Raw genomic sequence first — 57,671 nt, forward strand, 5'->3', positions numbered from 1 at the left:
TGTAATGAATGACATCACTGCCCTCAAAGCCAAAGACATTATCACCAACTATATTCAAAAAGGACTACCGGTCATTTTGAATCAGGCGCTACTGAAACAGCCGACTACGAGCAGTAATGCCCATCTGCTCTATAATTACTTCTCGCCTTATCAGAGTGCTTCTGCACGACCGGCTAACGTGTTCTTTATTACCGATGAGCAATTGGCGCCGCTGGTTCTGCGGATGACCGATACCAATGACCGTATGTACCGAATGATGACCCAGCGCCCACAGCTCAATATCAGTAACAAGCCTGCAGATTACGAGACACCTGCCGGACAGTCGGTTGTTTACAGACAGGGTAATGAACTTCGCTTTGACTTTAATGTGGATAATGTATCGGGGTTAAATGATGGCAATGTAGAAGCTAATCTATATCTCGGAATCGACAAGGTACTCAAAATGGGAAGCGATCAGCTGGTCGCTACCGAGAAGCTGGACAGCACACACGGAACTCTGAGCTACAAGCTGCCCAAGGCATATTCGGGCTTGCTGTACTGGAAACTGGAAATTGTAAACCTCCAGGCTGGTACAACTCTCACCAATTACACTACCGGCGTAATTCGGTATCAGGATGAGAAAACTGTCGTTCGTGTACTGCAGGTGCTGCCTTCCGATGGAAATTCCAGTACCAACAGCAGCTTGCTAAACAGCGTCAATATGAAGCCTGAATATCTTACGGGAACTGATTACCGACTGGATATTACAGTCAAGACCTTTGAAGAGTTTAACTCTACTGCTTCCCAGAACCTGAATGGAACCTACGACATGATCGTGCTCGGTTTTCGGGATCAATATAATCAGTTTGCTCCTTTGACCGATAACTCGGCTGCTGCGATTCGCAAATTTATCGCTTCCGGCCAAGGTGTCATGTTTACCCATGATACGGTATTTGACAAAAATGCCGCTTCACAAATCTGGCTGAAGTATTTCCAGAGTGACTCTGGCCAGATCGCGCCGAAAACCAATATTGGACTCAATGCCGTGAATAAATCCACTTCAACCGCTGTAGTGAACACCGGTTTGTTGACAGAATATCCATTTGATCTTAGCCAGTCCCCTTCCAATGCCAAAGGCTATGTGGGACAGATCAACCGGACGCATGACCAGTATTTCACCTTGAATCTGGAAGATCCCGAAGTGGTCTCCTGGTACAATATCACCGGCAGCAGCAGGGATATTCAGGATAGCTGGAATCATTACTATACGTATTCCAAAGGCAATGTCACCTATTCCGGTACCGGTCACACAAATACCGGTTTTCCCGAGTGGGAACAAAAGCTGTTCGTGAATACAATGTATCGCGCGTTTATCGGATCCAATCACGCACCGGAGATTTCGATATCTGCACCGGCAGAAGGCAGTACCAAACCATCCTATCTGAAGAACTTTGCACTCAGTTATACCGCCAATGACTGGGATCTCAAAGACCGTAATCTGACCGCAAGCGTCAAATTCAAGCAGGGCGGCAAAGTCCTGACCAATCTGACGATTCCCGAAAAAACCGTATTGTCCGGTCAGGCGATCAATGAGACATTCGAGAATCCACTTCCGGAAGGCGGTACGCTGCAGATCGAGATTACGGTCAAGGACAAACAGGGCGCCATGGCAACCAAAACGGTTAATTTCACTATCGAAAAAGCCGAAGCCAACCTAATGACCAATCGACAGGTTATTTCCGGCGTGACCAATGGAGAAATTGAGCTGAATCATCCGCTGACGCTCGAATATTCGATTACACCGAAGCCGGTCAGCTACAAGTCGGCTAACCCGGATGAACAGCCATCCAGTAAGATGGTCATTTCCAATATTCAATACAGGGAACAGCTGCCTCCCCAGCTGCAGATTACAGATCCTTTGCCGGAAGGTATGAGCCGGGAAGGAACAGCTGCAGATGGCTATGTGCTGACCATGCCTATCCCTGATATTCAATACAAACTCACTACCCAAAATGGCACACAGTCTTATGTTCCCGTCATGCCGGCAGACAAAACCGCAGTGACATTCCATCTGACGGTGACGCCACTTGCCAAAGGCGCCTACAATCTGGTAGATGCAAAACTGAACTATGCAGATATTCGTAATGCTACACGCAATATTGCAGCACTCGGCAATCTAAAAGATTACAGCGTCATGATCCTGGGCGATATTACGATGGACAGTTCAGGATTCTCCACAGCCGGCCGGTTAGCCGGAGCAGGCAATGTGAATCTGCCGGGCGGATTCAGTATCGGTACGGAACTTGGAGACAACGCCAAAGGTACACCTGTACTGATCGCCGGCCAAAATCTGACGGTGACAGGCGGTTCCGTTTATAAAGGCAAAGCAGTCTATGGTGATATACTCAGCAAGCCGGAGAATACGAATTATACCGCTGTTCAGGGAATACCGATCGACTTTATTGCCATGGGTACACGTCTGCGCAGCATGTCCAGTGATCTGGCCGCCCTGCAATCCAATGGCACAGTGTCCAAATCCTATTCTACGCTGACGCTTACCGGTCAGAACCCGGATCTGAATATATTCCAGGTAGCTGATTCCCAGCTCGGGGATAGCACCAACTCGATTGTAATCAATGCTCCAGCCAGCTCCCATGTGTTAGTCAACGTTAGCGGCTCGCAGGTTAAGATAAGTGGCGGTCTAACGGTCAATGGCCCTGCCGCACAGCATATCCTGTATAACTTCAATCAGGCTTCCAGCCTGAAACTCAGCAATATCGGAGTGATTGGTTCGGTGCTCGCACCTAATGCAGCGCTGAACTTTGGCGGAAGTATCAAAGGCTCTCTGGTCGGTGCCTCCATGACCGGCAGCGGATACGGTTCCTCTTCTATCCCATTTTACGATGTAGATGTAGAAGCTCCTGCTCCTGCACCAACCAAAGAAGAAATGGTAACCATTGTCTTCCCGGATATCATTTTCAATTCGGTAGTGAAAGTAAGAACACTGGCTCTGGAAGATATCTCGATGCTTGTAGGCGATCAAAAAGCAGTGATTCCAAAAGTATCTCCTGCAGATGCCAACAATAAAGTACTCAGCTGGACTTCTGGTGATCCGCGTATCGTCACAGCGGAAGCCAGTGGTGAAAATGGAGTTGTCAAAGCCCTTGCTCCCGGCAAGACGTTTATCGAAATACGCTCTACAGACGGCAGCAATATTTCGTATAGAGCTAAAGTAACCGTCATCCAGCCAGGACTCACGATAAAAGGGCCTACAGTTGTCAGTATTGAACAACCAGCGGTTCTCAAAGCTGTACTCGATCCATCGGATGATAGAGCTACTATCCAATGGTCCTACAAAAACAGCAATGGTAATGCAACGCCCGCCAATGCTCTGACGTTTAGCCGGAGAGATTCATGGGAGACCTCTATCACCAGCAAGCAGCCCGGCAAATATACAGTAATCGCCACAGTCACCACGGGCAATGGACGTATCTATACGGCAGAGCAGACTCTATGGATTTTTAATATTCGTATCGATGGACCGACAGAGCTGGATATCGGCGAACAAATCAATCTGACCGCTATCACCGACCCAGCTGATGTTACACCGGCTCCAACATTTACCTGGTCTCTCGGTAAAGCAGATCCAGGAAGTGTAGCGAATCCGGGAAATACCGATACTTCAGATCATATAACTGGTACAGACGTTCCGAAGAATTATGCCGATCTGAGTTCCAATACCGGTTCGAGAGTTACGCTGACCGGTAAGGAAGCAGGTACAGTCAAGGTTATCGTATCCAGCGGAGATACGCAGGCCACCATGGATGTCACCATCCATCCTGTATTGCGTAAACTTATACTGGCAGGTCCTGTTCGAATGAACATTAATGAAAAAGTCGATCTGTTGCTTCGTGACATCTCAGGCTTTGATTACAGCCCACGTAATATAGATACACTTACACTGCTGAATCATCTTGTCTGGAGCATGCCTGCTGATCATGACAGCATTCAATTTGAAAGTGAGAGTTCACTCGATCCAACGAAAAAAATCCAGACGACAAGCGGCAGTATAATTAAGGCACTTCGTCCAGGTTATACAACTGTCACGTTATCCTACACAGGCAAACCTGATGTAGCATCGGTCACTATTGGTATTATCGTTCTCGCGGAGTCGACTCCACCTGGCGGCGGTGATACCGATAACAATTCGAATATCAATGGAGACCGGTACTAACCGGCTCCCTTGAGTTCGTAATACGTGTTTCACTGTAAGCTATCGTTCGGATAACGTCACAGCATCCATCAGGCATGCCAACACAAAAAAAAGCAGGAAATCTTAACCGAATTACCGGGTGAGATTTCCTGCTTTTTTATATCCATTGTTTGATTTTCAATGCTTAGCGTCGTCTATACCCGAGTCCAGGCTACAATTAATGATCCGGTTATGGCTGGCTGGCCTTTTCTGCATCAGATGATGAATCTTTTTTGACCAATTCCAGCTTGCCTACTTTGATATCTACCTGTTTCACCCTTGGCAATCCCGAAGGCTGCTGGGCAGTAAAGATTTGATCATTATATTTGACCTGAAAACGGCTGTCATCCAGACTGCTGGATAGATTAAATTGGATTGATGATCCTCCTGCCGAAGCAGTCCCGGCTACGGCATTTACCGTTAGATTGCCTCTGGCAAAAAATCCGCCCTCCAGCGAGAAGATCGAGCCTACTCCATATAACCATGCCGACGATTCGGTATAAAAGAAACCTCTGATCTTTTGCGCAGCGGAGTCGCTCCCGATCGCCTTATTATTAAAGGCATCAAACCGGTTTAGGAGAATGCCTCCCTTTGACATTAGTACCAGTCCATTTTCATTCAGATCACGAATTGTTGCATCCTGCAATATGGTCGTATAGACAGTTGGTGCTGATGACTGACCATCGGTACCAGCCGGGCTGCCCGAAGTCTCTGTAGTAGAAGCAGGACTCATCACATAGATCGTCGCATCCATATCTGCTTTGCCTTTCACTATCATTTTGCCAGTAATAATGATATTGGTTTTGATCTGTACCGGTGTATCTGAAGTGTTATTAATGATAAGATCCCCATGGACGATCAACCACTTCTTAAATTCAGTCTGCGGAATATTCTGTCCAAAGGTATCGGGATTTTTATCCGGGTAATTAATCTGGTTAAACGTTGTTCCATCCAGCTCCAGATCGCCCTCGAACAGCATGGAATCCTGCATGTTTTTGAATGTGCTATCCAGTTCGGCCATCTGCTTACGATACAATTTGCTTCGAGCATCAAAGTCCTGCAGCTCTGCTTCTGTCGCATTACTGGAAGGATTCGCAGGGGGTACCGGTTTGGTAGCCACATGTATGAGTGGCGATTGTCCACTATCATCTGCTACCGCGTCCTTTTTCGCCTGTTCAGCAATCTGTCCAATTAGACTCGACACATTCTTATTCTGTGCTTGATACCATTGCTGCACTTCATCGCGAGATGTATGATTCAGTGCTTCCGTGACTTTATCAATCATGGTCTCTTCCAGATTAATCTGTACGAATTTTTTATTGTTTTTGATTACTACATTCTCCAGTGGAATGCCGAGTGATTCTTCCAGATTATCAGCTGTATTCTTAATATCTGCATTCACCGGTACGCCTTCCTTGGAAATGGAATCCATGGATTGCACATAGGCTTTCCCATCCGATGACAGCGCAGGATACAGGGTCTGCTGCTTGAGGTCGCTACTGCTGTTATAACGGTATTCCGCATTCTGGCTCAGACGCAGTAGCTGTCCGGAATAGATATTGCCGGTAATGGATGATGCTCCGTTAAGCGTCAAATTGTGCTCTGATCCCAGTGCATAATTGAGAAACTCGGGAAATGTATCAACCGTCAATTTCTGCTGCAGTTCACGAGTAACTCCATTCACGGTAGCTTGGGCAGTTAATGTAATATGGTACAGCGTAGGAAGCTCATTTGATCCGCTTAAAGACTTATCCTCATATTGAATATTCGTTAATCTGGCACTTGCAGAGCCTGTCTGATCCAGTTCCGTATAGACTTTATGGTTTTTGTTATTAATCTGCAGCTGCAGTTGATCTCTGATTCCCCTCAGTACATCATTTAGCTGCTTGGGATCAATATCCTGATGACGATCGAGCTCCTGACTGATATAGGCTATACTTTCGTCCAATGCTTTCTGGGCCAGATGCAGACTCTGCACATCGTTCTCACGCAGTTCGGTACGCTGGGCACCGCCGATCGTAGCGCTCAGCACAGCTACTCCCAGCACCGTCAGCAGCAGCACAACAAACATAACCATGACGAGTGCCGATCCCTGCTCCTGCTTCCAGAAGACTGTTTTGCCTGAATCCGGCTTCTGTGGCTTGCGGGACATTCTGTTTCCTTCTTTCTAGAATCCGAATTTGCTTTCCAGCGAGGTCTGTGCAGTCTCTCCACCCATTATGGGATGGGACAGCTTCAGATGGATCTGGATTATACCGCTCTCATAAAAGGCTTGTGCTTCTCTTCCATCTATCTCGATGATCGATCCTGCTTCCAGTACAGACTGTGCTGCGACCAGCTGTGCATCACCCGATCCGGATGTAGTCACGGCAGACTGCGCAGTATTCGTCTGTGCAGCTGTATCCGATGCAGTCGGGAGCCCTGCTGTTGACTCCGCTCCATTAGCTGCTCCACTGCTGGCTGCAGCAGCTGTACAAGAAGGTACTTTGAGCTGAAGCGAACTTCCTTCATGAGTTGCGCCCAGGTAGAGTTTACCTCCGCAGATGTAGACATCCTTGCTTTCCAATTTTTCATCTTCTTTTTCCAGACGGATACCGGCAGGATGACCCTCGGCATCGGTCAGCTGCCGAACACGCTCAGGGGCAAACGTATACAGCTGCGTAATAATCGAGGACATCATAATATCCCCTTCCTCGCGAAGTAGGTTCTCGGTATTGATCTGCTGATAGCTGCCCATGCCAAAGGTAGCGACTGCATATACAGCCGTCATGACCATGGTCAGCAGCAGTAGGGTAGGCAGCATCTCGATCAGGGTGAATCCGCGCTGATCGCGTAGTCGATTAACGAATTTTCTCATCCGTAATATATCCCTCCACTACTGTGTCTTCCTGCCGGCTTTCTATTTCGGGTCCCTGGACCCTGACTTGAACAGGCATCAAATAAACCGATCCTTCCTCCGTCACTCCTTTACCGCCGCTCTGCAGTTGGGATTGAATAGATACTTGATAGGTAATCCCATTGATTACCGGATTTAATATATAGGAGAGCGTACTGGTATCATTGACCAGCAGCGTATAAGCACCGCAGCTATCTGCCGTTTTACATAGCCCGGCTTGTACCGTTTTGTTCTCTTCCAGATACTTTTTCCACTTTTCAAAATCCTGCTTTTCCGCATAGACCAGCGCGCTGCGGGCCAGATTAACCATGACGGTTTTGTTCTCATTACTTTTGGAAAAAGAAAGCGAGTCTCCAAAATAAGCCATGAGTCCAAGCGAAACAATCGCAAGAATCACGAGCGCTGCCATGACTTCAATCAGCGTAAATCCTTGTTCTTCCCGGAAAGCTCTGCGCATAATAGGCTCCTTTGATTCGATCATGAAGATCATAGATGACATAATTGTGCTGTTTGTATATATTGAATGGATCGATTTCACCGTTTTTAAAAGAGACTTAGCTATTTAATTATTCGGCGTTTGTGACCATAATATTTAGGTCTATAGTCGCAAAACTTACAGAATGACGTATATCCATCCTCTGCATGGGATCAATACAGCAAAAAAGCCTGTTCCATAGCGGAACAGGCTTCGAATATTGTAATCAAATAAATATACGGTGGATAGCAGCTGTACATTGCAATTATGCCAGTGTACCGTTCAAGCGGGTCTGACGGGATGCAGCAATAATGCGGCTAACTTCAGTCAGTATGCTATCCATGGAAGATGGATCGTTCACATCATACTCATCAATATTCAGGCGCAGAACCGGACAGGCACTGAATTCTCCGATCCAGGATACATACCGTTCATGCATCTGTTCCCAGTAAGACACATCTGTCTCGATCTCCATCTGGCGTCCGCGCAACTGAATACGATTCAGGATCGACGGCAGGCTGCCTTCCAGATAGACCAGTACATCCGGATGAGGGAAATAGGGAGTCATCACCATTGCCTGGAACAGGCTGGTATATGTCTCGTAATCGGTAGCAGACATGGTTCCTTTATCAGCATGCATTTTGGCGAAAATGCCGGTATCTTCATAGATCGAGCGATCCTGTACATAACCGCCGCCTGCTTCAAAAATATGCTTTTGTTCCTTGAACCGTTCGGCGAGGAAGTAAATCTGCAGATGGAAGCTCCAGCGTTCAAAGTCGTGATAGAACTTCTCCAGATACGGATTATGATCGACTTTTTCGAGGGATGTCTTGAAGTTAAGGCGCTCTGCCAGTTTCGCAGTCAGTGTAGACTTGCCGACCCCTACCGTTCCGGCAATCGTGATCAGCGCATTTTCAGGTATGTTGTATTCGTTCATGTATAAGCTCCTTTAATTGAGAGGCAATCGTATGGAACTGCTCCCGGTTTTCCACAAAATCAACAGCATTGCCATCAATGGTAATAATTCTCGTCTCTGGCTCACGCAGAGCAATCGAAGCCATCGCTTCATCGTAATCAGCCATCAGCTGTTCCAGATATGCTGTATCCATCGCTTCTTCAAAGACCCGTCCACGTTTCTCGATTCGGGCCAGCAGTGTATCCAGGCTCGCGCGGATATAGATGATAATATCCGGCTTGGGCAGATCATCGGTTAGTACATGATAGATCTGACGGTATTTGTCCCGCTTGACCCCTTTGAGCGTACGCTCGGCAAAGATCATATTTTTGTAAATATGGTAGTCCGAGATCACCGGCTGATTTTGGGAAATGTACTGTACGCCGGTATCTTCCAGCTGCTTGTACCGATTACAGAGGAAAAACATTTCCAACTGGAAACTCCATTCATCGATATTGTCATAAAATTTGCCGAGAAAAGGATTCTCTTCGACGATTTCCTTGATAATAGGGAGATTCAGCTCTTCCGCCAGCATGGAAGACAGGGTTGTTTTGCCAGCACCGATTGGACCTTCTACGGCGATAAACGGGGGTTGTGTCATGGGTATGAATGTCCTTCCTGTATTACATGTTCGTTAATAGACTTTATGTATTGTATCACGAAATGAATTGGGGACAATATGAATTTATCCAAAAATAAATACAGGAAGTGTGATATTCGTTCACGCTCCCTGCAAAGCACCTCGATAAATGTCGCAACAAGTAAACTAGGTCAGATATCTGTCTATCTCATTTATTTAAATGTTGCAATTTTTGTCTACAGATGCAGCACTTTCACACAAATTGCAACATTTATAATTCGGCATCCATCACATGTATATTCATCCAGTTGATCAGATTTTTCATATCAATCGGTTTGGTAATATAGCGTTCGAATCCAGCTTCTTTTCCTTTGCGAATATCACTGCTTAGCGCACAGGCAGTAACAGCCCAGATCGGAATCCCGGAGGTGCATTCATGATTTTGAAAATATTGCAGGATCTCGTATCCATTTATATCCGGCAGCAGAATATCCACCATAATCAAAAATGGACGATGCTTGAGTGCCAGCTCAATTCCCTGCTTGGCTGTAGTCGCTTCCAGCAAAGTTAATTCCGGAAACTTTTTTTTGAAAATAAGATGCATCGTTAACGTACTCAGTGGATCATCCTCAATATACAAGATTTCTTTTGAAGCTGAATTCAATTTATTCCCTCCTCTCGGCAAAATAAAAAGACCGAAGAGAAAGAACGAAAGGTTCTTTTTCTCTTCGGCCTATCTCAGCGCATATAATGTCTGAAAGGTATTACCGACGTATTCAGTTCTTAATACTTCATACTCATCGTGCACTCTACCTATTCAAAAATATATACGATAACACTATGATCCTGATCAAAGCTCCAATCGACATACATATCTGCAACGCTTTGTCCCAGCGTATTTTCGAGCTCAACAGCCTGCATGAGCATTCGCTTTTCCAGCCTGCGTTTGGCTGTTTTCAGCAGATTGCCCTGTCCCAGATGAATTAGTTCTTTCTCAATCAGTATGAGTATACCCTGTCGAAAGACGACTAATGTTTTGGGATTGACCCACCACGAGGTAATCATTTCCGGCGCTTTTTGCACATGCCGGGTCACTTCGCTGATCTGGGCATGTATAGCGTCTCTGCCTTCATATTCAAGAGTATCCTTCCAGCCGGCATCCAGCAGACCAACAATAATCCCGGAAGCATTATGCGTTCCCCAATCATAATACATATCGGTAACTTCCGTCTCCAGATGTTCCTGCAAAAAAGCTCTGAGTTCGGGCAGCATGGATTTCATAACCAGCTCTCGTGTATATCGGAATGCCTCTTCCTCTTCCTGACTCAGCAGAAAATTCTCCACCGGACTGATAAATTCGCGCAGATGAAAAATAATGCACTGATCGTTGAGGGCAATGTTTACCGATTGTGGACCTTTACCAAACCGATTACGTAACAGCTTGGTCGTAAAGCTGGTGGCCTGGCTGATAAACTGCCTATACTTCAATACGTACACCCCCATAGGATATAGAAAGGGAAGACTCATGATCCGTCGGGGTTAGATACAGTGCTGCTTAACTTCGGAATCCGAGTAATCAATCTCCAGTATACTCTACCTGATACGAATAAGCGATTTTTTTCACTAAACGCACCCAGAAAGCCTAATGGTCATGAATACATGGGCGAGTCTATCAATTCTCGAACGTATAAATGATCACGCTGTGGTCATGATCGAAGCTCCAGTCCACATACAGATCCGATACCTTTTTATGAAAAATCTGTTCAACCTGTACATATTCCTCCAGCAGCGTTTTCTCCAGCTTGCCTTTGGTCATCCGCAGCCTGTTCTCAAAGCCCAGACCGATAAATTCCTTTTCCAGCAGAATTGTCAGACCTTGGCGAAAAATAAAGAGTGTCCTCGGATTGATCCACCAGGAATCGATCCAGGCTGGAGGCTTTTGCAGTTCGCTGGTCACTCGGATAATCTGCTGATGCAGCTGTTCTTTGCCTTCATAATCCGAAGTTATTTCCCGATCGGTGCGCAGCAGGCCGACCACAACCCCGGAAGCATTGTAGAGTCCCCAGTCATAGTGCATATCCTTGACTTCCAGCTGCAGTTCCTCATGGAGAAAAGTGCGCAGCTCGGGCAGCAGCGACTTCATAATCAGCTCACGGGTATGTCGAAAAGCCTGCTCTTCTTCCTGGCTCAGCAAAAATTTCTCAACCGGACTCAGAAAGTTCTTCAAATGCAGGACGATACACCGGTCGCACAGATAAATAGAGACCGATTCCGGCCCCTTGCCGAATCGGTTCCTTAATAATTTAGTGGTATAACTGGTGGCTTGGGTGATTATATTTTTGTGGTTCAATGCTTATTACACACTCCCAGCTAAATTGGTAGGATACAACCGTTATTCAGTTGGGATATATCTGCATCACTTAGATTGCTATATCCATCCGTATCCGTTGTATGAATTGTTCAAGGTCAATCGGTTTGGTAATATAACGGTTGAATCCAGCCTGTATTCCTTTGGCAATCTCGTCATTAAAAGCACAAGCACTGATTGCCCAGACAGGGATACCGCAGGTATCGGGACAAGATTGCAGAACAGGAAGAATATCATACTGATGTTCTACCGGAAATTCAATATCGATCATAATCAGTACAGGCTTGTGAACGCGAGCCATTTGTATACCACTAGCAGTGTCCTCTACTTCCAGCAGTGTCAAATCAGGCAGCTTTTTTCGGAACAATGATCGCATTAGTGCCAGATTTATACGTTCGCTTCCGATATAGAGGACGTGTATCTTGTCTTGCTCCAATTATAATCATCCTTTCAAAAAAAATAGACCGAAGAAAGGGGTTGTGCATTCCACCCATTCCCCGGCCTAATTTCAGCGCATGCACCATGTCTGAATTATTACCGAACAGCTATTTTTTTTATTTCTTAATCGTTTTATTGTAAATGCATATAAATATATGATAATTAGAGCTCCAGTAGATTCAAGTATCTGACGCCTCCTGTGAAGCGCCTATCCTGATAGTACTGCTTATGCAGAATTTTATTCAGCCTTACGCCTAGGTGAATGTGGCTATTATTCTATCCCGATGCTATGGTTCTTTTTCCAGCAGTACGGTTATACCCTTTCGAAAGATGACCATGGTGACGGTATGGACCCCTGATGAGTCGATAGAAGAAGCGCACTTCTGCATTAACCTTCCCTATTCATAATATAGCTCATTCACGCCAAGATTTAAATGTTACTATAAAAATTATTTGATTCGTAAGGTATGATTTATGAGTTCATTTCTCCTTACGGTTCTGCAAAGAACTGTTATGCATGCTTCCGATACATACATGAATTGACACACTCTATTATAAGAGTAAAACAAATTAGCATATTATTCAATTCGCGTATGATTAAATTCTGCTTCTTCCAGCTATTCCAATTTCCTTTTATTTATGTTACTAATTAGTAGCTTAATTCATTTTATACATAAGGGGATACTTAAGTGAGCTGGTATATTTCTGTTTTAAAAAATTATGTTGGCTTTCGGGGGAGAGCCAGCCGATCTGAATTCTGGATCTTTTGTCTGATCAGTACGATAATTACTATAGCCTTGTTAATTATTGATGCTATTCTGGGAACTGAACGATTTATTGCTTCCCTTTATCATCTGGCTGTAACCTTGCCTACTCTTGCTGTTTTGATCCGCCGACTGCATGATACCGGACGCAGTGCATGGTGGTATCTGCTTGTACTCATTCCTATTGTCGGTATTATTGTACTGCTCATATTTTGCAGCCAGGATGGTCAATATGATGAGAACGTATATGGCACCAATCCCAAATATAGCTAACCATCCAATCCAAAAAGCGGCTTTTTACCATGTTTATTTCATAAAGATAACTACTATCGGGCTCAGCTTTGTACTGTATTCGGTACGCTTGCCAGATATTCTTTGATCTTCCCGACAGCTTCATTTACATTACCGGCCTGAATGATAACACGCTGGGTATCTTTCATTTTGTCCGCGGAATACTGATATTTGGGATCATAATAATATTCCAGCAGTAGAGCAATAGCCTGCTCATACTGATCTCCATGCAGCGCTTCTTCGATCTGCACACCGATCGGCTGATGAATATGCGCCTTGATCCGCTCAAAAGCAGACAGACATTCTTCCTTGTGCTCAGCCGGACGATAATCTTCCATAATATGCCGTACACGTTCAGCCATCGGCAGCTCTACCCACAGATGCACACCCTGTTCTTTTTTATCCAGCAAAAAGGCAGGTACTTCGACCTTGCCGATACGCCGGCTTTCGGCTTCAAACAGAATATACGGAGCCTGACCGATTTCATTCAACCGCTCAATCAGCAGGGAATCAAAAGCTTTCTGGTTATTCACCTGCAGACCGATTCCGCCAAATACAGATCCACGGTGACCAGCCATTCCTTCCAGGTCAATAACCGGATACCCTTCTCGCTGCAGCTTTTCCAGCATCAGTGTCTTGCCGTTACCGGTATGTCCGTTCAATACAAATGCCGGTGTATTCAGCTGCAGCTGACCGAGTTCTTCCACGATCCACTGCCGATAAGCACGTACACCGCCGGCTAACCGATACGTCTGTACACCCATCAAGGACAGTACAGTCGCTGTTGTCTTGCTGCGCATTCCGCCCCGCCAGCAGAAGACCGCCTTTGGTCCTTCAATCTGCTGGAATTTAGCGATAAAATCAGGCAGTTTGGCTGAGGCAATCTCGAGACCGCGCGTTTTGGCCTGTTCGGTACCGACCTGCTTGTAAAGGGTACCGACTTCAGCACGTTCTTCATCGTTGAACAACGGTATATTCATACTGCCGGGAATGGTCGCATTCCGGTATTCCGATGGCGAGCGCACATCAATCGTAGTGATTTCTCCTCTGGCCCGTTTCTTCAGCAGTTCTTCTATGGTGATATCCTGAAACAAAACCATCCGCTCCTTAGTTGTCGAATTACGTGGGGAAAGTCATTTCTTTACTACTTTTATTTTTAATTCCACTTTTACTTTTCAAAGAATAAATTAGATCTGTACCTGAATATGACCAGGGTGCTGGTCGGTCACTTCGCCGATATGCGCCGCTTCTACACCTGCAGCGAGCAGATCGCTCAGTAGCTGGGCAGCATCCTGTTCGGCAACTGCGATCAGCAGACCACCGGATGTAACGGCATCGCACAGAATCCATTGGTCGATCTGATCCATATCTGCCGGGAAAGTCACATCGCCTTCGAGATGGGCATAATTGTTTTTGGTACCGCCCGGTACAAAGCCATTTTCTGCCAGTTCGCGTACACGCGGCAGCACAGGCACCTGACTTTGACGAATCACAATACCGTTGCTGCTACCTTTAGCCATTTCAGAAGCATGACCGAGTAGACCGAATCCGGTCACATCGGTGCAAGCATGCACTTCATACGCATCCATCGTCTCGGCTGCGGTTTTGTTCAGCGTACTCATCACCTGAGTAACGAGGGCAATTTCCTCTTCGCTAAGCTGATCTTTTTTGACGGAAGTTGTCAGGATACCGACGCCAATCGGCTTGGTCAGGATCAGATGATCACCCGGCTTGGCTCCTGCGTTGGTACGAACACGATCCGGATGGACTGTACCGGTCACGGCCAGGCCGAATTTAGGCTCCTTGTCATCGATCGAATGACCGCCAACGAGGGTTACGCCTGCTTCGGCCATCTTGTCCCCGGCACCGCGCAGAATATCGGTCAGGATCTGCTTGTCCAGCGTATGAATCGGAAATGCCACAATATTCAGCGCTGTCAGCGGCTTGCCGCCCATGGCATAAATATCACTAATCGCATTCGCTGCAGCGACCTGTCCAAAGGAATACGGATCATCAACGATCGGGGTGAAAAAGTCCAGTGTCTGCACAATAGCCAGATCATCGGTAAGCCGGTATACCCCTGCATCATCGCTTGTATCCAGGCCTACGAGCAGATTCGGATTGGGGATGGCCTGTGGCAGATTACGCAGTACCTGAGCCAGATCGGCAGGTCCGATTTTGCAGCCGCAACCGCCTTTGGAAGAAAGTGAAGTTAATTTGATTGCATCGGTAGATGACATATATTATCGTTCCTTTCGGGTATAGGGTTTGTACAGTATCTATAGAAGACAGCAGAAGCGTCGGTGATCTCCTGCTGTCCTTGGAATATTGCTTTAGAACAGCACTTTATTAATTATACCACTAGCCCGGCAAATAATTCGATGCAGCTTGCGTTTCGGCTTATATTTTTATGCTATAATTTACACCTGTGATCTGCTTGTGCAGCTCATTTATTGATATTTTAATCAGGAGGAACAATATGCACACAACGGATTCAGGCTTACGCCAGCCGAACAAAAAAGTGATCTGGCTGGTCGTCGGCTTTTTGGTTATTGTCATTGCAGGGCTGATGTATGTGAAATGGTGGCCCTATTACCATAAAGCGTTCAAAGCTGCTGCCGATCATTCTATCGGAGCTTCGATTCTGGGAGACTCTACCGGAGGCGCTCCATCGTGGGAAGCGGCATGGGGATATGCGGTAGTCTATTTCAAAGCCGTCTGGAAAGCCGCGATTCTCGGTATCCTGCTCGGTTCGCTGCTGCAGGTTATGCTGCCGGCTCAATGGCTGCTGCGTGTACTCGGCAAAGCGGACTTTCGCAGTACCGCACTGGCGGGTGTCGCTTCACTGCCAGGTATGATGTGCAGCTGCTGCGCAGCCCCGATTGCTGTCGGCATGCGCAAAAAACAGGCTTCTGTCGGCGCCAGCCTGGCGTTCTGGATCGGTAACCCGACTCTCAATCCGGCGACACTGGTCTTTATGACCTTTGTGTTGTCGTGGAAATTCACGCTGCTGCGTCTCGTGTTTGGACTGATTCTTGTTTTCGGCGTTAGCTATCTGGCAAACCGGTTCGTTCCTGCCGAGAAGCTGCCGGATGAGATGAAGATGGATGATCCCAATGCAGCGCCTCCGGCAGCACCGGAACAACCGCTGATGGTACGCTGGGGCAAGAGTATTCTGAATATGCTGATCAGCATCGTACCTGCTTATATCATATTCGTATTGCTGCTCGGTGCAGCTCGGGTATGGCTCTTCCCTTCAATGGATATCGCTAGCGGCAACAGTCTGCTCGCTATCGCCGGATTCGCACTGGCCGGTATGCTGTTCGTTATTCCGACAGCAGCAGAGATTCCGATTGTGCAATCTTTTATGAGTCTGGGGCTTGGCGCAGGACCAGCTGCAGCACTGATGCTGACCCTGCCAGCCATCAGCCTGCCGTCCATGCTGATGATCGGACGCGCTTTCCCGCTCAAAGTCACGCTGTTCGTCGCGGGTTCCGTCGTTGTACTTGGTATCGTTTGCGGACTGGTCGGTATGTTCGTTTTATAACTCGTTCTATAATTGTATTCCGCTATGCCAACAGCCTGCTTCAGTATAAATCTGAAGCAGGCTGTTTTTTGTTGAAACGCCAGGCAGTGGCATATGTTGATGTAATTATCTAATCTATAAAAACCAAAAGCCCGCATACATACAAAATTCCGATGACCGACACGATTAATGTAACGATATATTGTCTGGAATGCGGAAAATATTTCTTTTCCAATCCGACCTGATAAGCACTTAGCAAAACAATCAATCCTACGACAATTATCAGATAAAATTTGAAATTCTCGTACAGCGGCGGCATTCCTGGAATCATCAAGAGAACGATAATAACAGCTGCATATATGACATTGCCGACTATCATGGCTTTTCGGCCAGCCGATTGCATAATATTCTGTTTCTCGATATGCAGGTATTTGTGGGCAAGACGCGGGATTACATAGTTAATCAGAACTATAATCAAAATAGTGATCGCAGGTATCATGACATCCTCCTGTTTTCTATGTATTTACAACTGTATTCATGCCACCTTTTTGTGTCTGCTCTCTTTTACTTTATGACAAAATTATCATTCTGCTGTGAGAAACAATTCATCCATATTTTAGTACAATAGTATAGTGATGCTTCTTTTACAGATACATTCCATATATATTACCGGTATGTACAGTAAGACTTTTGAATTTGTACGATTACTTTTATTGTTCTCTTCCCCACATTTGTACATGCCTGGCCCTAGCAGTATACCAATATAGAATAGACAGGAGCAATTTCACATGAACAATATACTTAAATTAGCACTATGCAGCAGCCTGCTGTGTACCGGCGTTACGAGCAGCTCTTCGCTCAGTACGGTCACTCATGCAGCTGCGCCTCAGGTAAGCATTACACTGGACGGATATAATCTGCCTTTCCCGGTCGCTCCAACAATAGTCAAAGGAACCACAATGGTGCCGTTTCGTGCAATCGCTGAAGCGCTGGGTATTCCGGTATCCTGGAATCAGGCCAGCAAGACTATTACCGCCAGCGGTTCCGGCAACAAAAAGGTCATACTTACCATGAATAGCACGAACGCGACAGTAGATGGTCAAAAGGTTACACTTGCCGTTGCTCCGCAGACGATTAATAACAATACGATGATTCCGCTGAGCTTTTTCAGCCAGCAGTTTGGTGCAGATGTGAAATGGGATGCCTCCAACCATACCGTATCGATCACCTCTCCAGTAGAGGATTTGTATACACTGGGATTTTACGCAATTTCCTCCTATGATGAGCGCGCGATGATACCTGACTTTGACAGCGTAGCTTATGGCTGGAGCCGAATTACGACAGAAGGCAAATTTTCTACTTCCAATACGGAATTCAAATGGCCACAGTCAGCTGGCAGCGATACGCCGGAATCCATGATCCAGAATGCCACTGCACAAGGTACTTCTCCATATCTAATGGTCTATTCGGTAGACGGACATGGGGAACTGACCAAGAATCTGGAAAATCCAACCCTGCAAAACCAGACAATCCAGTCCATTATCGATACAGCTACCAGCAAAGGATTCAAAGGAATCGTACTGGACTTTGAAGGACTTGGCTGGAGTGGTGACAAAGCCAAAGCGCAGTCGGATTATAACGCCTTTGTCAAAAATATAGCTGCCAAAGCACATCAGCAAGGACTCAAACTGACGCTGGCCCTGCACCCGCTGAACAGCTCCTATACCGGTTATGATTACAAGACGCTCGGCACGCTGGCCGATGATCTGATCATCATGGCTTACGATTATACCGATAAAAAAAGTCCGGAACCCACTGACAAAGTCGACAATGCCATTCAGCTGGCTCTGAAGCAGGTCGATCGCAGCAAGCTCATCCTCGGCATCTCCCTGAGCAGCGAAGACGAGAAATCGGTCAATACCAAAATCGGTCTCGCCAAACGCTATGACCTTAAAGGTGTCGCTATCTGGCGTCTTGGCATTATCGGACAAAAAGCGATGGATGCGATGCACGAATCAGTGGAATTTAACAAGTAAGATAGAAATAAGACAAGTATGACTAGATTACGTTGGACGAATTGGATGGAGCAGCTAGAATAACAGGCTGTATAAGTTCAATAGATTGAATAAGCATGATATGGTATAGCGTCCGCGTAGCACGAAGAAATAAATTCTTGTTGGAAAACAATAATGACTACTAGATAGATGTAGATCAGGGCGGTGAGAATTCACCGTCCTGTTCCTGCATAGCTGTATGCTCGCTCCTATCTCTCTATACATATCTGTATGCGATTACGATTCTAAAATAAATACAAATCTCCCTGTTAAATATGTAACATTTTCCAGTTTCATACGTGGTTACAGTGAAAGGAGGTTATGGTGTCCAAATATCTGGATCAATTATACAGACAGTATACCCATGACATCTATCGATATCTGTACTCGCTCAGTCGCAATCATCATACAGCGGAAGATCTGATGCAGGAGACTTTTTACCGGGCTTATCTGTATCTGGAAGTGTATAACGGCGAAAAGGTAAAACCATGGCTATTCCGGGCAGCCTATCATGCTTTTATCGATGACCAGCGCAAGCGTAAACGGCAGCAGGTGCAGGAGCCAGCCTTTTTCGACCAGATCACCGATTCGCAGACTTCTCCTGACAATCAACTGATTGAGCAAGAGCAAATCCATCTGGTCATAACTCAACTCGATCAGCTGCCTATAATGCAAAAGCAGGCCGTGCTGCTGTATGACTTTCACCAGTTCTCTTATCAGGAATCTTCAGAGATTATGGATATCTCTTTAGCCTATTTCAAGGTACTACTATTCCGCGGAAGGCAGCGAATACGCGATTTCAATCAGGGCGGTGAATACGATGAATGACTCATTTAGACAAAAACTCCAGGATTATTATGACGGCAAACTATCCGAAGAACAGCGTGCCGAAGTAGAACAGGAATTGGACAACCTGGAGCAGTATCAGCAGTATATTGACGAACAATTGGATCGGGATCAACCACATACCAATGACCATTTGAATCAGACGAAGCACTATACGAATGATCAGCAGCCAAATGAACATTCGCAGCATACGGATACGGATGAACCGTTGAATCAAGCTCATTTCGAACAGCACGAGGATACAGAGGAACTGCTGAATGAAGAGAAGTACAGAAATATAGAGAAACAACCGAAGTCGCAAACGCGGCACTCGCCTACTACAGATACCTCAGCACAGCCGTCTCCCGAAAATAAAGCGCTAAAACCTGCCTTTATGCGTCGATATGGGCAGCTCTATATGGATGACCGGATCGACCAGAAAAAGATACGACGGATTATGAGGCGCAGCAAGTGGCGTTCACGCTCCGGTACAGCAGGGATTGTCATTGGAGCTTTTTTTGCTTTTATTTTCGTATGTACCATCTTCAATATTTTTTTCTATGGGATTCAAGAGGGTGGTCGTATCGATACTTACCGTGATGTGATCCGTTCCGCGATTGCGGTGACACAGCCCAATGTATCGCTGGAGAGTGCGGGTGCCAATGTCGATACAACCGGTCTACATATCAAAGGAGCAATGGAAAAACAGATCGGCAGCAGCCGGGTCAAAATTGCGGATTATACGGTGGATATCTCGTTTAATTTTGCACGTACGTATCATACCGACTGGTTCGTAGAAGTCACGCCACCGCCTTTACCTTTTCAACCTCCAGGAGCAGATGTATCCAATGACAGTGCAGCTGCCTGGAAACGACTCGAACATCTGCCAGAGGGTACGGTAGTTGAAGCTTATATTAGCTTTGATCAATATTACAGCACAGACCAGGCACTGCAGTTATTCAAGGATAAAAAAATGAAGCCACTCTGGCTGGCTGTACGTCCCGGAAGCGAGGCTGATATGAATGAGCCTGGTTCCATATGGAATTACATGATTGGATTCCCGTATGATCCAATATGGCATGATTCGGATCGGACCCTGCTTCATCAAAGTGAAGAAAAGATCGGCTGGTTCAGCAGCACAAGCAGTTCCAGCTACAGCTATCCGAATGTGCAGGCCTATGGAAGTGGTGATATACGTAACAAGAATTTTCTCAATACGCTGCGTTTGATCCAGCCTTATAAAGGAATACTCCGCGCGCCTGCTCCTTTTTATGATTTTGATGGGATTATCCATTATATTGAGCAAAATGGTGTACAGATCTACGGCATGGCGGTAACCGGGCCAACCAAAGAAGTACTAAAGCTAAAAAAAGAACCGTTTGCCAGCCGGATTCAGATCGGAGAAGTTCGGTTGTGGAACTGGGAAGAATAGTATGGATCGTAAATAAAGAAGCACCGCAAACCAATGTTTGACGGTGCTTCTTTGTTATGGCTATCAAGTTCATTTTATCCGGCTTCTTTAGTGCGTTCCGGAAGCAGCAAAGTCATTATAAGAGGACAGGTCCGTATCATAGAAGATAACATCGCCATCTTTGACCCTATAGCTGACATTATACGGATCTTTAACAATATGATCGCGGCTATCATCCGTATGATCGTATCCCTCCATATCCCACCATTGGTTGTTATAACCTGACTGGGTATGAATATATTGCAAATGAGGATGAGCCGTATCTCCATGAACTACCGATTCCAGATCGAAATTCACTACGATAAAACCATTCTTCAGGAAAATGGGCGCTTTCTCATCCAGCGTATGTGAACGTCCATATTCGGCCAGATTTGTTCCTTTGGGTACAGCATATACATTTGCCGGGAGACTGTATTCACCATACCACTGCTGTATGCTGGCATTGACTCTGGCAGCCGATGCCGAGGCATTGGCTGGTCGCTCAAACGTATTAATAAAGGTACGTAATGGCGAAGTCAGGATCTGAATATCGTAGCCTCCTGTGTACGTTGGCTGATTGGAACGTTTTATAAAGTTAGCAATGTATTGTTCCTTGTTAATCATCCAGCCAGTCGACAAGTCATAGATCGATGCGGCTGTATTTTTGATCGTGACCGCTGATACATTTCGAAGGCGCTGGTTCAAGGTTACATTGCGTTTTTCGGTATCCGAAGCAGAACCTATTTTGACGAACCTTTGGTTATCCGAGTGATAGTACAAGTCTACTGGCACTCGCTCCGGCTGAGTAGCCGCATCTTTATCCTGATAATAGAACGTTGGAGTAATCCGGATTGCATCCTTGTCTCCAAACATATTACCTTTCGTTTTCAAATCAAATTTGAAATGGTATCCCGTCTTCACAGATACGTTTTTGAAACCTGTGAGTGGATGACTCCCTCGCATGATGGGAAGCACATATGGCGAACTGTTTCCACGCGCTTCTCCATCTATTCCATTCGGTCCTACCCAGAACGATTTGCCTGTGGGAGAACTACTTCCTTTGGCAGTACGGAACACGTTTTCCCAATTGAAATCTGCTATATCGGTAACATGGAAATCATAGATACGTCCTATGACCTCAACATCAACAGAATCCTTGGCAACATGGTTGCTCAGATCCAGGTTGGCATCTTGTTCTGCAGTAAAGCTGGCAGGAGCGTTCTCCGCAATATTCCTGAACAATACCGTATAATCACCTTCGTCTACCCAAACGGGCAGCGTAAATACTGTATCCAGCTGATTCACTGGAACATCAATCCAGGTGTTTTTGGGGTAAAATGTTTTACCATCTGCAGCATACGCATCAAACGGGAAAAGAACCTGCTTGATTTTGAAATACTTGGCGAAATCCCTTTTTCCATATCCGGGATAAGATGATCCGTTTAGATGCTGTCCATTCGTAGGGATGCGGACGGTAAACGGACGATCCAAAATCAAAGCCATTCGACTCGAGTCAGGTACAGTTTTCTGATTGTGAAGCTTGTCATCCGAGATTGAAGCGTAATTGACGACAGGAGTATGTACCGTTACCGTGTTGATATTCTGGATTGGAAAGTTTTTATCACCTTCTCCTTTTACATTCTCATTCAGCATGGAGTAGAAAATAGTACCTGTAGACGGTGTATTAGCTCGATTAACCAGCTTGCTGCTGATAAGCTGGACTCCTTTGTAAAGTATCTTCTCACTAGAATCTTTGAATGAACGAATCTTGGATGGCATAGGAATTTCTTTGGGTTGCGGACCAACCTTAGTAACCCAATCACTATTCATCACTTCTGTTTTGACATTTTTGAAGGTGAATTGTAGCTCATCGTTACGTACTTGCGGATCATCGGTTTTGCCTTCAGCCATGCTTTTCAACTTGCTTCGATCATTTGGTGGAGTAGGTCGGCCGCTTTTGCCCCCATTGATAGTTGGTGGATTATAATTAATCGCGCCAGTTTCATCAGGTCGCACATGATCTTTTACATTAGTACTATTTGTTTTTGCTATTTTGGGTGCAGTATATCCACTTACCGGCAACGTTACTTTTCCATTCGGTAGAGCGTAATTATTCATCACTGCATGATCAATGCCAAGCACGTTCAACAGATTGATTTGCCAGTAAGAATAATCACGTGTGAAGTTAAATTCATAGGATTTGGTAGCAGAACCTGTTTTGGTTTTCCACTTATCTTTATTATTTTTCTCTTGCCATTTCAGGCTGTACTTTACACTGATCTTACACTGGTATTCAATCTTACCTTTCATTTCGGCAAAATTATGTTGGAATAAGTAATTATATCCCCAGGCATTAGCATATAAGTTTTCACTGGTCGGTATACCCTTGGTGGCGTCAAAATGGCGTCCATTAGCTATATCATCACCAAGAATATGCCCAGCAGCCTCTGGATCCATAATAGATTTGGTAATTTCCTGTGATCGGGTAGGCGGCAGAATGGTGAAGGTACAATTACCTGGAGGCGGAGTTGAAGGTTCTTCTGTTTGGCCTACTGTAATTTCCACATTATCTCCTAAGTGCCATACACCGTCTTCAGATTTCCATTCAGCAGACACTTTAGTACTTCCTTTAGTGAGCGCAGTAACTTGCCCAGCAGTATTCACCTGTGCTACAGATGGATCGGAAGATGTCCATTTGGTTTGAGTACGACTGGTAACATCTACCCAATTATCGCCAAATTCCTGTTGGTTATAGTCTTTTGTACGAACTTCAGCTTTTAATTGAGTGGTACCTCCTACTTCAAGTTCTGCGTCGGAAGTAACCTGAATTTCTTTCTTTTCGATCACATGTCCTGTGTAATTAATTAGCAACGGCGTATAGTATTCAAGTTTATATTTAACTGGATACTGGCCTTCTTTAGTATAAGACTGTTGCAAATCTTCAAGTTTCTTATATCCTGTTTTAGTTTCAATTATTGCAAATGTGTTTCCTTTAGTATAATCAATACTGATCGGGTCATAGCTATCAGCAGTTTTCCAGTTTATTTTTTCAAATGTAAGATCGGTTATATATTTTTGATTATAAATCCATCCAGTATCGTCTGTCATTTCATCAGGTGGATACTGATCAGCGGTGATTTTACTTGTTACTATAGTCATTTCAGGTCTTGATTCTTCCATAGTAGGCTTTGAAGTACCATCTTTTTTAACACCTTTAGCTGAATATTTATCATATCCATCATTACGGGAGGCGAGCCAATTCCCTTCATCTGTTTGCGTCCACACAACCTTAGGCTTAGGATCAGCCTGTCCACTCAAAGGGATAGTTGCAGTTTGTATTTTCGCCGGACCTTTTGGCAAAACTGTTAGACCTGGAGGCGGATATATCCGCTTCTTGCTAACATCCGTTTTTTTAAGAATTTCTGCACTGTAAATAATATTAGTTATAAAAAAGGGAGATAAATATTGATAATTTTGAAATGAACTTACTATAAAAAAGAGCAAGGCTAAAATAATTTTCTTTTTCATTTTCGATACCTTCACTTTAATATTGCAAATGATGATCCATCTGCTACAACGTATATACTTTTAGGATCTGAAGCAGAAATATAATTTCTTGTCCAAATATTCATTCCATTAGGATCACCTAAATATTTATTGAAGACGCTTTTTGCATTCACAAAAGGTAAGGTATCATACCCGAATTTTTCTGGTAATTCATTTCGGATAGCAGCTCCCGCTGCCAACATAGGTACAAAACTGCTCATATATTGATCAAGCGCAAATCCTTGCATTTCAGGATATATATCTTGATTAGTATATATTCTAAAATTACTTTTTTCTAAAGCATTTTTGTCTGTATCACTTACAAATGCTGATGCATAAATACTTTTTTTATTCTTCCAATCACGCGCATCTACAAAAATCAAATAATTCAAGCTCGTACTACCTGCTCCATAACGGTAATTCATTTTTTTCCCTTGTACATTTTTAAAAGATGTAACACCACTATTAAATGGTGTTATCACTTCCATGTTCGTCCCCGTTTTACCTACTGCTCTCAACTCTTTCAGTCCAGTAAAATTATCTGCCTTCTGCTTCTGCACATCTGCAAATCTCATTAAGATCACTGCCGCTTCTGCACGCGTTGTTGTTTTCGATGGACCAAATGTTCCATCAGCGTAGCCGGACATCAATCCTGTTCCAAGAACTACAGATACATAGGGATAGTCACTTTTAGACAATGTCTTTTTAAAATATTCTGCGACTGGTACTACAGTCTCTGCGGTATCACTAACTGCCTGTTGGTAATCCGTATCGGCTGCCGCCAATCCAGAAGTCATCCATTTGGCCATCTCTTTACGCGTCAGAGGCGTTGCAGGCTTGAATCCATTCGGATAATCAGCGGATGTAATAAATCCTTTGACAGCAACATCTTTTACTCCTGCTTCACTCCAATTGCCATTCAAATCGTTAAATTGAACAGTTGCTCCATTAGTAGGATTGGTAGATACTCTATCCAGCAACACAGCAAACTCAGCTCGCGTAACCTGGGCACCAGGTTTAAATGTTCCATCGGCATAACCTTTAAAATAGCCATTAGCTACTGCTTGTTCAATAGCTGTTTTTGCCCAGTGAGAGGCGGGTACATCTTTGAACGCAGCAGCACTAGTATGTTGCGCTACTGGAATACTGATTGCCAGCATAGATGCTGCGATTACTGACAAAATAGTCTTTTTCATTACTTTCGTTGACATAGTTACTTCCCCCGTATAAGTATTTTGGATTATTGCTGAATATGTAATTCATGGACTCTCGACCAGCAACTGTGGTGATGCACCAATTTTGGCACACTTTAATTTTATCGGCAAAATTAGTCAATTTGGATAACCAATTGTGCAATTCAGTGGTCGGTACCCATTTTGCGCCGCCTCCTTAGGAGAGGTGAATACCTCCTCTGTTGGATATTTAGAGGTACAAGAACCGACAGGATAATAGTAATGATGACTGTCAGCAGTAATAGCATTATAGATATTTCTTTTTATAATCCGCGCTCCCCCCAATGCATAGTTATTATAATACTGACTACCCAGCGGAATCCCCTGAACAAATGCTAATACACCTGCATCATTGATCGTATTATTCCAGTCTTCCTGCGAGATATAGGGCACGGTAAACGTATAAGAGGTTCCGTATCTTTTGGAAGTGACATTGTACTGATTGATACTCCGCTCCAGATCATTCTGGATCGCATTTACAATAGTTGTTCGACGCGCTGCATCAAAAGCAGAGGTATCTTTCAATAAAGGAACACCTGCTTGCCCCGCTATTTCTCCGCGGAATCCCTTCATCCACTGTTCATCCGCCTTGCGCTGGATCGTTACATAATCGTCCAGTGTGAAGCTGTAGGTATTATCGTACTGATCCTTGTAGACATACGGCTTCTTTGGACTCCATACATGGCGGAATTGGGTTTCTCCCCGCGCATTCCGATATTCTTCAAACTGGTACATATAATAGCCGTCATACCCAATTACAACGAGCGCTGGAATATAGCTATTCAGCACATATTGACCTGTCGGGTCATGGGTCACATTGAAATTCATATACATGGTTTGGAAAAAGGTGTCGGCTGCCTGTTCCTTGTTGATCCTTACATTTTTGGCTGACTGATACTGGGATTCCAGCGGCTGGCTGACATTGGTGATCAGGGCCTGGGCAGCATCCTGCGTGGCGGTATCGATCGCCCGGTTGTACCTTGTCTGCAGCAGCATATTCGTTCGGTTATCTTCCAGATCGATATGGTTCCGCACGAAAATAAACAGCAGAATCAGTACCAGCACAACGGCAAAGCTAGTAATCTTCATTCAGCACCATCCCCCCGTACGGAATAATAATCTTCTCGTTGGGAGCCTGTACTGCATTGAACAGAAAATCACTCATTAGCGTAGCCATGGTACGGTTGGTATTTTTGACCTGCACATTGAAGAAATCTCCGCTATTCAGTTTGTATATTCGGCCGGGATCGTCGGGATTATCGTTACCATGCGGGAACAAACGGGCATTGATCTGGGTATTGTAATAGCCTTCGTAATTGACTTTAAAATCGTTCTGAAAGCTGCCATCGTCATTGTATACCGGATCATACCGTTTGTGCAGATGCTCCATCTGGATATCGTACGTATTCCCTGTCAGATAGAGCTGATCTTCAAATTCCTGAAACATTCGCGGCGTGATATAGCCTTTGTCCCTTACGCTATCTACGAACCGGGTTACTGTATTCAGCACAATAATCTGCGAATTGCTATCCTGGCTGCTAAATGCCGTATAGATCGGCCATATTCCCATTAACAGAATTGCGATAAAAGCCGCGAATATTTTGATCAATGGATTGCTCATTGTAATGCTCCCTTAGGTAAACCTCAGCATGACCAGCTGGCCCTCCGTATTACGGATATATGCCGGGGTATATTTTTGATCCAAATCTATAGAGGATACATCTGCTTCATCCGGATCAAGGTCTTTGGGGTACAGGGTACCACTCACCATGATGTCCACCTGCAGACTGTCTATCTGGTGAATCGTCTGGCGGACCTCTGCTCCGGTGCAGGTGTATGGATTGTCGATTTTCAGGGTGGAATGAATATTCGGATCTGTTGATGCAGTCAAACGATAAGTCTGTTCATTGATTCTCGCGGATGTCTGAAAAAGAGCATAGGCTCCGCTGAGCGAAGCGATAAAGATCAGAAAGCTTACCCCCAGCCACAGGGCTGAACGGGCATGTTCCCCTATATTCATTCATGATCATATCCTTTGTGGTAAAGGCAGGATAAATGATGTCTTCCTGCCTCCCCTTGTAATCACCTTGCTATAATCTAGTACATCTATTAATTCTGACGGAATACCAGCGCACGTACGACATTGCTCTTGTCCCGGATCACTTCGCTTTTGAATGTTCCGGTTGGGTTGATATAGTTGTTGGACGACTGCTCCAGTGCATCGGAGAATGACCCTGACGCTGCATCCTTGCTAACCGAACCGTAATCTGTACTGTCCACCGAAGCGGTATTATTCACCTGATGGAAATACCAAATACCGGACGGGTTCTTGCCTGTAACGACCTGGATACCAAAAGAACCCTGATCCTTGAATTTGCGCAACGAAGATACCACCTGGCTACCTGAAATATTGGTGTTGTCATAGACGGCATACTGCGTCTGATCCAGTTCCTTTTGGATACCGGAAAAGTTGTTCTGTGCTGTCTTGGTCGCTTCCTGGGCACTGATGAACAGGACGACCACAATCGTAATTAGAGCGATAGTCAGGAACAGTCCTGCGGCTACTTTTAGTGCGGCTGATGCGTTATTCATGGTTAATCTCCTTTGATTGTATATACATTTTATTAGTGGCTTAACGCTTGGTTATGTGCTCCCAACTACTTGCTTCCTACAGCTTGTTCAATTGTTCATAATAAGCGCTCATTTGCTCAAAGCTCATATAGATAAATGGCAGTACCAGATAAATAAAAGTCAGCACCGTCATTGGAGCAAAGCCGATCATCCGGCCCCATTCCGATTTGGTCTCGATCATGCGCTCGTAGTCCTGCTTTCTTTTCTCGAAATTGTAATTACGCTCATTCTCCAGATCGTCGAATGCTTCGCGGATCGGGATACGTTCCACCGACAAAATCAGCTTGTCAATCGTCCTGGACAACGGTATGAACGGCGCGTCCTGCTTGAGCTGCTCCAGTGCACGTTCGGCGCCGCTCTCGAAATCAAGTACAGCCTTATGTAGAGGCTCACGGAAAATCGTAGAGAAACGCTCCATCCATTCCAGAATAATATCGACGGAGATACGATCGATCTCGGACAGCATAGCGATAATCGTATGGAACTGATCGACTTCATTTTGCATATCGATATACCGGACCCTTTTCTGGAACAGCAGAATCCACCAGGGAATCAGATAACCGATATAGCCTGCTATTATCGCAATCACCAACTCATACCATTTGAAATATTCGGACTGCAGCGTGTTCATTTTGGCTTCGATCCGCTCTACAGTCGTCAGGAACAAAGAGCTGTTGGCTGCAATATCTTCGTTCTCGTTCACCAGTTCCATAATGCGGTCCTGCATCATCTCGGGGCGAATGCTTTCCAACTGCTGCAAAATACGTGTATCCATCGCAGTGGTCTCTCGGGCTTTTTGCAAATCTTCAGCAGATAGTTCACCGAACATGGTCGCGCTCTGGGTCGGTGCCTGAAGAATATTATGGATTGTGATGGAATGCATGGTGATAAAGGAAAACATCATCGTGCCAAATAAAGCGACCGCCAGCAGAATCCGGTGCAGATAGTGCCATTCCAGAGGTATACCTGCATTGGCATCCTTGATCAGCGTATGAATACGAAAACGTGCGGTTGTCCGCGGCGGCGGCATAAATCGATTCACGATCCATTCGGTAATCCGGAACTCCAGCAGCTTCTGTTCCCACAGGATTTTGCGCACCTTCGCCTGGTATGTGCCTTCCTGCTGATCCTGCAGCTTTTTGAGCAGTACATAGGAGAGCAGAATAACGGCAAAGATCAGTATTTTGAAGAAAAATCCGAACTTGCTGTCATAGAACTGCTCCATAATCGGAAAGTTGTTTTTGGCCCATAGCTCAATCGGCTTGGTGAACAGAATAGGTGCGATCGAGATAACGGTGAGCCCTTTGAGCATATAACCGAGCCGGGTGCGCTTGAGCAGTTCCAGATTGATTTCATTAGTGAGTTTGTTCATATTACCGAGATACAGCGATCCCTCTTCAACTACTTTGTCTCCAAATTCCTTGACCAGATAAGAGATTCCGGCAAATGCTTTGAGAAATCGATTGGGAGCTGCCTGATAATAATTTTGCAGCAGCTTCTCCGGTTCGGGTGAGACGAGAATATCGTATATTTTTCTGGCATGCAGGGTAGCTTCATGACCGGAAGCCTCTGATGCATCATGCAGGGCTTCCTCGATCATTCCATGCTGCTGATAGCTATGCCGCACATCATCCATGACTGACTTGAGCTGATGCAGCAGCCGATTCTCTACCCGGTTCACAAAGGTATCGATCAGCATGCCGTTCATCACCAGCGCAGTCAAAGCAATCATGAACATAAAGGTCATATCCTTGTTCATCAGCAGCAGTGCCAGTATAAAAGCTGCTACAATGCCAATCGTGGCAAATACGATCTTCATCGTCTCCCGGCGCATCGAGAATTCGTCATAGGAGTGGATCGATTGCAGCTGTTTGCGTATCCGCAAAATATACTGTTTGAGCAGCGGAACACGCATATAGGCATGATACGATTCCTGGAGAAACTGATTGTACTGCTTGATCCGCTTGGACTTGCCGGAGCCAATATAGTCGGCGTACGCTTTGTATACTTCCGCATTGCCATTCTGCTGGTTGCGTCGCTGGATATATTTGAGAACTGCCAGCAGGACTACAAAAAGGAATCCGGACAGAATCAGAATGTAGATAAGAATACTAGTAAGATTCAACGGCCGCTGCACCCCAGTTCTCTGTCATGAATTGCCGGAAGCGCAGCTGGTCGGCAGGCTCCATCATCTCCATCATCTCCTGCTGATTGCGGTCCGAGATCGGATGAACCGCTACATACTCCCCATTACGGTATTCGATAATATTGCGTCCTTCTCCAACTTTGCGATTGGTGGAACGCTGGAAGTATTCGGTCATACTCTCCATCATGGCCACGAATCGCTGATCCATCCGGCTAGCCGTCTTGAAGCTCTCCGGATAATCTTGCTCCTGGTCGACCAGAATACATTCGGTAATTCGCTCCACATAACGGGAACCATCCGGATCACGCCGCAGATGTACATCAAAGTTCAGCACCCGTACCACCTGCTCTTCGGCTGTCTTCTCGTTACTGAAAATGCCCTGTTTGAGCAGCGAATTGCGCAGGGAGTAGACCAGATCTCCGAACGTCTTGGCATGGTGGGTGAAAATGGTGAACAGACTGGCTACCTGCGCCATCTGGATCATCCAGGCGGCGACTTCATCGGTCGCTACTTCCCCGAGGATATTGACGGTTCCGTCTGTTTTCTTCTGTACATCCAGTCCCGACTGGCCGCTAACGGTCTCGGTCTCTTTGAACGTCAGTATGTTGCGCTTATTGTAGATTTTGCGCAGATGCAGCTCGAATGACATTTCCTGAATCCGCAGCGTGAATGTCTCGTTAATATAAGCGACCAGCGCCATCAGCAACGTCGTTTTACCCGAACCCTGGGAGCCGGTTACCGCTACGATTCGTCCACCTTTCATCAGGTAGATCAGTAGCGATTTGACGATATCATGATTGCCGATCCGGTCGGTGATCAGCTGATCCAGTGTTGCCGAAGCCGGATCGAATTTGCGGACAAAAAACGCCCATGATTCCGAGAAACTCGGCCGGACAACGACGACCCGTGATCCATCTTTCATCTCATTGACCTTGAAGCCGTTCGCTTCCGATAGTTGACCGGGATTATTGTACCGGTAGATATTCTGACAGACCCGCTTCAGCTCGGCCTCGCTACCGAACGACAGAAACTCCAGATGAACCGATTTCCCGCGGTAGAAAATCCAGACACTGTCGTGGCTCATAGGTATATGCTGCTCATTGATCCGGGAAGTGAAATCGTAGAAATCATCATCGTACTCTACCTGGCTGACCGGTACACCGGATACACCGCCGCTGACTCCATCGATTTTCATATCGCGTACCTCATCCACTACGCTAAATCCCTTGAATGTCTGATAGACCCGCTGCACAATAATATGGAGTTTATCCTCAAAATACAGAATGCTGCGGAATCCTTCGAAGACTTCGTCAATCTCAGCGGCTGTAATCCGGTAGGAACCAGAGCCTTGTGAGTCCGGATGAAGCTTGAGCTCCGCCAGCTGATGATCATCGATCAGACGGGCAAGCCCGTTCAGTCCGTACATTTCCTTGTACTGGTATAGCATAATATCGAATTTATCCTGGCTGCTCAGAGCCATACTGTTATGGAAAGGAATTGCCTTGTTCATATTCTCTTCCGTAAACTCATAGGTTTTGAGCAGCAGGTCAAAAATAACGCCTTTGACAAACTTTTTGGCATTCAGATCGCCATGTGTACAGTCTTTGAGTGACTTGATCAATGTCGCCCGCTGATTGAGACGCCGATTATATTCTTCCTCGGACAGTCCCAGATCATCGAGCGAAGCAGAAGTCATCTCATTCAGCGCTATTTTGACGTATTCGATAATCTCCGAGAGTGTATATTTGTTGTTTTGCTTATTCTTTTTATCCGAGCTATCACCTTTGTACGTGAATTTGAAATAAGCCAGTACAATCAGGATAAGCGCAATCAGACCGATGCAGGCCCTGTTAATAATGAGACTGATATCCACCGCGCCCTACGCCTCCTTTTCATACATATTGGGATCAATCGCAAGACTCTGATAGATCCCCCGGGTCAGCCTGCGGATCTCCTGCATAAATGCATAGTCCGGCTGGGCGGCCTGGATATGCTTGCGTTTCAGGAAAAATTCGACGACCTTCTGTTCATTGCAAGCATCCATATAGCCGCTGTTATGCGGAACCGCGAACATGGGAATTCGCGTTTTGAACAGACGTCTGATATTGGTAAGTGTCAGCCGGGAACCCGCATCATACTGTCCCAGCACTATAATGAATGTCTTCCCCTCCAGAACAGCAGGCGGATGATCAAAAAACTCCCGCAGTAGCGCCATGTTCTGGTTCAGGGAAACGACAACTATATCGGCTGATTCCAGTACGGCATTAGTCAGTACATTGCGGGTGCCGCTGGTCACATCGATCATAGTCAGGTCATAGGCACTTCGAGCAGACTGGCAGATCGAGTCGGTCACCTCGTGCATCTTCAGAAACAAATCTTCCTCCGGCTTCTGCGTACCAGCCAGTACATCAAGAGAACCGCTGAATACAGGTACTGCATAATCCTTGATCACTGATGAACTCAGTTGCTTGGAGCGGGCCAGCGTCTCCAGCGAATCGATTCCCTGAGCAGAATAGCTGGCAGACCCGCTGCCTGTTCCTCGCCAACTACGCAAAAAGGCATTTTCGACCATGGATATCCCGTAGTGTGTGTGCGCAGTCAGTATATGACTGACATAATCCATCGCCATCACAGCCGCAGTGGCTACCATATTCGAAGAGCTACCCGTCTGTCCGTGATATGGACTCCAAAAAGCAATTACATTCCCCATACCGGCTGGCTCCTCCGCGATAGTTTTTTGGCATAGACTTTGAGTTCACTGTGGTTCAGCTGGGAGACACTGCCTGCAATTTCCTGGATAACAGTACGGAACTCCCTGGAAATGCGCTTGATGCTAATACTGCTGCTGTTCTGATTCATAATCTTCTGCATATAATCCATCTCATCAAAAGGCACAATGAACGACTGTTCCTCGAACCGGAGCGGCAGATTGCATAACAGCTGTTCCAGATAATCTTCTGCCAGTCCGTTATCTACCTGCTGGACAAATAGCCGTACAAACCCGATTCGTGGCAGATGTTCCTCTCGCTGCCCCAACATATCTTCCAGCAGTTCAGCAGTCTTCTCAAGGGAGCGTCTCTCGGAAGAAATGGCAATAAAGCGCTGATCAAATTCTTCCCAGTCCTTCTCTCCAATAAAATCAGGCGTAGAACAAAATACGATCGTATGATCATATGCCTGCGTGATTTCCAGCTGCTCCTTCATGCTCTGGAAATCGGTAAACTGATAGCCGATATCAAACTGGTCATATTCCGACACACCCGTACCGGTGTGAAGAATCGGCGTATTATAGCGGATAAATCCTTCGGCGCTGGCATCTGCCAAGAGCACCCGTTTACCGGCGGTCTGCAAAAACTTGCTCAGGTAGATCAGCAGATCACTAATATCTGTCGATCCCAGAAATAGCGTGTAGTTCATGGTGATCCTCCTTTATTTAACAAGCGGCTGTTCAAAAACATCCGCTGTCTTCTGCTCTGTCGTAGCAGGTGATGAATGACTGGCGGCAGGTTCAACCGGTGAGACAATCGGTGTATCCGGCGTCACATCGGCGGCAGGTACTGCTGCCGGATCAGTGACCGGCTCCGGATTGCCTGCTGCTACAGGTGCATTTTGCGCCGGAGTCTGCGCATTCAGCTGATCAGCTGTTTCGGTCATTGGTGCTGCTGATTGTGGTTCATTGGCAGGTGCAGAAGCAGAACGTCTGCTGCCCAGCTTGGCTTTGTCCGCTTCACTCATGCGACTCAGGCTGTTATCGAGCGTCTCCCGTGCTGCTCTGCTCAGCAGCAATGTGGCTTTCTCCAGCACATTCGGATCGGACTGGATCAGGTTGATAACATCACGATTCGCCGGATAATTCGGAATCGCTTTGTCCTGCATATAAGGGTCGGCGTAAGAGATAGCATACAGCCGGGCACCCTGCAAATAGGCATCCACAATTGCGCTGCTCATCGCCAGAATCTCGGATTCATTAATGTTATACCAGACGGTGGTACCGGCCAGATCCTCAACTTTTTTCTTGGATAAGACTATATAATCGTTACCGTTCGGGAACCCGATACGTACATCAACAAAATCTCCCTGCTGCAATTTGGTGGGCAGCTGCACCACACTGTATTCCTTGCTACGCAAATCGCGCGGCGTCGCTTCCTCGGCATAGACCATCGATGAAGTGAGCGGGGTTGATTTGCCAATATTGATTTTGACAATTTTGCCAATTAATTGACTGGGGTCGGTGACGGCATTGGCAGGTGCTCCCTGTTTGGATACAAAGGCAACAGCAATATTCTGTTTCTGTATCCGGTCGCCTGCTTTCAGGTCGGCGGTCGTCACGACGATTTTGCTGGATACAGCCTGCTGCCGGGCTAACTGCTGCTGGGATTGACTCAACTGGATTTCGTACTGCTGTTTGACTTCTTTGAGCTGATTCGCCTGATGATTGATCAGAAATATGTATCCTGCCGAAGCCAGAATAGCGACGATTAATCCGCCGATCAGTCCGGCATAGATCTTGCTTTTCATACGAAAACGAATGATGGACACGTCTGTAACACTCCTTAATAGTTGGCTCTAGGCGGTAGACTGCGGACAGACAGCTTCATGATCCGGCAGTCGACCAGATGCTGGTCTCCAGCACTTTTTCGATTAATATCTGCTCTTCGGCAGTAGGCTTATTGCGTGAATTCTCCAGGCGACTGATTCGTGTCTGGTATGATCCAATCAGCTCAGCCAGCTGCCCCTGAGACAGCTTCTTCCGTCTCCGTGCTACGGCCAGCTGCTCGGCATCATTTAGAGATATGCTCAAATGCGCTTGCTCCCTTCCAGGTAAATGAACAACAAAAAAAGCACGCAAAATGCCCCTAAGGACATTAAGCGTGCTTCGCTTTGACAAGAACTGTTTATTTATACAGCCATCTTATATGAAGGCTCTACAGCTTGTCAATGAATTTTGATATTTTTTTGTGACTTTTGAATTATATAGAATAAGTCTAAAGATTCAATAATACTCTCTGAAAAGAAAAAGACGCCTTTAAAAGCGCGCCTTTTAGACTATAACAGATCATTCTTGCTTGGTTAAACAGCCGATCCTTACTTATCCGTTCAAATGAATCTTCATTGCCGTATAGTTCAGATCCGATGCTTCGCCTGGTAACTCTTCTACTGATTGCACCATATCCTGACCATCCATTACGATCACTGGCGTAATCACCGCATAACCAGCTTTACGGATCAGATCGCGGTCAAACTCCATCAGCAGCTGACCCTGCTCCACCTCATGACCCTGTTCTACCCGCAGTGTAAATCCTTCCCCTTTGAGCGAGACGGTGTCTACGCCAACATGGATCAGAATCTGTACACCGGAAGCATGTTCCATAATCAGCGCATGCTTGCTGTTCATCATAATATGAATTACTTTGCCGCTGAACGGTGCATAGATCTTGCCTTCAGACGGTTCGACTGCAATCCCCTGTCCCATCTGTCGCTCCGCAAAAGCAGGATCGGGTACGGATTCGAGTGGTACAACTTTTCCCTGAACGGGCGCCGTAACTTCCAGCACCGTCAGATCCGAAGTTGCAGGCTGTGCGGCTGATGCAGCAGACTGTGATGCCGCTCCACCTGTTGGACTTTTGGCTGTAGTTCCCGCAGCCGGAATGGTGCTGTTATTATCACTGTCGTCGGCTGCATTTTGCTGACGCTTGTTCATAAAGCGTCCATACAGTACGGTCAATGTGAAAGGCACGACCAGCACAATCGCCATCCCGATAAAGAATACACCCCAATTTTCCGGGAAAATGGAGAGGAAGCCGGGAATCCCGCCGACGCCGACCGAAGATGCCATAACACCATTGATCGATACGAGCACACCCGCAATTGCCGAACTGATCATCCCGAATACGAACGGGTATTTATAACGGATATTAACACCAAAGATCGCAGGCTCGGTAACCCCGAGAAAAGCGGACACCGATGATGTGACGGCCAGACCTTTGACTTTTTGATCCTTGAGCACAAGCAGCATTGCCAGTGCGCCTGCACCCTGGGCGATATTGGACAGTGCCAGCATCGGCCAGAGGAACGTTCCGCCCTGTGCACCGATCAGCTGTACATCGATTGCCAGGAAAGTATGATGCATCCCGGTAATGACGAGCGGCGCATATAATCCACCATAGATCAATCCGCCCAGAGCCGGTGCCAGATTGAAGACATAAATCAGTCCTGTTGTGATCGCATTACCGATTGCAAAGGTCACAGGTCCGATTACCGTAAAGGCCAGGAAGCCTGTCACCAGCAGCGTAATCGGCGCCACCAGCAGCAACTTGAAGGCATCCGGTATTTTCTGATTCAAGAATTTCTCGATCTTGGCCAGTACATAAGCGGATACGAGTACAGGCAGTACCTGCCCCTGGTAACCGATCTTGTTGACTTCCCAGCCAAATAAATTCCAGACCGGTACGGTTCCTTCGGTCACTGCTTTGGCATAATTATTGGCATTCAGCAGGTCCGGATGAACGAGAATCAGCCCGAGTACAACACCCAGCAGCGGATTCCCGCCAAACCTTGTGACCGCCGACCAACCAATCAATGCCGGCAGGAAAGTAAATGCGGTACTGGCAATCGTATTGATAATCGAAGCAAAGTCGGTCCACTGTGGATACACTTCTACCAGTGATTTACCGGTAAAGAAAATCCCCGGACCGGTCAGGATATTGTTAATCCCGAGCAGCAAACCTGCCGTTACGATCGCGGGCAGCAGAGGGATAAAGATATCCGACAGCGTCTTGATCGCACGCTGAAGCGGGTTTTGCTTTTTGCTGGCGGCACGCTTCACATCGTCCTTGGAAGCGCGGCTTGCTCCTGTAATCGTTATCAACTCATCGTATACGGTATTGACTACACCCGGGCCGATAACAATCTGATATTGTCCGCCGGTCGAGAACTGGCCTTTGACCAGATCATTCTGATCGAGTGCATCCTTATCGACCAGATCTTCATCATGCAAGGCAAAACGAAGACGGGTTACACAGTGTGATGCCGTATCGATATTATCTTTGCCGCCAATCGCAGCGATAATATCTTCTACCTGTTTTCTGTCGACTGCCATTTATTTCACTCCTCTGTAAACTGCATATCATCTGTGTATTCTGTGGTGTCTCTTATGTGTAGTTATGACATTGTGCTCCTCATGTATGCTGTCCATTCAATGTGCAGCGGTGAATCCTTATCCTTGTTCTTATCCTGATCTTGCTGATTATAGCCGTGCTGTTCGGTCTTGCCCGGGCGTCACTTCCTTCCTCTTATGTAGTGGCCATTATTAGATACTTACCACATTCCTGCTGCTGCCGACTCAATTCCTTTGAATTTATATCCGTACTTATGAATAGAACCCGCGCGTTTGCTGCTGTGGTCTGCTCTTATTCACTGTGGATACAGGCGTATTTCATGGTGGTATTCTGCTTTATTTTCAAAATTAATTCGTGCAATAACCAGAGACTTCGTCTGACATCTGTTTATCCTTTTCTGCTTAACATCTTAATTAATCGTACTGTTCTTTCGCTTCTCCCCCCTCATACCGACATAGCAAAAAGACAGCCTCAAAAGGCTGCCTAATCGTTAACGGATTCATATTATGCGTACAGGAATGATATGCAGAGATATATTACCATTGCAGCCAGAAATCAGAGGCTGCCTGAATGTGCATATATGTTGAGGTTCACTCATTATTATTATGATATATTTTGTTCAGCAACTGCCAGAGTTGTTCCTTTTCCTCTGTCGACAGGTTGCGGGTAAGCTGTGCATTGGCATCCTGCAGAATCTCATGCAGCATTGGTTCGAATGCCTTGGCCCTTTCAGTCGGGTACAGCAGATAGGCACGCCGGTCATTTGGATCGGTGCGCCGTTCAATATAACCAGCTTCCTCCAGCTGCCGCACCGAACGGGCTGTCGTCGCCTTGTCAAATTTGAGGTCGGTAGTCAGCTGATCCTGATTAACGCCCGGTCTTTGTAAAATGGCTTTGAGGTAACTGTGGTGTCCTCCGCTGCCAATATCATACTCTTTGAAGCTGCGAGCCAGATTTTTCTGGTTAAGACGGTTAATATAGGAGATCAGCTTGCCAATCGAATCTCTTTTCATGCCTGTGCACCTACTTCAACCGGATAAAGATCCGGATAATATATTCCTGATTGCAGCCCTGGATGAGCTGCACCTGTCTATATACAATCTGCAATGTGATTAATCCGACTGTAATCGCTATCAAATCGATTAGTTCGTCGGAAGATGGATATATTAATTTTAACGGAATTTCATGATGATGTGTATACAAACGATAAGGAACAGATTCCGAAAAAATAAATTAGTTGCAGATGCAACTATGTGGTTATATACTCGACTTGTTCTACTGGTTGCAGCGATCGTGATGATATAGATATCGGATCGTACACTGGTATTCCTCTGGCACTTATTATATAACAGACGAGGTGTTCACTATTGATGGATTCTCCTTCACGTAAAACGTATCAGGATGACCCCGAGATTCAGCGCAGACGCTGGGTTATCCTGATTGTGATGAATTTATTTACCTTTATGTCCACTCTGGATGGGAGTATTGTAAATATCGCGCTGCCGACCATATCCCATTCGCTGGGACTTCCGGTAGCGCAGACTGAATGGGTAACAACTATTTACCTGATGGCGATCTGTGCTGCTATTTTATTTTTTGGCAAACTCGGGGACAGTATCGGTAAAATCAAAATTTTCAAACTGGGAATGCTTATTTTCCTGATCGGATCACTGCTATGCGGATTCAGCACCAGTTTGACCTTTCTCTTGGTCTCGCGCGTTATTCAGGCGATTGGCGCATCGATGACAATGGCGAACAGCCAGGGGATTGTGACAGATATTTTCCCACCCACCGAACGCGGCAAAGCGCTGGGACTCGTCGGTACCTTTGTATCGTTGGGCAGTATTGCCGGTCCCAGTCTGGGTGGAGTGATATTATCTACACTCGGCTGGCAATCCATTTTCTGGGTCAATGTGCCAATAGGGATTATCGCTATTGCATTTGGATGGAAAATGCTCCCGGCGGATATTGTAAAAACCGGCGCACGGATTGATAAAGCAGGCACTGGGCTATTTACAGGCTTTATCCTGTTCCTGTTCGCCGGACTTCTGCTGGGACAACAGCTGGGTTATGCAGATATGCGTATTGTAAGCTCGCTTGTCTTCGCTGCCGTACTGCTTGGTGTATTTTTGTGGGTGGAGACGCGCAAGCCGGAGCCGCTACTGAAGCTGGAATTGTTTCGTAATCCGCTGTTTTCGCTGGGTATTCTGTGTGGCTTTCTCGTATTTGTATCGAACTTTTGCTTTAATATTATCGCGCCATTTTATACACAGAGCATTTTGAATCTGTCGCCGTTTCATGCCGGATTTTTGCTGATGCTGTTTCCGATTATGATGGTTGTTATCGCTCCAATGAGCGGCGCGCTGTCAGACCGGATCGGCTCGGAAATACTGACCTTTTCCGGACTGATTGTGATGGTCATTGCCCAGTTCGGATTGGCACGGCTGCATGAAGGTAGCCCAATCCCGATTGTCGGTACGTGGGTGGCGATGCTGGGGATTGGTACCGGCATGTTCCAGTCACCAAACAATTCGCTGATCATGTCCCGCATTGCCAAAACACAGCTGGGCATTGCCGGCAGTGTAAACTCCCTGATACGTAATATCGGGATGGTCGTCGGTATCACCGTGGCTACCAGTACCTTGTTTGGTGTGATGAGCAAGGAGGCAGGCTACCGGGTCACCGGGCTGATTCCGGGTCGTCCGGATATTTTCCTTGCAGGTATGCATATTGTGTTTGTAGTCTCGGCGAGCATTTGCCTGATCGCGGCACTATTAACCGGCTGGCGTATGCTGCACTCGCGCCGGATCACAGGGGATCATTCGGATGAGTCCAAGCCGCGGATGACTGCAAGCGGAGCTGACGGGAAATAATTCTTTTCGATAGATATACCTCCCACGTTCTTTCTCAGCTTGAGACATGGAACGAAAGTTGATTTTATTCACATCAAACAAAAAGAGCAATCGCCGTGAGTTAATCTGGCGCATTGCTCTTTTTCAGTATTTTGTTGATACTCAAATTTATCCTGTATATCTATACAGCTTGATTATTTATTCTTAATACGGATAACCGCAATGACATCGTTTTTGCCATCGTAAATCGCTAATTGCTGCTTGCCCAGCCAGGACACTCGTGGTTCTTCCTCGCCCTTGTACTGCAATTCAGCTAACCACTTCATCGTTTGGGCATCGGCAATACGTGTAGTCTTACCCTCAAAGTAAATTTCCTTTGCAGACAAATTGATCGTTCCGCTTCCTACCAACGGATTGGTTTCTTTTCCTTGATCATTCAGGAAAAATACTTTGTTGGAGCTTTCATGAATCGATAGGATCCGATTTCCTTTTTCCTTATAAGGGAAGTTCGAACTTGTCATTGCATGCTGCCACTGCTTCTTGCCTTTGGCATCGTACTTGGTTAATCGGCATGCATATCCACCTTTAACCGGCATACCGCTCTCAATCGCTACCGATAGATCCGGCAGCAAATAGACGAATAATGAATAATCTTTGTTAACAATCGATTTTTTAAAAGTATACTTCCCTTGATGATCCTGCACACTCAGCGTATAGCGCAAGAAATTCCCGTCTGTAACTACAATACGATCCTTCTCTGCATCCCAGACCGTTCCGGAAATTGTGCGTGTTTTGAGCAATTTCCCGGCTGGATCAAAATACCGAAGCGTAGATTTATTGTTGGTCGAATAGGAGAAGACCAACTGATTGTTATCCATCAGCCAGTACTTCCATAACTCAAAGGTGGAGTCAGATGAATGAGGCTGTTTGACTGTTCTGGTGATCTTGCCTGTTTTCTCATTAATGGTATGTAGATAAAACGTATCCTTATCTTCTCCAGCTACAAACATCTCTCCATTGGATTCGACACCATATACACCATCATGTGGACGCTCATTATCGATAATCGTTTCCCACACTTTTTTGCCGTCTTTGATCTGGATAGATGCTAGTCTAAATCCCTCATGCTCATCCTTGCCCGACGCAAAAAATTCATCTTCGGTTTGGTACATAATAATAAGATGTTTTCCTGAGCGATCAGGCGACATCGTATGAATAAAGAAAAAATCTTTGGAGTCTTTTGCAAATTGAACTTGATAACTCGCCGCGTTCAGTTTTCCCTTTTGGCCGGCAAGCCTTACCGATTGGATCGAATTCTCAAGTGTGGCTTGAGAAGATGAAGACTCCGAAGCCACCGCACTGCTCTGGTCTGCATGCAGAGTCGTTGATTCCATGGTTCCTAACATACTCAAAACCAATCCTGTGTATACCAAACGCCTTAACCATGTAGCCATTATCTTGCTCCTTCATTTTCAGTCGTATAACTTCAAGTATATCGGCTGAAGAAATAGATGAACACAATTATTATTTCCATTAGTTCGTTGACTCTATCTGCTTACTTACCTTTAATACGGATAACAGCAATCACATCGTTTTTGCCATCGTAAATCGCTAATTGCTGCTTGCCCAGCCAGGCTACTTGCGGTTTATCCCCTTCATACTCCATTTCCATTAGCCATTTCATCGTTTTGGCATCAGCAATACGTGTAATATTTCCAGTAAAATAAATCTCTTTATTTCTTAAACCCATCCATCCATCTTCACTTCCGAACATCGGATGAATTGCTTTTCCCTGATCATTCAGAAAAATCACTTTTTTTTGCACTCGAAGAAAAGCCATCATTTGATTTCCATTTGGCAAATAGGGAGAATATTCATCCCATATGGTATGCTGCCACTGTTTTTCTCCTCTGGCATTATATTTAATTAATTGAAACCGATCTTTCTGTTTGGCTTTCCCATTAATCTGACTTTCAACAGCTACCGATTGATCAGGCAGCAAATATGCATTCCAGAAAAACCCTTGATCTGCAATTGATTTTTTGAATATTGTATTTCCCTTGGCATCCTGCACACTTAGTGTATAGCGAAAAACATCTCCGTTTGTCACAAGAATACGATCTGCCTGCGCACTACGAACAATACCGGGAATGGTACGCGTCCGAAGTAATTTACCAGCAGCGTCAAAATAACGAAGAGTCGATTGATTGTTTACTTCGTAGGACACAAGTAGCTGGTTATTATCGACCAACCAGTAATCCCATGCCAGAAACGTGGGCTTGGATGGATGTGGCTGTGAAATCGTTCTTGTAATCTTGCCTGTTTTCTCATCAATGGTATGTAGATAAAAATGGCTTTTATCTTCTGTAGTCAAAAAGATTTCTCCATTGGACTGTACACTGTAAATACTCTGACTAAACTGCTTTTTACCGATAACGGTATCCCATACTTTTTTGCCGTCTTTCGCCTGAATGGATGCTACTTTAATTGTATTATTTGTAAACTCACCATTTTTGTACACATAATCATGAAGATCGTACACAATGATAATATGTTCCCCTGATCGGTCGGGAAATATCGAATCGATAGCGGGAAACTCTTTTGAATCTTTTACAAACTGCATCTGGTAACTCGCCGGATTCAGCTTTCCGGTTGGATTTGCCAACTTCACTGACTTGATCGATTGCTCAAGCAGGGACTGCGGTGATGCTGACTCCGAAGCTGCTGTATTACTATCATCCGCATACATAATTGTGGAATCCATTGTCGCTAACAGACTCAAAATGATTGCTGTACCTATGAACCGCTCTATCCATTTAACCATTGTCATGCTCCTTCAATTGTATTAAACACACTTGTATGTATATCGGTTGCATAAACCGATAAGAGCAGACATTTTATGTTAAAAAGACCGCACTATCCCTCGCGGGATAAAGCAGCCCTTTATATACAGCAAATTCTACAATGACAGAGATTGTAGTATAAGTTACGACAATTGCATCAGTATCCAATCTTCATACTGTAGCCATCCATCGCAACTGCCGGAGAACGGGTCAGCTGCAGCTTGTGATCGGCTGTAAATCCAATCGTCTCGCCATCGCGGAATGTCACGTCGCTTCCTACCACATAGCTCACAATATTCAGCGTAAATTCAAATACATCCGCCATCTCTTCACTGGAATCTACAATCTCGATCTCATCCTTGCCAAAATGCTTCAACCCTACCGTATAGGAAGAGCTGCCGCCGTCCTCGCTCCGGTATAGACCGAGGAATACCCATAACTGAACAGGCAGCTCCTGATCCTGGAGCATCCGGGCGCTCTCCATATAGGATTCTGCTGACATGACCATAGGTGGAGCATAGTAGGCAATCGCGTTATCGAGCTTCAACACACTGCTCGTAATCTGTGTAAATAATGCATGACCAATCAGCGGATCGGTGATACCCATAACGGTAATGATGACGTGTGCCTGGTGGGTAGCGACAACCTGCTCCGCCTCCGGCCACAATACATTGTATTTGCAGTTGGATTCGACTTCCTGATTCGGAATGGGTCCCGGCATATAGGCGACCGCAATATTCATATCTCCCAGTTCAAAAACCATATTCTCACCGGCTTCCAGCCCATCCACCTGAATGCCCCAATCGGTCTGCATCGTCCGTACCAATTGCTCGGCATCATACTCGGTGCTGCTTAGTAGCGCAAATCCAAGCAGCATACTTGCCGGCTCGGGAGTGTCACTTCCCGGATCGACAGCGGCTCGTGGAGTATTGGCAGCCTGCACTTCTACATCGGCACGATGGTTACTCTCCTGCTGCACAGGATCTTTCTTTTTTTTACGAAACATATCGAAAATTCCCATTATTCAGCACTCCTTATTTTGAAATAATATATGTATCCTGCTGCTGTTCGCGTCCAGCTGTACTTCTTCCAGCCATGTTCTTCTTTACCAGTTTAACAGTAAAGGAAGCATTTTCCTACCATGCCAAAAAGCCTTTCCGAAGAAAGGCTTTTGCTGGCTGGATTATTGAGTATAGACCGTAATGACATGTACTTTATCAGTCACTGTCCTTTATCCAAAAGAACGATTCCTACTTTTAAATACAATCATTCTGCTGGTATATTTGCTGCTACCAACGTGGAGCATACGAGAATCGCTCTACCAGAGGCTTACCTTCGTATACCGGAAACATATCAGAATACCATTTCATTGTATTCAGACGAGTACGCAATTTGACCACATCCGGAATTTTCTCATCGTATACCATCATATAGATGAGGAATAAACGTCGTCCGTCTTTGTCCCAAAAGGCATCAAAGTCGTAAAATACGACATCACGGCCAGTCTCTGCCTTGATCATGGCAGGCAGCGTATTAGTCAGCGTCTGACCATGAGTCAGGTTCGGGTCATCTCCGAATCCAAATCCGTCTTCCACATTGAGCAGCATGGTGTAGTAATAATAGCGCCGCCATTCCGAAGGGGATGCACCTTCCGAATTTACTGTCGGAGCAGATTGCGATGAAATGGTTGGCAAATCAGCCGCCGAATAGACATTAGAAGATACATTATCTTCCGCAGCAGCTCTTGTAGATGAAGGCGTAATCAGCAGCAACAGCATCATTACGGACAGCAAATACAACATTGCTTTTCTCATAAATTCCCTCCTGAATGTGTAATGCGGATAACGATAATACTCGCAGCATATATATGTATGATCATGCTGACTTCAGGCAGGATGCTGCATCGCTCACAATACCTTCACAGCTTGCTGGATAACAAAATAACAGACTCCTCTATAATCTTCCCCCTTTCGATATGTCCTTCTTTCACAATACCTCATCTGCTAAATTATGTATATATTGTAATTTATAGATAATAATAAAATGTTAACTACAAAAAAGCTCCTTCCCTCAGGAAGAAGCTTTTACTGCATAATCTGCCTATTCTATTACACAGGCAGCAGTATGAGAATAATCGAAGATAGACTCAGACAAACGCTGATCAGGCACAATACGAGCAGTACCTGCTGCTGATTCAGCCCACTCGACAGCAAGCGATAATGAATCTGCGTCGCATCGGCTTCATAGATTGGTTTGCCATTCATCATGCGCTTGATGACTACGAAGATATTATCAAAAATAGGCACGCCCAGCGCCAGGATCGGAACAAATAGCGACAGCAGTGTCGCCTGCTTGAATGCGCCATCCAGTGCGATAATCGCCAGAACAAATCCGAGGAAGGTCGCTCCCGAATCACCCATATATACTTTGGCAGGTGGCTTATTGTAACGCAAGTAAGCCAGTCCTACTCCCACCAGACTGATCGCCATTACTGCCGATCCACCCTGTCCCTGCGTCATTGCGACGATGAACAGTGTTACCGCCGAGATCGTTGCCAGACTGCCTGCCAGTCCATCCATCCCGTCACTAAAGTTGATGACAGTAGTCACACCAAAAATCCAGAGCAGTGTCAGCACGAGTTGCAGCCAGTCCGGCAGCAGAATATATTGATCATTAAAAGGGTTCGAGAACCCGGAGAAGCGAATCCCTGCCATATAAATAATTAGCGCTGCTCCCAGCTGTACGATCATTTTCGGCAGCGCCGGAAATTCACGGCGGCTCACTTTGTACCAGTCATCTATCAAGCCGATACCCAGTACGAGCAGCGATCCTACCATAACAGCTGTCATTTTCCACAGACCCGCATCCATAAATAATATGTACGAGATTGCGAAGCCGCCAAACAAAGCAATTCCCGCCATTAGCGGTATAGGCTCCCGGTGCAGCTTGCGTTCGCTATCCGGTCTTGGTTTATCTACAAAATCAAGCCGAATCGCCCATTTGCGCAGCAGGGGAATCGTGATCAGCACAAACACAAACGACACAATAAAAGCAGCAATGTACGGCATGGTTCCTCCTTATGATCGGTATGTGATTAGATACATCTCTGTTGCTATCCTTTTCCGGGTGATCCTGCTTATGTCACGGTGCGAAAGATTTCAGTTAAGATAACATATACGCCTAAACCAATATCATTACAATAGCGGCAAAACTGATATTTTTGTCATAATTGGCTGCTACCACAGGAAGCACATCTATAGATAGCTATATTCTCTCCGATTCCCTTGTCTTCTTCAGATTCAAGCACAAAAAAACCGGCGCTCCTGCAGGAGGCCGGTTTCAAAGTGAAGCTATAGGTCATAACAGAGCTATCCTCACGGTATAGATACCGATTGGAATTACGCTTCTTCGAAAATTTTCTCTACCTGAGGCATGATTTCATCCCAGCTCGCATCAGGCAGTTTGCTGACTGTTACAAAGTCACGCATACCAAAGATGTTATCGACACCATCGATATTAACGAGTGCCTGTGCAATAGCATGATCTATGCTATCACCGGCTTTGACGGAAGTACTGCCTGTTCCTTCGAAAATGGCACGATCTGCATTGATTTTGACGGAATTCGGGTTAGGCGTTGTCTGAACATTAATTTGAATAGCCATAGTTAAGCTCCTTTACAAAGGGAATAGTATATACAAAGCAGCAGTGCTGCCTGCTTTCGGCAATGTGTATTCAGTGGTTATTACTTTTCCGTACGTGTATTGGTCTTGGGTGTTTTTTTCGGATTGCGAGTCAGATCCAGGGATTCCCATCTGCCGCGCAGCCAGCTATCGAACTCTTCCCCTTTTTCGCCTTCATAGGCATTGTAGATATCGGCACGCATTTTGTTCAGCTTGTCTTTGAAATCCTCGTACGTATGCTCACGCGGGAGGCTTTTTTTGATACGGATCAGTGTCTTGGTCATATGGTTGAACAGCTCGGTATTGTGACGTTCCGGCAATTGTACATCCTGGCCGAGACCTCGCAGCTGCTTGTGGGCTTCTACACGTACAGCCGTTACCGGATCGTGGTTCATCAGATGCTGCAGCAGATCAATAACAGGCGGCAGATCATATTGTCCAAGCTCCTGTGCAGCATGCAGGCGTTGCTGCCAGTCTGCTGTACGGTGGGCTGCTTTTTTTAGTTCATTATAGTTCTCGGGCAGTTCATATTGTGTATTGGAATGGTCTTCAGTTGTCAAAATATTCAGGTCTCCTCTGTACTTCTTTGTACGGACATGTTCTTATCCAGCTTCTATACTAACATATATATAACCGGACCGCTCTCGGAATATACAATCTATGTCCCGATTCGGTCAAATTCCTTGTTATCCATACTTCTTGAGGACGCTTTAGCAAGATGACTGGCAGGTATGTTACATTTATAGGGACGTTTATAACGAATATGTACATAACGTATTACCCGATATTTCACTTTATCCGAGGAGAATGTAAATGAAAAAAGTATTTTCCGCTGCAACCAGTCTTATTTTTCTGTTTCCAGTCATTTTACTCAGTGTGATGGTATGGAGAGATTACACAGGACAACTCAATGAGGCCCCTGCTAGTGCGAGGATTGATCAGGTAAAGGATGTTTTTTTCGCTGATCAGGGTCATACGGTTATCGGAATTACGGATAGGCCGGGAAATGATCATATCGTCGCTTATACATATGATGCGGATAGTCACCGCTACGAAGGCACGCTCCAGTTGCCTTCCGATATGTTCAAACAAACGGCGGCCAGTTATCAGCAGGACGATCTGATCCTCGCTGTCAAAGATGCCAACGAGAATCTGCTGGCGTATCGTATCAACAGTAAGGAACAACCGCAACAAATCTATAATCGTTCCAGCAAAATTGACGACTATCTGGAATGGAGTACCCGCGAGTGGCGCGGACGTCTGATCTTCTTTAATGCTTCGGCTGACCCGGCTCCGAAGGCATTTTATGCGCAGATTCATAATGGACAGCTGCATTACATTGATCTGAATGACGGCTCTTATTTCCAGGGACAGCGTCCAACTACAATTACGGACACCTCCAGTGTATGGGATGAACCGGGCATGATTCCCATGTTTGAAGTTACTCTCGCCGATAAGACGAAAGCCTATATCAGCGGCATACTGGACGATAACAACCAATTGGATGTATATTACCACCCCGAACGGGATGAGCCGTTTGATGCCGAAGACCATGCCCAGACGCAGTTCCGCAAGCACTTCGGAGGTTCTACATCTACCCATCTGGCTGTAGAGACCGATTATCCGGAGCAGGTATATGCATACAACAATAACGATGACAAAATCCGGCTACTGTCCACACCCAAACCGGTCTATGCTGCCCGCATGTTCCTATTGAACGATGAGGAAGTACTGATCGCCGGATCAACAGCCAAAGACCCGGTCAAAGGAACCCGCACCGGCTACATCTATAACGAGCAGTCCCGTCAATTCACCAATGTTACCAAACTGCTCGGCTCGCTAGGGGTCGATGATCTGACCAGCCATGATCTGCATTTCTACAAGCCGTCTGGTCAATCGCTCCTGTATTATTCCTATATCGATCACTCTGCCGGCATGATCGATACCAGTAAAGGAAACGTCAACCTGCTAACTACAGATGAAGTAACCAGCTGGCAGCAAAATACTGCACTGACAGCCGCTGATCAGCGTCCTTCTGTACAGAGCTTTATCAGTTACGTGAAGGAATGGAATGCCCTGATTATCAACTGGCTGGTCTGGCTGTTCATTACGGTCATCATGTTCCTGATCGTGCCTGTACTGATCAAGATCCTGACCCTGCGAAGACGCAAACAACTAGAGCAGGGCATACTGTTGCAGGCCAAAATATTGTCCATGGAAGAAACAGGCACCCGTATCAATGATCAGCCGCTGATCCGGTTCCTGGTAGGGTTTACTCATGAAGGACGCAGCGAACAGACCGAGATTCGCCAGGTTGTCTCTTATCTGAATATGCCAAAAAGCGGCGATCCGGTCATGATCAGCTACAATCCGGTGACCGGCAAGGCTCTGTTCGTGACCGAAAATGACAGGCAAAACAATAATCTGCCCTCCGATGAACCGGAGACGATTCCATCCGCCATGTTGCGGAAGATCGACAGCTACGGACCGGTCAACCGTGGAGAAGCATTACTGCTTCATTTCGAAGCTGCAGGCCAGTCCTACCGTGTGCCTGTTGTTCAATCTCCGGGGTTCCTTTACCGGATAGGCGATATTGCTACCCTGCTGCATATTGGCGGGACGACGCGTATGTTCCGCTATGGTGAGTCGACTGTGTATCGCAAACAAGATCATACCGCGCTCCAAGGGCGGCTGATCCATTTGCAAAAGTATCCGGTTCATATCGATGGTCGCCAGCTCATGCTGCTGGAGCTGGTCACGGAAAGTGCACATGGCAGTGTGACCCGCTTGAACAGTCAATTTGTTCCCCAGCATATGATCGAAGAATTACAGCCGGGTATTCAGATTCCGGTCAGCGTCAAACTCGCAGAATACGAACGGGAAGCGGAACTGCTACGCGGTCGTCAGGGCAGCGCGATTGTACGCTCCGTGCAGTTCCATGGGACGACCGGCGAGCGGCCGCTTGCTACGATCATCGCTGAGCGCAAAGATGTGGAATACCGAATCGAGCAGTCGATTGAGCCGCTCTACGGGGTAATGGAAGGTGACGAGCTGTGGATTGCCTATAATGAGCAAAGACGCGAAGCCGTCATTGTAAAATATGCTTCGGCGGAATAGCAGAAAATGAAATATGACCATCTCGGCACACGACAGGAGGAAACGCCCTATGCAGTCCATATCGCAACTGCTGGATCAGTACAAAATCCGATTCCCTGCACGCATGGAAGAGAAGGTACAGGAACTGGTAGCTACAGGCATGATCGAAATGGAAGCACGAAGCCATATCCGGCTGAAAATCGCGCCCGGCATCATAGTGGATCATATTCCGACACTGAACAGGGAAGTGCAGCAGCCGGTCAGCTCCCAGCTGCGAGAGCGATTCAGCTATGCCGGCAGTTGGCAGGATCTGGGCGAGCATCTGCTGGACCCTGTACAGATGAGCGAACTGCTGCACCAACCTCATTTTCGTGAATGGATTACCATGATGCGGGAGCACCGGGAAGGCAGTGCCCCTGCCCTTTACCCGGATGAGCAGCTATCTGTCCTGTCCGTAATGAATGAAGAGAATGGGGATTATACTCTGCTGGTCTGGCCGGAAGAGACTGCCGAACCACAGGTATGGCGATATTACAGTCAGCAGGAGCAGCAATTTGTTGATCTGAAGCACTGGCTGAAGTGGATGAATGGTATCTCTATTTGAACGGATCGAGCTCTATCCATCCATGCCGATCAGTAATTTCGCGTATACGCGATTGCTGCGCTGCTGCTTCACGCGCCGCCTGTTCTGCCGGATATTCGGCGGAACCGCCCAGCATGGACAACTTGCTCAGATCTATTAGATGCAGCAATCTTGCGTTCGCTTCAGCGACTTCATCCTGGTGCTGGACCGCTTTTTCGATATAATCTGTGTGCAGAGTCTCTCCTTTCAGGAAGCGGCTCTGCACTTTTTGTTTTACCTGTACGACTGCGGTTTCTCCTGTCTGTACAGCTTGTTCTACAGCAGCTACAGCCTGCTCGCGGATCGCTTTTCCCTGCTCCTGTCCGGTGGACAACTCCGCCTGCAGAATCAAGGCATATTCGATCCAGGTCCAGTAATCATAATTATTCTCAAAAGGAACGCTGGTTAGCGGCTCTACAATCGGGCGAGCGATATCCGTCTTATCGAGTGCATATAGCAGCCAACCCAATCGGACATACGCTTCCAGTTCTCCTTTGGCTGTTCGTCTGGAACGGGCAGGAATCTTAGCCAGATAATCGGCAGCCTCGGCATTGTCACGGATAATGGCTAGAGCATCTTTGAGCTTCATGAATAGTATTCCTCCTTGGCTATATAACGATACTGCTGTTCATTATACAATAGCCTGTCCTGTTCGGCAGTTTCTTGTCCTAGGGATCAAGAGAATGCTTTTGCTGCCTGATCATGATGCCAGCTCCTGCACTGTCTACTTGTTCAGATCTGCTTGGGCAGCCATTTGCCATACTGCTGACGCAGCCGATGAAGTTCTTCGCTGCGCTGCATCGCCTGCTGTTCCTGCGATTTACCTACTGCCACAATCAATGTCTCCAGCAGCACGAGCGGCGCTGCCATGGAATGAAATTCCCACACTTCACCTCGGGCAGTATACAACGCCACATCTGCCTTACCCCTCATATCACTGACAGCCAGATCGGTTACCAGAATCGTGCGGCAGCCAGCTTCCCTGGCATAATCCAGCAGGGAAGCCAGTTCCGGCGATTCGGAGACAAATCCGAACAGCACTACCGCATCTCCTGCCTGCATATGGATAAAAGACTCCAGCAGTTCATGACCGCCATAGTCTATCGTACGCACCTGATTACCAAACCGGGTTAACCGGAATTCCAATAGTGACGCCAGTGCACGAGCTGAGCCCGGACCATAGATATGCACAGTACCCGCTTCGACTAGAAATTGCACCGCCCGGTCGAAAACATCCTGCTCCAGCCGATCTGCGGTCTGCTGCAGATAGGCGGTTGTATCCATCATCTGCGCGGAAGCACTGCCCTGCTCTTCCATACGGTCAAATGCGGATTGCAGCTTGCGGGAGGGAGATACCAGCCCTTCTTCCTTGACCCGATGCTTGAATTCCTTGAGATTGCGGCATTCAATCTCCGCCCAGAAACGGGAGACAGTAGAGACGCTGACTTTGCAGGCAGCTGCAATATCCTCCTCTACCATAAAAGGAATGCCTTCGATATTTTTGATAATATAATCGGCTACCCGCTGATGACTACGGGACAGCCTGTTGCTGGCAAATGTAAGTTCCATGGTGCGACCCTCTGCTTTCTGTCCATAATCATTCTGTCATCTCGCTCTCTATCATCTGCCTGTATTGCTGCCATATCCACCATCTGTACAATACGAGGAGATTAGTGATACGCAGAAATACCTGTTGATGATGCAGAATGCTATACAGGCTGCTGCCTGAAATAAGGCATAGCCTGTATAGCATCTTTTGCTTAGTTCGGTGAGTCGGTTACTTCGACTTTTTTCTTGAGCAGTTTTTTCACGGCATTGGCAGCGCGTACCTGTAAATGCAGCGAAGGGGCAATAGTACGTCGGCAGAGCCCATCCTGGATCGCCTGGCGAATATCTGCCACAGTCTCGTATGTACCCGGCAGCTCGTTGAATACGCAGCCTACCTGGAACATCTGGTGTGCATCACTGCCCGCAACCACAGGTACTTGATGCTGCTCTCCGAGTGTGAGTACTTTGGCGATATTTTCCTGAATACCGATCTCATGCAGATCCTTGCCGTTCAGGTCAAAGGCATCGAACCGGCGCAGCAGCTCCGGTGCTACATGATACAGATGATTCGATTCGCGGAATGGATGTCCTCCGATCACCATCAGACCGGCTGGATGACATAGATCGAATAGTCCTTCGAGCGGAATAAAGTGCTCCGGCGAGGTATAGCTTTCCAGTGCCTGGCGCACATTCAGCAGCGCCTCCTTGGGTCCGCTCACCAGAATATGCCCACCTTCTGCGACATCCACTTCCATCCCGGTGAAGATGCGGAAGCCATCACGGTCATAATAATGTCCATTACATGGTAGATGCTGATCCAGTGTGCCATATACTTCGTCAAAGCGGCGGGTGTTGAAATGCTCGGTCAGAATAATCGCATCCAGGCCGTGCATTTTGGCTTCATCCAGAATGGTATAAAAATGCTCCATTGAGAAGTCTGTTTTTTTGGACAGTTTGGCATGAATATGAAAATCAATTTTCATTATAAATTCCTCCATAACGTTAAAATGCGATTGGTAGATTACTACAGCTTGTTAATTTAATAGATGGATAACGATTACCCGGTAGCCGGATGAATAGTATTGCGATGATCCATCAGGCCCGAATCATCTCTCTGGTGGGTGTAATTGGACGAACTCCTGACAGCCGTACACCGCTGCCTTGGTTATATAGATTCATATGTTCCGGATTCAGTGTGATATATACGGTCTCTCCACAGCTATATTCTGCGTCCCCAAGCACGCGAGCACTCAGCTCGCTGCCCTCTGTCATCAGCTTGACCAGTGTCTCGGCTCCTGCCGGGAAGACGGCTTCGACCACGCTGGGAACCGATTGCGGCACATAGCTGCGATGCAGCTGAATATGCTCCGGCTTGATCGTCAGGATAACCGGCATTGTCTCTGTCAGCGTTATTCCTTCCAGCGGAAAGGAGCATACTGGCGAACTCAGGTAACTCCGTCCGCCATCTGTTGCAATCAGCTCGGCAGACAAATGATTCGTATCCATTCCACCATTGCCGAAGAAATCAGCAACCTGTAGTGTAGCCGGACGCTGATACAGTGTCTGTGGACGATCCAGCTGCACAATCTCACCTTCAAAAAACACAGCAATCCGGGTCGACAGGGTTAATGCTTCCTGCTGATCATGGGTTACATAAATAATTGTCGCTCCCAGTTCCCGATGCAGCCGCTTGAGTTCGGCTCTCATCTCGACGCGCAGCCGGGCATCCAGATTGGACAATGGCTCATCCAGCAGCAGCACCTGCGGCTCGGTAACAATCGCCCGGGCAATCGCTACCCGCTGCTGCTGTCCACCGGACAATTCGCCCGGATAACGCTCTGCCAGATCGGCGATACGTACCTTAGCCAAGGCCGCCATGACTTTCTCTCGAATCTCGGCTTTGGACTGGCGCCTTACCTGCAGACCGAATGCTACATTCTCATAGACCGACATATGCGGCCACAGGGCATAGCTCTGGAACACCAGACTGAGTCCTCGCTTGGCCGGATCCATATGATAGGCAGTCTCTCCATTGGCCACTTCCCTGCCATTCAGCACAATCGTACCGCCATCTGCTTTTTGCAGACCGGCAATCGTACGCAGCAGTGTCGTCTTGCCACAACCGGATGGACCGAGAAAAGTCATAAAGTCTCCCTGCTCGATTGTCAGGTCGATGCCTTTCAATATACGTTTGCGGCCCATATTCACCTGGATTCCCTGCAGTTCAATTGCATTCATCTTATTGCCCTCCTATCCCTGTGGTCAGATCCGCCTTGCCGTATTTGGTCGCCAGATAATATACCAGAATCACTATCGCGATCATGATCATCAGCACTACGTTGGTCAATTGGGTATAACCCTTTTCCACATATTCAAATGTTAACGTCGTCAGTGTCTCGGTTCGCGGCGTGACCAGCATGATAATCAGTTCGGTCTCCTTCATGGCTCCGATAAACACAAGCAAAAAGGCGGATAGCAGACTTTTACGGTTCAGCGGCAGCAGAATCCGGCGGAACCGCGTCCACCAGGAAGCTCCACTGATCTGGGCGGATTCTTCCAGTTCACCGCCAATCTGCATGACCGATGCGCTACCTGCTTTGACGGTAAAAGGCAGCTCTTTGACGACCGTAATCAGAATAATCAGCCAGACGGTACCATACAGCGCCGGCACGATAAAATGCGGCTTGGCGAACATCGTAATATAAATGGCTGACAGTGAAATCCCCGGAATTAGATACGGGAAAAAGGATACTTGATCCACCATACGCCCGATCCATGTCTGTTTGCCTCTGGCAGCTACATAGCCGAGGATCAGACCGACCACGGCAGCAATAACCGAAGAGATCGCAGCAATCCAGAGCGAGTTGCGCAGTGCCAGCAGGAAAATGGGATTCTGCAGCACACCCTTTTCACCGGAATTAATACCACTTATCGAACCGCCAAGCCAGTAATGCAAGGTCCAGTTATCGACTGTGTAGACGCCCTCGCGCAGCATGAATGTCTGTACCAGCAGAATCAGCAGCGGCACTACCGATACCAGCGTCATCAACACGACAGTGACTATTGCCATCGGTCGACGCAGCCGGCCCAGCGGCATCAATGTCTTGTGGCTGTCCTTGCCAGTAACCGTGACGAAGCTGCGCTGACGGCCGACAATCCGGTGGTTCATATAGATCATCAGCATCGAGATCAGCATCAGCATCAGACTGAGCACATGCGCTTCGGTCGTCAGACGAGCCCGCATACTGGAATAGAGCATCGTCGAGATCATATAGAAATCAACCGGTGTACCCAGTATCGCCGGTACGCCATATGAGCTGATCGCCCGGGTAAACGTCAGGATGAATCCCGACAGAATCGCCGGCAGCATTAGCGGAAAGACGATCCGGCGCAAAATGCGCGCCCGTCCTGCTCCGCTCATACTGGCAGCTTCCTCCAGCTGGCTGTTCATCGAGCTAAGCGCAGCACCAACCAGCAGGAAAAAGTACACACTGTCATGAATCGACAGCGAAGCTACAATCGGTACGAATCCATAAGCCAGCCAGTCCGGCGTACTCATATGAGTGAGTGACTGCAGAATACCCGGCGTCCCGCCAATTTTTTCATTTTTAAAAAAAGTCAGCCAGGCCTGTGCGATAACCCAGGATGGCAGCAGGTACGGAATCACCGCGAGAAAGGTAATTCCTTTTTTGAAAGGAAGATCCGTACGGGTAACGAGCCAGGCGAGCCCGCAGCCAAGCACCATGGATATAAATGATACGGTGACAGCCACCGCCGAAGCGTGCAGAATCGGCTTGTAAAACAGGGACGGACTAATCTCGCTCGCCAGTACCCGCTGCCAGTGATAAAACGTAAAGTGCCCCGGATTGGCTGCTGCGGTAATCCGCATATCCTGCTGCTTCCAGACGAAGGTCGCGATCAGAATCTCGATGACCGGCCAGATAATCGTATAAGCAAGGAACAGTAGTCCGATCGTTCCGATCAGGTTCACCGGATTGCGCAGCCAGCCCGTCACCTGATTCCACAGACGGCTACGGTTTCGTTTTAGGGAGATGGGCTGTAATGATTTGCTGGACATCCGGCTCCCCTCCTTTTTGAGTTATTTGATGTAGATATAGTTGAAGCATGGAAGCTGCCCTAGAGTCAGAATTACATTTCTCCGCAGTGCAGCTTCAACCAGCTGCGATTATTTTTGCTGAATCCAGAAATCACGTACCTTGGGCGAAGTCATGTACAGCGTATCCGCGTCATAATCCCACAGATTCAGCTGTTCAAAACCGACCGGGTTCTTGGTCTTCACATCCGAACGTGGTACCCATGATCCGACTTCGTTAAAGGCTGCCAGACCTTCGCCCTTGCCATCCTGCTCGCCCATCATCCAGCGGATAAACAGCTTGCCTGCTGCCTGATGCGGTGCTTTGTTCGCAATATACAGATAGCCGGAATCAGCTACCGAGGTTTTCGGCTGAATATCATAGATCGGCTTCACATCCCAGCCATTCTCCTCGACTTTGGATACATCCCCGGAGACAGCGATCCCGACAGCACCACTGGCTGTTTTGCCGATCGCATCGAGTACATCATCACTGCCTTTGAGTACAGTCAGCCCGTTAGCGAACAGCTGACGGATAAACTCGTAGCCGGCATTTTCTGTACCATTCAATTGAATATCCTTGCCAAATTTCTGCTTGTACGCAGCTGCCATATCATCACTATGTATGACCATCGTGGTGAACAAATCCATAAATGCCGGAGAACTGAGCGGATCCGCAACATAGACTTTGTTTTTGAATTCCGGTGTAGTTAGATCCCACCAGTTGGTAACTGGAGTCTGTTTGTAATAATCCGTATTGTAGAAAATCGTCCGGAACTCGGCATAGTTGGCATAGCCCGGTGCCTTGGTACGATAAGGCTCGTCTACCTTGGGTGCAATATCATCCGGCAGATATTTGAGATAGCGTCCCTGCTCGACCATTTCCTTGCCGACAGCACCGCTCACTTCCTTGGTAATGATCACATCGGGATTAAATTGTCCGGCATCCTGTTCATTGGTGACCTTGTCCATCATCTCGTCGGATTTCACCTTGCTCACTTCTACTTTGACGCCCGGGTATTTTTTCATAAAAGTCTCGGCAGCATCATTGGCACGGCCGGAGGTAGAGTATACGACTACTTTGCCTTCCTGCTTGGCCTGGGTGTAGAGCTGATCTACCGTTTCATTCGTCGTTACCGCCTGAACTTTCTGTCCATTCGCTGCTGCTTCAGTTCCTGCATTGCCGCAAGCCGATAACAGCAGGGCAGGCACGAGCAGCAGAGACAGCAGGCCTGCAGGTTTGATCCATTTGGGGTTCATCGATCCGTTGTTCATAAATTCCTCCTGGAATAATGATAAATGGCATCCTCCGGCATCGCTGTTCTGCAGCTGCCGCGTGCGCCGCTTTCCTTATTCATATTAGGCAGGAAGTGTAAGAAGATGATTAACGAAGATGACTATTTTGGTAAAA

48 protein-coding genes (1 of these 48 cut by a window edge) are annotated in these 57,671 nt (G+C 46.6%); 9 read left to right on the forward strand and 39 right to left on the reverse strand.

Going from position 1 to position 57,671, the window contains the following annotated elements; genetic code table 11:
- Positions 1-4,213 carry the 3' portion of a DUF5057 domain-containing protein gene (locus tag H065_RS26815; RefSeq protein ID WP_017811698.1) on the forward strand. 308 nt of this gene lie to the left of the window's left edge, so 4,213 of the gene's 4,521 nt are visible here — the last part of the coding sequence; the start codon falls outside the window, past its left edge; its stop codon occupies positions 4,211-4,213.
- 208 nt (positions 4,214-4,421) lie between these two features.
- Here H065_RS26815 and H065_RS0103840 read toward each other — a convergent pair whose 3' ends face one another.
- From H065_RS0103840 to H065_RS0103880, 9 genes are all read right to left on the reverse strand, one after another.
- Positions 4,422-6,383 carry a hypothetical protein gene (locus H065_RS0103840; protein WP_017811699.1) on the reverse strand — a complete coding sequence of 654 codons (1,962 nt, stop codon included), beginning with the start codon at positions 6,381-6,383 and terminating at the stop codon, positions 4,422-4,424.
- Positions 6,384-6,398: 15 nt separating this feature from the next.
- Entirely contained in the window at positions 6,399-7,088 is a 690-nt protein-coding gene (locus H065_RS26820) for a prepilin-type N-terminal cleavage/methylation domain-containing protein (protein ID WP_017811700.1), read from the reverse strand.
- Positions 7,072-7,608, reverse strand: a complete 537-nt coding sequence (locus H065_RS0103850) for a type IV pilus modification PilV family protein (protein ID WP_238557873.1) — start codon at positions 7,606-7,608, stop codon at positions 7,072-7,074. Before H065_RS0103850 ends, H065_RS26820 begins: the two co-directional genes overlap by 17 nt.
- Positions 7,609-7,867: 259 nt before the next feature.
- Positions 7,868-8,539 carry a deoxynucleoside kinase gene (locus tag H065_RS0103855; RefSeq protein WP_017811702.1) on the reverse strand — a complete coding sequence of 224 codons (672 nt, stop codon included), beginning with the start codon at positions 8,537-8,539 and terminating at the stop codon, positions 7,868-7,870.
- On the reverse strand, positions 8,517-9,158 hold the full coding sequence (locus H065_RS0103860) for a deoxynucleoside kinase (RefSeq protein WP_017811703.1): 642 nt from the start codon (positions 9,156-9,158) through the stop codon (positions 8,517-8,519). Before H065_RS0103860 ends, H065_RS0103855 begins: the two co-directional genes overlap by 23 nt.
- A 250-nt stretch (positions 9,159-9,408) precedes the next feature.
- Positions 9,409-9,801: a response regulator gene (locus tag H065_RS0103865; protein ID WP_017811704.1), complete on the reverse strand. Its 393-nt coding sequence runs from the start codon at positions 9,799-9,801 to the stop codon at positions 9,409-9,411.
- Between the two features lie 149 nt (positions 9,802-9,950).
- Positions 9,951-10,634 carry a Na-translocating system protein MpsC family protein gene (locus H065_RS0103870; protein WP_238557874.1) on the reverse strand — a complete coding sequence of 228 codons (684 nt, stop codon included), beginning with the start codon at positions 10,632-10,634 and terminating at the stop codon, positions 9,951-9,953.
- A gap of 175 nt (positions 10,635-10,809) precedes the next feature.
- Positions 10,810-11,487, reverse strand: a complete 678-nt coding sequence (locus H065_RS0103875; RefSeq protein WP_026136024.1) for a Na-translocating system protein MpsC family protein — start codon at positions 11,485-11,487, stop codon at positions 10,810-10,812.
- 70 nt (positions 11,488-11,557) lie between these two features.
- Positions 11,558-11,941, reverse strand: coding sequence for a response regulator (locus H065_RS0103880; protein WP_017811707.1), 384 nt, complete (start codon positions 11,939-11,941; stop codon positions 11,558-11,560).
- A 691-nt stretch (positions 11,942-12,632) separates the two neighbouring features.
- Between H065_RS0103880 and H065_RS0103885 the strand changes: the two genes are divergently transcribed.
- The gene (locus H065_RS0103885) at positions 12,633-12,980 is read left to right on the forward strand and encodes a DUF805 domain-containing protein (protein WP_017811708.1); all 348 of its coding nucleotides are present in this window, start codon (positions 12,633-12,635) and stop codon (positions 12,978-12,980) included.
- 62 nt (positions 12,981-13,042) lie between these two features.
- Here H065_RS0103885 and mnmH read toward each other — a convergent pair whose 3' ends face one another.
- Positions 13,043-14,092 carry a tRNA 2-selenouridine(34) synthase MnmH gene (gene mnmH / locus H065_RS0103890; protein ID WP_017811709.1) on the reverse strand — a complete coding sequence of 350 codons (1,050 nt, stop codon included), beginning with the start codon at positions 14,090-14,092 and terminating at the stop codon, positions 13,043-13,045.
- A 93-nt stretch (positions 14,093-14,185) separates the two neighbouring features.
- A complete protein-coding gene (gene selD / locus H065_RS0103895; protein ID WP_017811710.1) occupies positions 14,186-15,238 on the reverse strand; it encodes a selenide, water dikinase SelD in 1,053 nt (350 codons plus the stop codon).
- A 239-nt stretch (positions 15,239-15,477) separates the two neighbouring features.
- Between selD and H065_RS0103900 the strand changes: the two genes are divergently transcribed.
- The gene (locus H065_RS0103900) at positions 15,478-16,545 is read left to right on the forward strand and encodes a permease (RefSeq protein ID WP_017811711.1); all 1,068 of its coding nucleotides are present in this window, start codon (positions 15,478-15,480) and stop codon (positions 16,543-16,545) included.
- A gap of 109 nt (positions 16,546-16,654) precedes the next feature.
- Here H065_RS0103900 and H065_RS0103905 read toward each other — a convergent pair whose 3' ends face one another.
- Positions 16,655-17,002, reverse strand: a complete 348-nt coding sequence (locus H065_RS0103905; RefSeq protein ID WP_238557876.1) for a DUF4181 domain-containing protein — start codon at positions 17,000-17,002, stop codon at positions 16,655-16,657.
- Between the two features lie 310 nt (positions 17,003-17,312).
- On the opposite strand from H065_RS0103905, the gene H065_RS0103910 reads away from it, so the two are divergent.
- The 3 genes from H065_RS0103910 to H065_RS26825 all read left to right on the forward strand — a co-directional run bounded on the left by H065_RS0103910 (position 17,313) and on the right by H065_RS26825 (position 20,835).
- Positions 17,313-18,560 carry a stalk domain-containing protein gene (locus H065_RS0103910; protein ID WP_017811713.1) on the forward strand — a complete coding sequence of 416 codons (1,248 nt, stop codon included), beginning with the start codon at positions 17,313-17,315 and terminating at the stop codon, positions 18,558-18,560.
- A 339-nt stretch (positions 18,561-18,899) separates the two neighbouring features.
- A complete protein-coding gene (locus H065_RS0103915; protein ID WP_026136025.1) occupies positions 18,900-19,406 on the forward strand; it encodes a sigma-70 family RNA polymerase sigma factor in 507 nt (168 codons plus the stop codon).
- Positions 19,399-20,835 (forward strand): anti-sigma factor, encoded by a 1,437-nt coding sequence (locus H065_RS26825; RefSeq protein WP_017811715.1) that lies wholly within the window; start codon positions 19,399-19,401, stop codon positions 20,833-20,835. Before H065_RS0103915 ends, H065_RS26825 begins: the two co-directional genes overlap by 8 nt.
- Positions 20,836-20,922: 87 nt before the next feature.
- On the opposite strand, the gene H065_RS25175 is transcribed toward H065_RS26825, so the two are convergent.
- The 14 genes from H065_RS25175 to H065_RS0103995 all read right to left on the reverse strand — a co-directional run bounded on the left by H065_RS25175 (position 20,923) and on the right by H065_RS0103995 (position 38,539).
- Positions 20,923-24,381, reverse strand: a complete 3,459-nt coding sequence (locus tag H065_RS25175) for a DUF5704 domain-containing protein (protein WP_081604048.1) — start codon at positions 24,379-24,381, stop codon at positions 20,923-20,925.
- Positions 24,382-24,392: 11 nt separating this feature from the next.
- Positions 24,393-25,610, reverse strand: a complete 1,218-nt coding sequence (locus H065_RS25180) for an S-layer homology domain-containing protein (RefSeq protein ID WP_017811718.1) — start codon at positions 25,608-25,610, stop codon at positions 24,393-24,395.
- Positions 25,611-25,730: 120 nt separating this feature from the next.
- Entirely contained in the window at positions 25,731-26,720 is a 990-nt protein-coding gene (locus tag H065_RS0103940; RefSeq protein WP_017811719.1) for a hypothetical protein, read from the reverse strand.
- Positions 26,707-27,252, reverse strand: coding sequence for a hypothetical protein (locus H065_RS0103945; protein ID WP_017811720.1), 546 nt, complete (start codon positions 27,250-27,252; stop codon positions 26,707-26,709). Before H065_RS0103945 ends, H065_RS0103940 begins: the two co-directional genes overlap by 14 nt.
- Positions 27,253-27,264: 12 nt before the next feature.
- Positions 27,265-27,651: a hypothetical protein gene (locus H065_RS0103950; RefSeq protein ID WP_017811721.1), complete on the reverse strand. Its 387-nt coding sequence runs from the start codon at positions 27,649-27,651 to the stop codon at positions 27,265-27,267.
- A gap of 89 nt (positions 27,652-27,740) precedes the next feature.
- Complete coding sequence (locus H065_RS0103955; RefSeq protein WP_017811722.1) at positions 27,741-28,223, reverse strand: hypothetical protein; 483 nt, start codon at positions 28,221-28,223, stop codon at positions 27,741-27,743.
- 76 nt (positions 28,224-28,299) lie between these two features.
- Positions 28,300-30,387 (reverse strand): hypothetical protein, encoded by a 2,088-nt coding sequence (locus H065_RS0103960; protein ID WP_017811723.1) that lies wholly within the window; start codon positions 30,385-30,387, stop codon positions 28,300-28,302.
- Positions 30,374-32,281 (reverse strand): ATPase, T2SS/T4P/T4SS family, encoded by a 1,908-nt coding sequence (locus H065_RS0103965; protein WP_017811724.1) that lies wholly within the window; start codon positions 32,279-32,281, stop codon positions 30,374-30,376. Before H065_RS0103965 ends, H065_RS0103960 begins: the two co-directional genes overlap by 14 nt.
- Positions 32,282-32,287: 6 nt before the next feature.
- The gene (locus H065_RS0103970; protein ID WP_017811725.1) at positions 32,288-33,118 is read right to left on the reverse strand and encodes a CpaE/TadZ family protein; all 831 of its coding nucleotides are present in this window, start codon (positions 33,116-33,118) and stop codon (positions 32,288-32,290) included.
- Positions 33,106-33,825 carry a hypothetical protein gene (locus tag H065_RS0103975; protein ID WP_017811726.1) on the reverse strand — a complete coding sequence of 240 codons (720 nt, stop codon included), beginning with the start codon at positions 33,823-33,825 and terminating at the stop codon, positions 33,106-33,108. Before H065_RS0103975 ends, H065_RS0103970 begins: the two co-directional genes overlap by 13 nt.
- Positions 33,826-33,837: 12 nt before the next feature.
- Complete coding sequence (locus H065_RS25185) at positions 33,838-34,947, reverse strand: SAF domain-containing protein (RefSeq protein ID WP_017811727.1); 1,110 nt, start codon at positions 34,945-34,947, stop codon at positions 33,838-33,840.
- Positions 34,948-35,002: 55 nt separating this feature from the next.
- The gene (locus tag H065_RS25190; RefSeq protein ID WP_017811728.1) at positions 35,003-35,209 is read right to left on the reverse strand and encodes a helix-turn-helix transcriptional regulator; all 207 of its coding nucleotides are present in this window, start codon (positions 35,207-35,209) and stop codon (positions 35,003-35,005) included.
- A gap of 288 nt (positions 35,210-35,497) precedes the next feature.
- Positions 35,498-37,507 (reverse strand): PTS system trehalose-specific EIIBC component, encoded by a 2,010-nt coding sequence (gene treP, locus H065_RS0103990; RefSeq protein WP_017811729.1) that lies wholly within the window; start codon positions 37,505-37,507, stop codon positions 35,498-35,500.
- Positions 37,508-38,116: 609 nt separating this feature from the next.
- The gene (locus tag H065_RS0103995) at positions 38,117-38,539 is read right to left on the reverse strand and encodes a MarR family winged helix-turn-helix transcriptional regulator (RefSeq protein ID WP_017811730.1); all 423 of its coding nucleotides are present in this window, start codon (positions 38,537-38,539) and stop codon (positions 38,117-38,119) included.
- Between the two features lie 357 nt (positions 38,540-38,896).
- Here H065_RS0103995 and H065_RS0104005 point away from each other — a divergent pair, with 357 nt between their 5' ends.
- Positions 38,897-40,399 (forward strand): MFS transporter, encoded by a 1,503-nt coding sequence (locus tag H065_RS0104005; RefSeq protein WP_017811732.1) that lies wholly within the window; start codon positions 38,897-38,899, stop codon positions 40,397-40,399.
- A gap of 173 nt (positions 40,400-40,572) precedes the next feature.
- Here H065_RS0104005 and H065_RS0104010 read toward each other — a convergent pair whose 3' ends face one another.
- From H065_RS0104010 to H065_RS0104040, 7 genes are all read right to left on the reverse strand, one after another.
- Complete coding sequence (locus H065_RS0104010) at positions 40,573-41,772, reverse strand: hypothetical protein (RefSeq protein WP_238557877.1); 1,200 nt, start codon at positions 41,770-41,772, stop codon at positions 40,573-40,575.
- A 161-nt stretch (positions 41,773-41,933) separates the two neighbouring features.
- Complete coding sequence (locus tag H065_RS0104015; protein WP_017811734.1) at positions 41,934-43,202, reverse strand: PQQ-binding-like beta-propeller repeat protein; 1,269 nt, start codon at positions 43,200-43,202, stop codon at positions 41,934-41,936.
- Between the two features lie 176 nt (positions 43,203-43,378).
- Positions 43,379-44,242, reverse strand: coding sequence for a DUF4261 domain-containing protein (locus H065_RS0104020; protein WP_017811735.1), 864 nt, complete (start codon positions 44,240-44,242; stop codon positions 43,379-43,381).
- A gap of 268 nt (positions 44,243-44,510) precedes the next feature.
- A complete protein-coding gene (locus H065_RS0104025; RefSeq protein WP_017811736.1) occupies positions 44,511-45,035 on the reverse strand; it encodes a hypothetical protein in 525 nt (174 codons plus the stop codon).
- A 294-nt stretch (positions 45,036-45,329) separates the two neighbouring features.
- Complete coding sequence (locus H065_RS0104030; protein WP_017811737.1) at positions 45,330-46,289, reverse strand: MraY family glycosyltransferase; 960 nt, start codon at positions 46,287-46,289, stop codon at positions 45,330-45,332.
- A gap of 330 nt (positions 46,290-46,619) precedes the next feature.
- On the reverse strand, positions 46,620-46,883 hold the full coding sequence (locus tag H065_RS0104035; RefSeq protein WP_017811738.1) for a NifU N-terminal domain-containing protein: 264 nt from the start codon (positions 46,881-46,883) through the stop codon (positions 46,620-46,622).
- 80 nt (positions 46,884-46,963) lie between these two features.
- Positions 46,964-47,461: a HEAT repeat domain-containing protein gene (locus H065_RS0104040; protein WP_017811739.1), complete on the reverse strand. Its 498-nt coding sequence runs from the start codon at positions 47,459-47,461 to the stop codon at positions 46,964-46,966.
- Positions 47,462-47,714: 253 nt separating this feature from the next.
- Between H065_RS0104040 and H065_RS0104045 the strand changes: the two genes are divergently transcribed.
- Together H065_RS0104045 and H065_RS0104050 are read left to right on the forward strand one after the other, a co-directional pair.
- Complete coding sequence (locus H065_RS0104045) at positions 47,715-50,018, forward strand: hypothetical protein (RefSeq protein ID WP_017811740.1); 2,304 nt, start codon at positions 47,715-47,717, stop codon at positions 50,016-50,018.
- A 49-nt stretch (positions 50,019-50,067) separates the two neighbouring features.
- On the forward strand, positions 50,068-50,601 hold the full coding sequence (locus H065_RS0104050; RefSeq protein ID WP_017811741.1) for a hypothetical protein: 534 nt from the start codon (positions 50,068-50,070) through the stop codon (positions 50,599-50,601).
- Here H065_RS0104050 and H065_RS0104055 read toward each other — a convergent pair.
- The 6 genes from H065_RS0104055 to H065_RS0104080 all read right to left on the reverse strand — a co-directional run bounded on the left by H065_RS0104055 (position 50,594) and on the right by H065_RS0104080 (position 57,535).
- Entirely contained in the window at positions 50,594-51,208 is a 615-nt protein-coding gene (locus H065_RS0104055; RefSeq protein WP_017811742.1) for a DUF6707 family protein, read from the reverse strand. The genes H065_RS0104050 and H065_RS0104055 overlap by 8 nt on opposite strands.
- Positions 51,209-51,351: 143 nt before the next feature.
- The gene (locus tag H065_RS0104060; RefSeq protein WP_017811743.1) at positions 51,352-52,188 is read right to left on the reverse strand and encodes a MurR/RpiR family transcriptional regulator; all 837 of its coding nucleotides are present in this window, start codon (positions 52,186-52,188) and stop codon (positions 51,352-51,354) included.
- A 191-nt stretch (positions 52,189-52,379) separates the two neighbouring features.
- Positions 52,380-53,150 (reverse strand): PHP-associated domain-containing protein, encoded by a 771-nt coding sequence (locus H065_RS0104065; RefSeq protein ID WP_017811744.1) that lies wholly within the window; start codon positions 53,148-53,150, stop codon positions 52,380-52,382.
- Between the two features lie 112 nt (positions 53,151-53,262).
- Positions 53,263-54,405 (reverse strand): ABC transporter ATP-binding protein, encoded by a 1,143-nt coding sequence (locus H065_RS0104070; RefSeq protein ID WP_017811745.1) that lies wholly within the window; start codon positions 54,403-54,405, stop codon positions 53,263-53,265.
- Position 54,406: 1 nt separating this feature from the next.
- On the reverse strand, positions 54,407-56,245 hold the full coding sequence (locus tag H065_RS0104075) for an ABC transporter permease (RefSeq protein ID WP_017811746.1): 1,839 nt from the start codon (positions 56,243-56,245) through the stop codon (positions 54,407-54,409).
- 108 nt (positions 56,246-56,353) lie between these two features.
- Positions 56,354-57,535 (reverse strand): ABC transporter substrate-binding protein, encoded by a 1,182-nt coding sequence (locus H065_RS0104080; RefSeq protein WP_017811747.1) that lies wholly within the window; start codon positions 57,533-57,535, stop codon positions 56,354-56,356.
- Positions 57,536-57,671: the final 136 nt, after the last annotated feature.

The sequence above is a fragment of the Paenibacillus shenyangensis genome (assembly GCF_000346635.1).
Classification (GTDB): domain Bacteria; phylum Bacillota; class Bacilli; order Paenibacillales; family Paenibacillaceae; genus Saccharibacillus; species Saccharibacillus dauci.

What these genes read in the sequence shown, in the direction of transcription:
- H065_RS0103840 (WP_017811699.1), bottom strand. Translation starts at nt 6,383, where the DNA reads ATGTCCCGCAAGCCACAGAAGCCGGATTCAGGCAAAACAGTCTTCTGG.
- H065_RS26820 (WP_017811700.1), bottom strand. Translation starts at nt 7,088, where the DNA reads ATGAGAAAATTCGTTAATCGACTACGCGATCAGCGCGGATTCACCCTG.
- H065_RS0103850 (WP_238557873.1), bottom strand. Translation starts at nt 7,608, where the DNA reads ATGATCGAATCAAAGGAGCCTATTATGCGCAGAGCTTTCCGGGAAGAA.
- H065_RS0103855 (WP_017811702.1), bottom strand. Translation starts at nt 8,539, where the DNA reads ATGAACGAATACAACATACCTGAAAATGCGCTGATCACGATTGCCGGA.
- H065_RS0103860 (WP_017811703.1), bottom strand. Translation starts at nt 9,158, where the DNA reads ATGACACAACCCCCGTTTATCGCCGTAGAAGGTCCAATCGGTGCTGGC.
- selD (WP_017811710.1), bottom strand. Translation starts at nt 15,238, where the DNA reads ATGTCATCTACCGATGCAATCAAATTAACTTCACTTTCTTCCAAAGGC.
- H065_RS0103900 (WP_017811711.1), top strand. Translation starts at nt 15,478, where the DNA reads ATGCACACAACGGATTCAGGCTTACGCCAGCCGAACAAAAAAGTGATC.
- H065_RS0103910 (WP_017811713.1), top strand. Translation starts at nt 17,313, where the DNA reads ATGAACAATATACTTAAATTAGCACTATGCAGCAGCCTGCTGTGTACC.
- H065_RS0103915 (WP_026136025.1), top strand. Translation starts at nt 18,900, where the DNA reads ATGGTGTCCAAATATCTGGATCAATTATACAGACAGTATACCCATGAC.
- H065_RS26825 (WP_017811715.1), top strand. Translation starts at nt 19,399, where the DNA reads ATGAATGACTCATTTAGACAAAAACTCCAGGATTATTATGACGGCAAA.
- H065_RS25175 (WP_081604048.1), bottom strand. Translation starts at nt 24,381, where the DNA reads ATGAAAAAGAAAATTATTTTAGCCTTGCTCTTTTTTATAGTAAGTTCA.
- H065_RS25180 (WP_017811718.1), bottom strand. Translation starts at nt 25,610, where the DNA reads ATGTCAACGAAAGTAATGAAAAAGACTATTTTGTCAGTAATCGCAGCA.
- H065_RS0103940 (WP_017811719.1), bottom strand. Translation starts at nt 26,720, where the DNA reads ATGAAGATTACTAGCTTTGCCGTTGTGCTGGTACTGATTCTGCTGTTT.
- H065_RS0103945 (WP_017811720.1), bottom strand. Translation starts at nt 27,252, where the DNA reads ATGAGCAATCCATTGATCAAAATATTCGCGGCTTTTATCGCAATTCTG.
- H065_RS0103950 (WP_017811721.1), bottom strand. Translation starts at nt 27,651, where the DNA reads ATGAATATAGGGGAACATGCCCGTTCAGCCCTGTGGCTGGGGGTAAGC.
- H065_RS0103955 (WP_017811722.1), bottom strand. Translation starts at nt 28,223, where the DNA reads ATGAATAACGCATCAGCCGCACTAAAAGTAGCCGCAGGACTGTTCCTG.
- H065_RS0103970 (WP_017811725.1), bottom strand. Translation starts at nt 33,118, where the DNA reads ATGGGGAATGTAATTGCTTTTTGGAGTCCATATCACGGACAGACGGGT.
- H065_RS0103975 (WP_017811726.1), bottom strand. Translation starts at nt 33,825, where the DNA reads ATGAACTACACGCTATTTCTGGGATCGACAGATATTAGTGATCTGCTG.
- treP (WP_017811729.1), bottom strand. Translation starts at nt 37,507, where the DNA reads ATGGCAGTCGACAGAAAACAGGTAGAAGATATTATCGCTGCGATTGGC.
- H065_RS0103995 (WP_017811730.1), bottom strand. Translation starts at nt 38,539, where the DNA reads ATGAAAAGAGATTCGATTGGCAAGCTGATCTCCTATATTAACCGTCTT.
- H065_RS0104005 (WP_017811732.1), top strand. Translation starts at nt 38,897, where the DNA reads ATGGATTCTCCTTCACGTAAAACGTATCAGGATGACCCCGAGATTCAG.
- H065_RS0104010 (WP_238557877.1), bottom strand. Translation starts at nt 41,772, where the DNA reads ATGGAATCAACGACTCTGCATGCAGACCAGAGCAGTGCGGTGGCTTCG.
- H065_RS0104015 (WP_017811734.1), bottom strand. Translation starts at nt 43,202, where the DNA reads ATGGTTAAATGGATAGAGCGGTTCATAGGTACAGCAATCATTTTGAGT.
- H065_RS0104020 (WP_017811735.1), bottom strand. Translation starts at nt 44,242, where the DNA reads ATGGGAATTTTCGATATGTTTCGTAAAAAAAAGAAAGATCCTGTGCAG.
- H065_RS0104025 (WP_017811736.1), bottom strand. Translation starts at nt 45,035, where the DNA reads ATGAGAAAAGCAATGTTGTATTTGCTGTCCGTAATGATGCTGTTGCTG.
- H065_RS0104030 (WP_017811737.1), bottom strand. Translation starts at nt 46,289, where the DNA reads ATGCCGTACATTGCTGCTTTTATTGTGTCGTTTGTGTTTGTGCTGATC.
- H065_RS0104035 (WP_017811738.1), bottom strand. Translation starts at nt 46,883, where the DNA reads ATGGCTATTCAAATTAATGTTCAGACAACGCCTAACCCGAATTCCGTC.
- H065_RS0104045 (WP_017811740.1), top strand. Translation starts at nt 47,715, where the DNA reads ATGAAAAAAGTATTTTCCGCTGCAACCAGTCTTATTTTTCTGTTTCCA.
- H065_RS0104050 (WP_017811741.1), top strand. Translation starts at nt 50,068, where the DNA reads ATGCAGTCCATATCGCAACTGCTGGATCAGTACAAAATCCGATTCCCT.
- H065_RS0104055 (WP_017811742.1), bottom strand. Translation starts at nt 51,208, where the DNA reads ATGAAGCTCAAAGATGCTCTAGCCATTATCCGTGACAATGCCGAGGCT.
- H065_RS0104060 (WP_017811743.1), bottom strand. Translation starts at nt 52,188, where the DNA reads ATGGAACTTACATTTGCCAGCAACAGGCTGTCCCGTAGTCATCAGCGG.
- H065_RS0104065 (WP_017811744.1), bottom strand. Translation starts at nt 53,150, where the DNA reads ATGAAAATTGATTTTCATATTCATGCCAAACTGTCCAAAAAAACAGAC.
- H065_RS0104070 (WP_017811745.1), bottom strand. Translation starts at nt 54,405, where the DNA reads ATGAATGCAATTGAACTGCAGGGAATCCAGGTGAATATGGGCCGCAAA.
- H065_RS0104075 (WP_017811746.1), bottom strand. Translation starts at nt 56,245, where the DNA reads ATGTCCAGCAAATCATTACAGCCCATCTCCCTAAAACGAAACCGTAGC.
- H065_RS0104080 (WP_017811747.1), bottom strand. Translation starts at nt 57,535, where the DNA reads ATGAACAACGGATCGATGAACCCCAAATGGATCAAACCTGCAGGCCTG.